This is a genomic window from Chryseobacterium panacisoli (assembly GCF_008274625.1).
Lineage (GTDB): Bacteria > Bacteroidota > Bacteroidia > Flavobacteriales > Weeksellaceae > Chryseobacterium > Chryseobacterium panacisoli.
Window position 1 is genome coordinate 346,027 of sequence record NZ_VTRU01000002.1, and the last position, 57,671, is coordinate 403,697.

Consider the following 57,671-nt stretch of genomic DNA (forward strand, 5'->3'; position numbering starts at 1 on the left):
GTAACATCACTTCTGTTCACTGTTACAGTTGCTGCCCAAGTGGGTATTAATACTCCTAATCCGACTAATATGCTGGATGTAAACGGAGACCTGAATGTTGGAAAAGAATTAAGAACAGGAGGTACAGATCTACTGAGAGGATCTGCCGGAACAGCTGGTGATATATTTCACAATAACGCAGACCTGGCTACAAATGACTGGAAAGCAATAAAAATTGCAGATGGGCAAGGAAGTATGTCTGTTTTTTCAATCAATACGGTTGCTGATAAAACAGGAGTTACTTTTGTTGCACCCAATGGGGCTACTACGCCTTATAGCGATGGGGATGCTTTAGCTGGGAACTGGACTGTGCTTCCCGGAGCCGTTGATACATTTTCTGTAACCAATATGGTAAATAAAGCTACATTTTCTTTTCAGACTACTGTTCAAAAAACAGGAACAAGCTCAGCAAGTTTTGCCTGCGGTATTTTTATAGATAACAAACTCAGAGCGGTAAGAACAGATGTTTTATTAGGAGACAGTGGCGCTTACAAAATTTTTAATCTTAATGCTACTCTTACGAATCTGACTCCTAAAAACCAATATAGTGCTAAAGTGGCTTGCATCAAAAGAGCAATCTCAGGAACAACTCTTGGAATAGGAAGAGCTGTTGATGCTACTTATCTTAATAGCGATATGTCACAATCTGTTTTGACAACATCTATACTACAGCCCTATTAATTTTTATGATCATACAATAATTAGAAATCTAAAAACGTTATGTTTTTAGATTTTTTTTGTTTATTAACTCTATTTCTTGTGAATTTGTCCATATAAATTGAAGTGTATTATCGAAAATTGAATTATATTTGGGCAAGCTAAAAAAATTCTATATGGTAAAAAACTATTTTTTAAAAATATTTGCCGGTATTGCTTTTCTTGGGCTGCTGGCAGCATGTACTACTACCTCAGATCCCACAGAATCTATTCCGAATCCGGATGATGGACCACCGCCTAAAAAAGTTTTAACAAAGGTAAGTTCTAATAATATTTCTCAGGAAGAATATGTTACAGCAGCAGTAACCGGAGATTTACAGACTGCAGTTTCTAAAGATGAATCTGCTCCGGGTGCTTTTTATACAGCAACGGTAACGTATACTAATAAGAATATCACAAAGATTAAATATGTAAGTTCAGCAGCATCCAGTCTTGTTTATGAATTTAATATTGTTCCTGATGCTACGGGTAAAAAGATTTACAACGCCACCTCTACTACAACAGGTGCCACTCCGTCAGTTTCTGTGATCAGTGACTATACTTTTACCTATAATCCAACGACCAATAAACTTACTAAGATTCTTGAGAAGAGAAAAGAAGGCGGAATCAGTGCTTATAACAAATTTATAGATTATAGCTTTGTGTATAGCGGAGAAAATGTTATTCAGGTAGTTTCTTCCAAAGGATTATTAGATATCAATGGAAACCCGAATATGGGTACTGCAGTAGTAAGCAAGTACAGCTTTCAGAACTATGATGCTCAGAAAAGCCCTTACTCTACACTTTCATCAGTTTATTTCATTACGCGAAGTCTGATAAACCCGGCTCAATTTTATAAAATTTCTCCGAATAATCCTACTTCAATGTTTATAGAACTGCCTTCACCAACTGCTCCTGTGAATACCGCTCAGAGCTATTCTTATGATAATCAGGGGTATGCGGTCGTTGAAAAAAATCAGAATGTTACTTTTACCTATAAAAATTTATAGGAGAGAAATAATTAATAATCTTACCAGAATATAAAATAATCATATAATTTTTAGGCAAAAAAAATTATATTTGTCAAAAAAATAATCAATTACAAGGAAATGAAGCAAATTTTCTATTTTATTTTACTCATCGCAGGGTTCTCCTCGGTACATTCGTGCAAGGACATGCTGGATGAGGATGGAAATCCATTGTTGGATCTTAACAATACAGGGGGATTAAGCGGTCCCAGAGCATTATACAGAGAAATTACAGATAAAGATACTATTGCAGAATATCAGTATAGCGGACTTCTTGTGACTAAAGTACTTACAGACAGTGCTTCAGTAACTAATATCATGTATAGTGGAGATAAAATCAGCCAGATTAATTTCAATGGCTTTTTGGATCTTGACGGAAACGGAAAATTAGATAAGGATAGTGTATCATACACTCAGTTGTTTACTTACGCCAATAATAACAATAAGCTTCAGACTATTTCTGAAAACCGTTCTATCTTCAGAAGACCTCCGCCTGTAATACCGGGAGATCCTCCGGGACCACAGACATTACTGAAAAAAGAGAAGAGCCTTTACAATATTAAATACAGTACTGCTACAGGGAAGCTGGATTCTATCATCATGAGGAATGGTCCGGATGTAGCAGGAGTGCCGCTTGCTTTCACAGATTACTCTAAAACAGCTTACACGTATGTAGGAGATAACGTATCTAAAGTAACAAGAAACTATGGAACAATGACAGGTGGTGCATTCGGGGCTGTTACAGGAAAGTATAGCTATGAATACTATGCATATGATGATCAGGTGAGCCCGTTCACATTATTGCCACACGTATATAAAATTTCAAGACTTTTATCTACCGTAATCAATGATAAAGAAAGTCTTATTTTATCTCCAAACAATCCTAAGAGATGGTCGGTAACAGATCTTTCGCCGCCTATTCCAACTCCGATTGTAAAGAGTACCAATTACGTTTATGATCCTCAGACTTATATGACAAAAGGATATGGCGTTAATTATATCTACAAACCACAATAGAAGACTTTTTTTAACAATATTAAAACTCAATCTTTCATAAGGTTGAGTTTTTATTTTTTATCCCTTAATTTTGCAAAAAATTTCTGATGAAATATTTAATTGTCGGGCTTGGTAACAAAGGCTCAGAATATGAAAATACACGACATAATATAGGCTTTAAAGTAGCTGAAAAAATAGCTGAAACTCTTGAGGTATCATTCAATACTTCCAACTTTGGCTGGCTGGCAGAAGGAAAACATAAAGGCAGAAAAGTTTTTATCCTTAAACCTGATACCTACATGAATCTTTCCGGAAATGCAGTGAAATACTGGATGCAGAAAGAAAATATCCCTTTGGAGAATGTACTGATTGTTACTGATGATCTGGCTTTACCTTTCGGCACATTAAGATTGAAAGGGAAGGGTTCTGATGCAGGCCACAACGGACTCAAAAATATTAATGAAGTATTGCAGACCCAAAATTACGCAAGACTTCGTTTCGGAATCTCCGCTGATTTCTCTGCCGGACGACAGGTAGATTATGTATTAGGAACCTGGAATGAAGAAGAAACAGCAAAGCTTACTGAGAGAATTGAAACCTTTTCAAAAGCGAGCCTTTCTTTCGTTTTTGCGGGATTGAATAATACCATGTCTGCTTTTAACGGGAAATAATATAGAAAGCCAACAAGTAAGAGATGATAGGAGATAAGGAGTAGATGCTTTATTTGCCATGCCACCGTACAATTGCATAACAATAAATAAATGCCACCGGATTCCGATGGCATTTTCTGTAAATTATAATTGAAATTTAATGAGTTTATCTTTTATAACCAGCTTACTGCACCTGTTTCAACATCATAATTGGCACCAACAATTTTAATTTTCCCTTCTTCTTCAAGTTTTTTAAGTGTTGAGCTTTGCTTACGGATGTCTTCAATAGCACTTTTTACGTTTTGCTGATTAAGCCTTTCCAGAAGAGAACTGTTTTTTGATGAACGTTCTTCATTTTCTTCAATAATGTCATTGATGATAGGGTTGAAATGATTGATCAGGTGGTTAAGATTATCCATTCCCAATCCTTCAATCTGTGCAGCATCAAGACCTCCTTTCAAAGCACCGCATTTTGTATGGCCTAAAACTACGATAAGTTTAGAACCGGCAACGTTGCAGCCAAATTCCATAGATCCAAGAATGTCCTGATTAACAAAATTACCGGCAATTCTGATACTGAAAACGTCTCCTAATCCCTGGTCAAAGATAAGCTCAGCAGAAGTACGGCTGTCTATACAGCTTAGAACTACAGCAAATGGCCATTGTCCTTCACGGGTAGCATTCACTTGTTCAAGAAGGTCTCTGTTTGCCTTAAGATTGTTTACAAATCTCTGATTTCCTTCTTTTAAGAATTCTAATGCTTTCTCTGGAGTGATAGTAGACTGTGTTTCGTATGTATGTGCTTTCATATTTTTATTGTTTTCGAATTTAAAGTTAAAAAAATTAATTAATTATTGGGATTACATTGCTCTTTTGTGGGTAACCAGAATATGGGAATCCTCGCTTCTTTCGTAATCTCTGTATGAAGTTTTAAAGCCCAGGAGCTCTACATTGATGTCTTGTTCCTTTGCACGGATATTGGCAAAATCCTGAATCATTTCCAGTACATCTGTTGCGATGTATGAAGTGCTTCTGGCATCAATGATCACCGTTGAGCTTGGTTTTATATTTTTAAGTGTTTTTTTGATCGCTGCCTTATTTAAAAATGAAACTTCTTCAGCCAGTTTTATGTTAATTCCATCTGCATCATCCAGCCTTTCCCTGCTTAAATAATAAGCTCTTTTCATATTTCCCTGAAGAATATAGAAAACAGATATCATAAGACCAATTCCGACTCCTTTTAATAAATCTGTTGCCACAACCGCTATCACTGTTGCTACAAACGGAATAAACTGGAATTTTCCTAAATGCCAGAAATGCTTGAATGTAGCTGGCTTTGCCAATTTATATCCCACTAAAATTAATACCGCAGCCAAAGTAGCTAATGGAATTAAATTTAAAATAACAGGAATAGAAAGTACACAGATCAATAAGAATATTCCGTGAATAATAGCTGAGATTTTAGAAGTTGCTCCGGCGTTAGCGTTGGCAGAACTTCTTACGACAACAGACGTCATGGGAAGACCTCCTATAAATGAGCTGATAAGATTCCCGATTCCCTGCGCCTTAAGTTCAAGATTTGTATCCGTAATTCTTCTCTGTCTGTCTAATCGGTCTGATGCTTCAATGCAAAGTAAAGTTTCAATAGAAGCTACAATAGCGATTGTTGCCCCTACGATCCATACTTTAGGATTTGTGAAACCATTAAAATCCGGAGTGGTAATCAGGTTCTTGAAATCATCAAAAGACTGTGGAACAGGTAAAGAAACCAGATGCTGGGTCTCGATAGCCAGAGCACTTCCGGACATCTTAAAGAGCTGATTCAGAAGAATACTTACAATTACGGCAACCAAAGCTCCCGGAAGCATTTTAAGCCTCTTCAGAACGTGGATTTTATCCCATGCGATAAGAATTGCTACTGAAACCAAAGTAATAACAATAGCTCCAGGATGGATTGCCCCAAATAATTCTGTAAAATATCCGAAGTTTAAGCCATTATCAAAAATAGATTCATGACCCTCATAATCTTTATCAAAGCCTAAAGCATGCGGAATCTGTTTTAAAATAATAATGATTCCTATAGCAGCAAGCATTCCTTCAATCACGTTATTCGGGAAATAATTGGAAATACTTCCGGCTCTTACAAACCCTAAAACCAATTGAATAAGTCCTGCAATAATCCCTGCACAAAGGAAAAGCTCAAATGCGCCAAGATCTGTTATAGCTGTTAAAACAATTGCCGTTAAACCTGCTGCAGGCCCGGAAACTGAAATATTAGAATTACTGATTGTTCCTACTACCAGGCCGCCCACGATGCCGGAAATAATACCGGATAATGGGGGAGCACCTGATGCTAAAGCAATTCCTAAACACAACGGAAGTGCTACTAAAAATACCACGAGTCCTGAAGGAAAATTCTCCTTGATTCCTCCTATTAATGATGTCTTTTTCATAATGTGAAGCTGTAAAGTATAACCGGCTTATTTGTTTTTAAATAAGTCAATTACATGAAGTTGAGAAAAAAATAATTTTTAAAGTACATGTGTATCCTATATCAAAAAATGATATGGAAAATAGTATCAAAAAAATCTAACTATAGGAGTTACGCTTCCGGAGGGGGAGAAAATATAGTAAGTAAAGGGGAAAGATGAAAAGAATCATCTATCAGTACAAAAGACATACCCTGAGTATCAGGTTCAGAAAACTTCAGATAGTCGAAAACGTCCAAAGGTTTCGGAATAGTCTTTTCATAAACAATAAATGAGGACGGATGAGAATGTGGTTCTTCTTCGTTGATTATTATATTCGTTCTTGCAATATCCCAGCCCGCTACCGCAGCAATGCCTGGCAGCGCCGTAAAATTCAGAAAAAACGTTAATACAATAATACTCCAGAATTTCATTTTACATTCTTTTTAGAAAAACTATTTAGTTTTTCTGCTCATTACCCAATCTGAACCTGTAAGGTTGTAGATCTTTTGGATGTCTTTTAAGATTTTCTCAAAATCAATCTCCAGATCAATGATTTTACCTGTTCTAAGATCAAATACCCAGCCGTGTACAATAGGTTGTTCTTCTAAAATATACCTTTCCTGTACGCAGGCCATTTTGATCACGTTGATGCACTGCTCCTGAACATTAAGTTCTACAAGTCTGTCATAACGCTTGTTTTCGTCTTCAATAGAATCCAGCTCTACCTGATGTAATCTGTAAACGTCACGGATGTTTCTCAGCCAGGGATTCAATAATCCCAGATCCTGAGGAGTCATCGCTGCTTTTACACCGCCACAGTTGTAATGTCCGCACACAATAATGTGTTTCACTTTCAGGTGTTCTACAGCATATTGAATAACCGCTGTGGAACTCATATCTAAAGTATTGACAACATTAGCAATGTTTCTGTGAACAAATACTTCGCCGGGCTTTGCTCCCATCAATTCTTCTGCTGTGGCTCTGCTGTCCGAACATCCGATGTAAAGAAATTCAGGGTGCTGAGTTTTTGCAAGTTCCTTGAAGAAATTCGGGTCTTCGGCTACTTTGGATTCTACCCATTTTTTGTTGTTTTCGAAAATAACCTCGTACGACTGTGACATAATTTTAAATTTTTAAAAGTTTATAATTATTTATTTCGTTTAAATTATTTCCAAAATCAATAGACTAAATCAATAATTATGCAAAAATATACTTTTTGTTAAAAAGTCAGTCACTTTTAACAAAGTTTAATATTAAAATATGCTTAAAATCATGTCTAATATTCCGATATACTTTGCTTTGCAGCCATTAGGCTTTATATGGTAATCCAAACGTTTAAAACCAAGGATAAAATTACGAAGTAAAAATTAAAAATTGAGATTTGTGAATTAAAATATTCTTAATTTATTTGTCTGATTATAGACAAGCTTCAGAATCGCTCATTAAAAAACCATCATTTATGTCAAAAAATGAATAATTTAACACCTTGATTTAATTGATCCATTTCATGTCTGACCTTGGTTTGCAATCTTTATCACCACTATTTTACTGGGCAGGAATTTTCATTGCCTTTTTTTCATCTTTTCTGATATTGGGGAAATCTAAAAAGGTGACAGCAGATTATGTGCTGGCAATATGGTTTATGATCATAGGAATTCATCTTATTTTCTTTGTTTTATTTCGTGCAGAAGGCTATTTGCATTTCCCTTCTCTCATTGGTTTTGAGATGCCATTTCCTTTCATGCATGGGCCTATGCTGTATTTGTATATTTTGTGTGTTACCAACCAAAATTCGGGCAAAAAGATCTGGTTGCTGCATTGGGTTCCGGTTCTGATGATCTATATCGCTTTGTCTCAGTTTTTGCTGCTCCCTCCTCAGGATAGAGTGGCGGTATATCAGAATAATGGAAAAGGATATGAAACACTCAGCCAGATGATCAAAATTCTTATGATTCTCTCGGGAATTCTGTATGTAGGATTAAGCCTTCTTGCAGTAAGAAAATATAAGAAAGAAATTTCCAATCAATATTCAAATACTGAGAAAATCAATCTGAATTGGGTGTATTATCTGATTATTGGTATAGCGCTGATTTGGATTGCCGTTATGACCAGGAATAATATTCTTATTTTTTCCATGGTTGTTTTGTTTATTATGGTTGCTGCTTATTTCGGGATCAGCAGGGTGGGTATTCTGGATGATGAAGCGGTAAAAACTGAGGACGCTGTGGAAAATAGTTGGGTTGAAAACAGCCCTGAAGTTCCAAAATATGAAAAAAGCTTTGCCGGAGAAGAAGCAATACAGATGATTTATAATAAACTGGTCACTCATATGGAGAAGGAAAAGCTGTATACAGATCCTGAATTGAACCTTAATTATGTTGCCAAGCTTTTAGATGTTCATCCGAATACACTTTCCCAAACCATCAATTTTGTTGAAAAGAAAAACTTTTACGATTATATCAACCGTCAGCGGATTGAAGAATTTAAGAGAATAGCAGTATTACCTGAAAATGGAAAGTTTACGATTCTTTCACTGGCATTTGAAAGTGGATTTAATTCAAAAACCTCATTTAACCGGAATTTTAAGAAATACATGAACTGCTCGCCGAGAGAGTTTCTAAAAAGCCAGAGTATTACTATGGAATAACCTGTTTGTTGACAAGATGCTGCATTTTAGTGGTTTATAAGTTTGTTCCACCTTTCATTTTGGAACAGATGAAGCGTTTATAATCCTCATTTTTACAGAAAAATTGAATCAGACGTCTATGAGAAAATTATTATTTGTAATCATGTGTGTATTGGCATTGCTTATTGGTGCTTATCCTTTACTTTATGCTTTTGTAGAGCATAAACATACCTTTTTAGGTTCCAAATCTCCAGAAATACTTCATAATATCATTTGGAAAACTGCATTTTTTGCCCATATTATTTTCGGAGGACTGGCGCTTTTTATTGGCTGGCGTCAGTTTGGCAGCTCATTCAGGAATAAATATATCAGGATCCACAGGAAACTCGGAAGTCTCTACGTAATTGCAGTGGTCATAAGTTCTGTTGCAGCTATTTATATGGGCTTTTATGCCAATGGCGGACTAATTTCAGCAATGGGATTTATCAGTTTAGGAGGTATCTGGCTGATGACAACTCTTATGGCAGTTGGGCAGATAAGAAAAGGCAATGTTGTGATGCACCAACAGTTCATGATTTACAGTTACGCCTGTACTTTTGCTGCGGTGACATTGAGATTGTGGTATCCTTTGCTCACCAATATTACAGGTGATCCTGAGAACTCTTATATTGCCGTTGCCTGGTTGTGCTGGGTTCCTAATTTACTGATTGCTTATTTTATCAATAAAAGAATAGCTGTGATATAGATTCCCTTCACAAGAGAGATTATGTTCTACTCCGGAAGCTTTCCATACTCCAAACTTCTCATCTCTAAGTTTAAATACTTGTTTCCTTCATTTTTATAATGCTGAGGAGGCTCAAGACCCATGTATTTCATAATCAGGGGATAGATATAAGTCGTTTGGGTCTGTTTGGTTTCGTGTCCGGTAATTCTATACGCAGCAGGAACTTTATCACCAAACCATACAAAAAACGGAACCTGTGTAGATTCTTTAGAGTCTATATGCAGTAATTTGTCACCCTGTATTTTAAGCCCATGATCTGAAGCGTAGATGACTACAGAATTGGTGTTTTTCAATGTGCGGAAAATGTTATTGAAGACATAATCTGTATATTTTATGGAGCTGTCATAGCAGTTTAGGTTCTCAGAGTTCCAGTTAGGAGGGAGTCTGTTGCATGGATTCGGGTGGCTTCCCATGATGTGGAGAACCACAAATTTATCCTCTTTTTTCTGAATGACTTTTTCCAGCTCCGGAACAATCACTTCATCGTAGCCGTTTACCCATTTTTTATTTTTAGACATTGAAGCAATGGCTGTTATTCCTCTTGCACTTGCCTGTGTGCTGAGCCAGAAAGAGTTGTATCCGGTTTGGTTGGCCAGATTGATGATATTGTAGGATAGCTTGTCATAACGGTATCTGAATTCATCCGGATGAATGCTGGACAGCATTAAAGGAACGCTCAGATTGGTAATTCCTGCAGGAGAAACTGCATTGTCAAAAATCATCATGTTTGCGGACTGCTGATCTGTATAAGGAGTTGTTTTGTGGTGATAGCCATACAGTGACATATTTTGTTTTCTTTCAGACTCTCCGATGATCAGAATTACATTTTCTATTCCTGGCTGTATTTTTTTGATGTTGAAAACAGGAACATTCTTTTTTATTTCGTTGATATCTCTCTGGATATTCAATGCCGTATTGAAATCGGATAAATGGTAGTATACATTCTTTATCATTTTTCCCCCACCTTTATTGCTTACATATTTGTGTTTAAGATGATAGCCAAACGGTAAAATAAGCCACAGCAATGCAACGATGATAAACTTAGCATCAAAACGGACAACATTTTTTTTAAGATAGTTCACAGAGTATAGTAACATTCCCAGAAAAATCAAAAACAAAATACCTGGCAGGATAAACATGTAAGACATGCTCATTGCCTCATCTGGATTAGATTCAAGAATGCTGATGGCCATTCCTACATTAAATCCGGAGTGATAGATAAGGAAGCATGACGCTGATATTAGAAAATTAATGCTTAATAATAAACACAGAATAACAGCAATGACAGAAGTATATTTGTTTTTAAAAAGAAGCGCATTGAATACAAGAAAAGAACAAAACATAATTCCATATTCAAAAATATTCCGGATGCTTTCCAGTTTCTCTGCCCCGAATAAATTATCAAAAATATAAGGGAAAGACAGAAGGAAACCTGTGAGATAGATTAAAATAAGAAAAATCGGAATTATTTTTTTGAGCATGGTTGTATATATATTTTTTCGGGGCTGTTAAGATCACTTTTTTATAATCTTTCTTAAGAGTCTTCCGGATAAGGGCTGCTGAATATCAGAGTCATGTGTTGCATGAAAAGAATTAATATCAGATCATAATTCTTAGAGATTACAGATATTGTATCAACTCAAAAAAGAAACTTTTGAAAGATAAATTGCTACAGTTGCACGGCGGAAAGTTATTTCTTTCCGTTCAGATTTTCAATGATTGTAGAAAACGTAACTATAGAGCTGATATTGCAGATAAAGAATGGGAATAATGAGGGTGTGTTTCTTTCATCAAAAATATTTTTTTTAATTAATAATAAGCCTGGGTTGTGTTTTTAATATTAAGCGATTTTTTTAGAACAAGCAGCATTGAAGAATTGATGTCATCCGGAATTTCAGAACCGGATAATCGTATCATTATTTTATCAATAAACAATGCCCTTTTTACAAATGTACACGAAATTACCGATAAATGCAAGTAGAATTTTTACTATAAATGGCTGGAATTATTGCACTTTACGATTGATATAATCCATTGTAGCATTAGGAGTAGGGATGATTTTTGCCGGGTTTCCTATGACAACAGAATTGGGTGGAACATCAAAGTTGACATAAGAATTAGGGACAATCAATACATTATTTCCAATAGTAATAGCCCCTACAATAACGGCATTGGTGCCTATCCATACTTCATCACCAATGATTGGGGAACCTTCATTTTTTCCGCGGTTTTGCTGGCCGATGGTAACTCCCTGCGCAATATTGCAGTTTTTTCCAATGACTGTTTTCGGGTTGATGACAAGACTTCCCCAGTGCCCGAGATAAAAACCTTCCCCGATCTGGGTTTCTGGATAAATCTGAAATCCGTATTTGATTTGATAATGTCTTAATACAATTCTCCAGAAAGTATTCAAAAGTGGACTCTTCTGGTATTTCTGGGCCTTTCTCAAAATGTAAACAAAATGAAGATTGGGATTAATGCATTTTTTCCAGATTTCAAATGTTGAAAGCCACTTTCCGCTTTCCCGGTAAAAGTCTTTTTGAATGATAGAATAATCAGCCATTGTTAATGTTTTTATACTTCATCAATTATTTTCTGAAGATGTTCCACAGATTTTTCCAGTACAAATGGCAGTTCTGTTGCTGAGATCTGCTTTTTATATTCTTCAGTTATATTTTTATCGGTAAGAAACTTTTTCATTCCTTCATAAATCCCTTCTTCGGAATTTGCTGTAATATTGCCCAGTTTTCCATCCTGAAGGAGATCTCTGATACCGGAAATATCCGTTGCAGAAATAGGTTTGTTGAGGATAAGTGCTTCCGCAATGATGGTAGGGAATCCCTCATGTCGGGAAGACATGATATAGAAATCCGCTTTTTTCATATATGGGTACGGATTACTGCTGAAGCCCAGCATTTTTGCAGTATCCTGAAGTCCCAGTGTATTGAGCTGATCCTGGGTTTTTTCAAAATCATAGCCGTCACCAATGATCAGAAGCTGATGCTTCAATCCTTCGTCAATCAGTTTTTTGTGTACATTCAGCAATCTGTCATACCCCTTCTGAGGGTATACGGTTCCCACTGTTACAAAAGTAGGGAGATCACTGTTGAAAGGATAATCATTGATCTCAATATCTGCCTTTCTTAAAGTATCATTCTTGTCAATAGGATTAAAAATCTTGATCACAGAAGCCTTTTCAGTCTCATTTCTGGCCAAATTATGCATTCCTTCCTGAAGTTTGTTGGAAATTACAAGAATTCTGTCAAATTTAAAAAACTGCCTGATGACCTCCGGAGTATATTCTTTCAAATTGAAAATGTCATTCTGCACCCAGATTATCTTTTTGGAATCCTTTTGAGGGCTGGACAGTATTTCCTGATGCATTGCATGAATGGCAGCAATCTCTACATCGTATTTTTTATTTTTTAAAATAAACTTATAAAGAAGAGAAGGAAACCAAAGAAACATTTTCTGATAAAGAACCCTGTACACCTTCACAGGAATATCCTGCGGCCTGTTGGTCGTTATCATTTCTCCTTTTGTTAAATAGTATAAAGTTACCCATGACGGAACCTCTTTAATGTATAACCCTGAATAAAGGTTGACCAGAAGATCTACTTCATATTTATCGGAAGGAAGATTTTTCAAAAAGTTGATTAACACTTTTTCTGCACCGCCATGACGTAATGAACCTATACGAATGAGGAGTTTTTTCTTTTTCAATTTGTTTCTTTTATGATTTTACAAGATTAAATTTATTTAATTTTTCTTGCTTTTTTATACTTGTGAGGTAGATTTTCTTTGATATAGGCGTCCAGTTTTTTCCGGTCTTTCTCCAATTCGCGGGGATATTCTGGATTGTTTTTAAGGACAATATCACCATAATCTTCAATAGTACACAGAAATTGTGCCGGATTTCCGATAAAGACGGTATTGTCTGGCATAGACTGTGACAATACAGAGTTGGCTCCCAGAATACAGTTGTTTCCAATCTGTACATCCTGCATAATTACACAGTTCAACCCAATAGTGCAGTTATTTCCAATTTTTATTCTTCCCAGAATTCTGGCATCTTCATATCCTGGAAGTTTTCTAAGCAGCGTAGTGGTTCCGCCATGATTTACAAACCTTACATCACCGGCAATATTCACATTGTCGCCAATTTCAATAAGGTAAGGTTCGGTTCCAAAATACACTTTATCAGGCATATTGAAGTTTTTTCCTACTTTCATACCCCTATATTTAGCCACTTCAAGACTGCCTCTATTCAAAAAAGAATGATAGAGAGCGTCTATTTTTAATAGGATTCTGAATATAAAAATCATCACAAGTGTAAATTTGTTTTCGTTACTTTTGCAAAGAAAGAGAATTTATTAATATGATAAAAATTTCAAAAATAGAATATTATCTGCCTCAGCAGGTGTTAACTAACGAAGATCTTGAAAAACTCTTCCCTGAATGGAGCTCAGAACGCATCAAGGAGAAAGTAGGTATTTCTCAACGTCATATTTCTTCAGACAGCGAAACAGTGCTGGATATGGCTGTACAATCCTCAGAAAAAATTTTTGAGAACTATGACAGGGATAAAATAGATTTTATTTTGTTCTGTACCCAAAGTCCGGAGTATTTTCTGCCTACAACGGCCTGTATTTTGCAGGACAGACTGGGGCTTAGAAAAAATATCGGAGCTATAGACTTTAATCTTGGCTGTTCAGGATTTGTGTACGGACTGGCTTTTGCAAAAGGATTGATTGCTGCAGGAATTGCAAAGAGCATTCTTTTAGTGACTTCAGAAACGTACACCAAGCATATTCACGCTGATGATAAAGGAAACCGGAGTATATTCGGGGATGCTTCAGCTTCAGCAATTATTGAAAAAGCAGAGGGGAATGACTATCAGTTCTGTCTGGGAACAGACGGAAGCGGTGCCGAAAACCTTATCGTGAAGAAAGGGGCTTTCAAAAAAGATTTTGAACTGAACCCCGAGCATGAATTCAGCCCTGAAAATATTTATATGAATGGTCCGGAGATTTTTAATTTTACGATTGAAAATATCCCCGGATTGGTAAAAGAAACCCTTGAAGTAAATGGAATGACGATGGATGATATTGATCATTTTGTTTTTCACCAGGCCAATTCTTTTATGCTGAATTATTTAAGAAAGAAGACAAAAATACCGGCTGAAAAGTTCTATATTGATATGGAAAACACCGGAAATACTGTTTCTGCAACCATTCCTATTGCCCTTAAAAATATGATGGATAAAGGAATGCTGAAGGAAGGAGATAAAGTTTTAATGGCAGGATTTGGCGTAGGGTATTCATGGGGTGCCACTATTATGGAAATTTAAAAGAACAAACATTTAAAATTATAGAATATGAAAACATCCGTTTTTTTAGAAAAACTACAGGAAGAATTGGAGGAAGATGAAACATTGACCACTGAAACGAATTTAAAATCTTTGGAAAGCTATGACTCTATCAGTTTACTTTCTGTTATTGCGTTTGTAGACGAGAATTTCAGCAAGAAAATTGATACCAAGCACTTTAAAGATATTGAAACTGTTTCAGATCTGATGAATGTTATAGGAAAAGAAAATTTTGAAGATTAATGGATGCTTTCTCATTAAAAAATAAAATTATCCTCATTACAGGCGCTTCTTCCGGGATCGGGAGAAGCTGTTCTGTAGAATGCAGCAAAAGCGGTGCAGATCTTATTCTTGTGGGAAGAAACCAGGATGAACTGATGAAAACAGCTGCTATGCTGAATCCTGAAACCAAAGTTGAGATCATTGCCGAAGATATTACCCAATCTGATAACCTTGAAGGAATTATTGCCGATAAAGTTTCAGCTTTAGGCAAAATTTCAGGATTTATACACTGTGCCGGTATCGAAAAAACACTACCGTTAAAAAAGCACAATCCTCAGCTGTACCAGGATATATTTGCGGTAAATGTGATTGCCGGACTTGAAATTGCTAAACTCCTTTCTTTAAAAAAGTATAAAGATGAGACTTCCAGTTTTGTATTTATTTCTTCCGTTGCGGGAATGGTAGGAGAGGCCGGGAAAGTGGCTTATTCTGCAAGTAAGGGAGCTGTGATTTCCGGAGCCCGTTCATTGGCAATGGAACTTTCAAGAAGTAACATCCGTGTCAATAGCATCAGCCCGGCGATGGTGAATACCCCGATTCTGGAAAAAATGTTTGAAGATATTGGTGAAGAAGCTTCATCAGAAATCATAAAAAAGCATCCGCTGGGAATAGGTGACCCTAAAGATGTAGCGAATGCCTGTATTTTTCTATTATCCGATGCTTCAAGATGGGTCACAGGGAGCAATCTTGTCATTGACGGAGGATATTCCGCGCAGTAGCTATTTTTTGTACAGTGTTTCTATAATATTTTCTACGCTGTCAAATATTTTCTTATTGTCGAACTGACTTTCAATATTTTTAAGATTTTCTCTGATATGGAGAACAAGGCTGGGATCGGTAAAGAATGTCTTCATTGCCGAATACATTTCATCAACCTCATAACTGATGAGGTATCCCGTTTCCCGGTCTTTGATCATCAACCCTACATCACCTACATTCGTTGCAATAATAGGCTTCTGAAGGATTAATGCTTCAGCAATTACCAGAGGCCATGCTTCAGATTCGGAAGGAAGAATGAAGTAATCTGCTTTCTTGATGTACGGATAAGGGTTCATCTGATTTCCGGCCAGAATAAATGTATTTTCAACATTGTTTTTTGCGACCTGAGCTTTAAGGTTCTTCATTTCGTCACCATCACCAATCACAATGATGCTGTGATGAAATCCTTCGTTGATAAGCCTTGTATGCGCTTCAATAAGTTTATGATATCCTTTTCTTGAATGAAGTCTCCCAATAGACGCAAAAACAGGTCCTTCAGGGAAGTTGTCAAGCTTTTCTTCAGCCTTTCGCTTTATTTCTTCAATAGGAATAGGATTGATAATAACGCTCTCAGCCGGATAATTGAGATTAGGATAATACTGATGCATCATATCCTTTATTTTGTGAGAGCAGTACACCATATGATCAAACTGAGGAAAGCTCTTTAAAATATCCGGAACCAAAGGCTGAAACTTAGGAACATTGATTTCAGAGTGAAACCATCCGATTTTTTTTGAATTCTTATGAGTAGAACTGAGAATAGCATCATAATCCCTGTAATCCATCCCGATTTCTATATCAAAAGTATCATTGATAAGCCTGTCTGCAATAGCTGGATTGTTTTTCAGTTTACGAAGCTTTAACCTTCTTTTGACAAGCTGAAGTTTTTGTAAGAGAGAGTTGTCGGAAAAGTCTTCTTTTCCATCGGTAAGATATATTTTTCTGATATGTTTCGGAAGCTCATCACGCAATTTGCCCTGGTTGAGGGTAAGGCATACCGTCATTTCAAATTTGTCAGGATTCAGGTTGTTGAGAAGTCCCAACAGTACTTTTTCTACGCCTCCCATTTCCATGGAGCGGTGTCTGAACAAAATTTTTATTTTTTTTTCTAACATTATCCGAAGATTGATTGTAAAGTAATTTTTATTTTTTTCTTGATACGGAAAGGAAGCCTGTGCTGATATTGAAGCAGGCTGAATATATCATCTACACCAGGATAATGATCAGGAATTTTCTGACCATTGATGGTAGTAAGCCCTCTGCGTTTCATGGTATTGAAGATCACCTGTGCAAAATACTCATGGGATTTCTTTTTATTGTCATTCTGGGAAATTCCACCCTGATGGGTTCTGTAGAGATAGTTGGTGTCATTAATGAACTGAACTTTCCCTTTTTCATACATTTTAAGGTAGAGATCCTGGTCTTCCCCGATTTTTAAATCCGGATTCATTTTTTCAGTCTGTTCATACACTGCCTTTCTGAAGGTTACAAAATGAGCGATCTGAATCGGGAAATTAAAAAAATAAGGATCACTGTTCGGGATCTGCATGGCAGATCTGAACGGAGAAATTGGTTTCAGATCCTGATCACAGGTCATAAACCTTGAATAGGTAAGGACTGTATCTTTTTTAACCTGAAAGATCTCCATACATTTTTGAATGGCTGTTGGGTTTATGGCGTCATCAGGATCTAAAAATCCACAGATTTCCCCTTCCGCCAGCTCAATCAGTTTACTTTTTGTTACGCCTACACCGGAATTTTTTTCATTTTCAAAAAATTTAAACCTTTTATCAGTTGAAATCATTTCCCGGATCATTTTCTTTTCACTTTCAGAGGAGGCGTCATCCAGAATAATGGCTTCCCAGTCTGTATACGTCTGCTGAAGTATGCTTTCAAAACAGTCTTTGAAAAAATGAGCGTTATTGTAATGGGCTATAAGGATAGAAAACTTCATGAATGTTCCTTAAATATTAATTCCTGATGATTGATTACGGTTGTATTGGGGGGCACATTTTTGTAAATAGTACATCCTGCTCCAATAATACAGTTGTCGCCGATAGTTACTCCTTTTAATACAGTAACATTGCTTCCGAGCCAGCAGTTGCTTCCGATTTTGATGGGAGCTGTGGTGAACTCAGCATGAGACAGTTTAAAATCCGGATGGGTCTGATAGGCATGATTGTGGTCATACAGTTTTACATTTTCTCCGAACAGCGTATTATCACCTATTGAAATACTGTCCAGACAGTTGATGGAACAGAAGTTATTCATGAAAAAATTGTTTCCGATTTCTAAAGTGGCATTCTGCTGCACAAGAACGTGTACATAATTTCTGAAACTGACCCCATTCCCAATCGTCACCTTCTTTACATTTTCATGCAGGATAAAATGATCACTGATCCCAAGTTTTATCCCCCTGAAAGAAACGTGAGGGTGTTTTTTGAGAAGAGAAATCTGGCTTTTCCGTTGAAGTTTTGCTAAAATTTCATAAAGCATACTTAAATTTATTTTCACATTTGTAGCCTACAAATATAATTTGTTTTACATAATTATAATAATAAATCTTATTTTTGTGCCTTAAAATTAACACTTTATACCAATAAAAACAGCCCTCTGAGTTGAGGTTGCTGTGTTTTGATAAAGTAAAGCATTTTGCGGTTCTGTGAAGATAAGTCAGATTACATTTACCAGGTTTATTGCCGCTATGGCAATTGTTATTTCTCATTTCAATAAAGATCTGTTTTTATATAAGATAGATTACATTTCCAATCTTTTTTTGAGAGCGAACGTAGGGGTAAGTTATTTCTTTATTCTTTCAGGATTTATTATGATTATTGCTTATCACAAGAAGGATAAGATTGATTATCTGGAGTTTTATAAAAACAGGTTTGCCAGGATTTATCCGCTTTATATGCTGGGGCTTCTGCTGTATTTTATGACGAGATACGAGATGTTTGATTGGTATAAGCTGGTTTTATACGGATTGGGTATTCAAAGCTGGATACCGGGAGAAGCCATGATTCTGAATTTTCCGGGATGGTCTATCTCAGTAGAGTTTTTCTTTTACCTGCTTTTTCCGTTTTTATATAATTATTTTTACGCGAAGAAAAATAAAATGATCTGGGTATTTGCCATTGGGCTCTGGCTGATTACTCAGGTGTTTTCAAACCTTTACCCGGTATACGGAGCGTATGAAGGCCCGCATACGAAAAGTCATGAGTTCCTTTATTATTTTCCTTTCTGGCATCTTAATGAATTTCTGATCGGAAACCTGGCGGGAATATTTTTCGTGAGAAATTACAAGCAAAAAAACTACGATCGTCAGGTGATCGCGGTCTTTTTACTGATTCTTGTGTCTTTGATGTTTGTTCCGTTGTTTTACCACAATGGGTTGATGGCATTGCTTTTTGTGCCTGCAATTCTTCTTATATCAGCCAATAACGGAAGAGTAAGTAAGTTCTTTTCACTAAAGCCTCTGGAATATCTGGGAGAAATAAGTTATGGTATATACATTACTCATATTCCTGTTCTTTATCTTGTACGGGAGTTTTTAAAATGGCAGGAATGTACATTCAGTATTGATATTGTATTTGTAATTTACATTATTGTTATGCTGCTCAGTTCTGCAATTTTTTATCAGTGTATTGAAAAACCCATGCGTAATCTTTTAAGAAGAATACATTTTTCCAGGCAATAAATTAAATGGTTATTTTAAAACTAAATACTTAGTTTAATTGCGCTGTTAGAACAAATCATTTCTGAAATTAATATTATACAGCCCGGAACGTATACTTTTATAATCTGTGAACAGATATTTTGTAATCATTCCCCATTTTTTCAGAAACGGAGCGTTGGCAATCCTGAAACTTCTGTACACTCTTTTGATATGAAGTTTCATATCATCGGGGATGGTATTTTCATTTTCTGCCCAATGGTTGACTTCCTTCCACAATACAACTCTTGTTGAGGCCGGTTTAATTTCTCTGGAATCTATTTTGGTAATTCTGTTGTTTTCGTGAACTCCTCTTACGGCTACTGCCTTATCAAGAATTCCCGGGTATAAATTCAGATAGTAAGAGAGTCTGAAAAGAAATTCAGTGTCCTGATGCAGCTTTAAATGGGTTTTAAAGAAATACTCCATGTTTTTCAGAGAACTTTTACGGATAGTCAATGCATCAATGCTGAAAAGCCCGAAAGTTCCTATCATGTTAAGCTGTCCCGGAAATACATCTCTTGGAGGATGTTTCCTGTAAACTGTAGTCAGGCGGTCGCCAAAGATCTTATAATATTGTTCTTTTGCCTTCTCCGAATAATAGTGAACCCCTATGGCACCATAAACTCCGTCAACATCTTTATTGGGAAACAGCTCTTTTTCTGCATCAAAACGGTTGGAAAGGTAGTAATCATCCGCATCCAGGAAAGCGATAAAATCCCCTTCTGCTTTTTCCAGTCCTAAATTTCTGCTGGCCCCTGCTCCGTGATTGCCTTTATCGGGATGCTGAAAAAGCTTTACCCTATCATGTTTTTCAGCGAGTTCCTTACAGACCTGCAATGCATTGTCCGGAGACTTGTCTTCTACCAATACCACTTCATACACCTCTTTGAACTGAAGAGCGGAATCTACAGCCTGTGAAACATATTTTTCGGCATTGTAAACGGGAATAATTACTGAAATTTTCATTTGTATCGGATTATGCTTTTAATTTAATTTTTAAATAATTGGTTACTCTTTTCTCAACAAAATAATACAGAAGTGATGCCACTATAACGACCATGGCAATCTTAAATAGAAAAAAGGGAAAGCTGAGGTAACCTTCAACTTTAAATCTTTTTAAAGCAATTTCTACAAAAGGATGTGACAGGTATAGTGAATAGGAAATATCTCCCAGAAAAATAAAGGCTTTGTTTCCTTTAAACTGAAATACATAATCAAAAGTTAAGAAAGAAAAGACAAAAAGGGAGATAATGGCCAGTTTGATCATATCATTATCTATGGGGATAATGCTCAGAAGCACTAGTGTAAATAGTACGATTCCTGTTACAGAAAGTAATGCAGCCCAGTTTTTTGGAATTGTAAATTTGTTCAGTAAAAGTGAAAAAAGAATTCCCACAACAAAATAAAGGTTGAGAGAATGGGTTACCATACGTAAATACGGACTTTCAAAATGGATAAAATATCCCAGAATTGAAGTAAGGATAAAGAAACCTGCAATGAAGTAATACCTTTTTTCTTTAAAAAATAACGAGAGACCAAATATGAGATAAAAGAACATTTCAAAATTTAAGGACCAGCCTAAGAAAAGGACTGGAAATTCTTTCTTTGTGGGAAGGAATAATAATGAATGGATAAGCTCATAAAGTCCTGCGCCATGAAAATAGAGAAAGAAACTGCCTCCGGGTATCATCGCAGCAAAGGTCAAAAGATAATACAGCGGAACAATTCTGATCACCCTTCTTTTGTAAAATAAAGTGATCTGCTGAAAAGAATCTTTACTGAAATTTATTTTTTGAGTGGTGAAAGCCATGATAAATCCACTGATAATAAAAAATACGGGAACACCGATACTTCCTTTTTTAAAGAGAATATCACCAAGATCCAGCCCGGGCAGGTTTATTGTTTCACGGAAATGAAAGCAGCATACCAATAAGGCTGAAATCCCTCTTAATATCTGGAGGTTGTTAAGCTTCATGACTGGAAGAATCTTATTTTTTAAATATCTTTTTCAAAATAAGGCCCATCACAAACGGTACTCTGGCAATATTATGCTGAAGCGTCTTGAATCCGTCTATGGTAAATTTGGTATCTTCTGTCATTCCGTATTCTGAAAAATCAACTTCAGGAACAGCTTTATGTTTAAAAGTGACATTCATTAAGTTATATTGATGGATAACCTGGATATACATCTCTTTACTGTCTTCCACAGAAAAATTCGGGTAATGACGATAGCTGTTGTGAGCTCTTTCCTTTAGCATCGTTTTGAAGTTGTCTACACTTTCCGCTAAGCTTACAAACGGGTTTACTACAGCGTTATAAACATTTACTACCGCTTTACGGTCCGGTAGCATGGTAAGCTGATATCCTCTTCTTAAATCTATTACCAGATCATGAACCGGTTTGAAATGCTCCTGAACGGTTTTTATATAATCCTGATGAAGCATGTCATCGTTGTCCAGCTCGCTGGTGATCACAAATTTTGTGTCAGGAGTGAAAAACTGTGGGATTATCTCTACAGCTTTTGTTTTCATGACATCAAAATCTTCTACAAATACCGCTTTAAAAGTTGGGTATTCTGTTTCAATTTCTTTAATGATTTTTCTAAACTTATCAGATGTATTGGTATCGAAAAAGGTAAGCCAGATATAATTTTGGTTGGTCTGATTTTTATAAGAAGGAAGCACGTAAGTTCTGAATAACTTGAATCGGTCATCCAGCCATTCTTCGGTAAGCGGTTTATATCCTGAACGTGTTTCGTTCCAGCCTTTTGTAGGAACATTGAATCTTGTCATTATTACGTGTACAAATTGACTCATCTAAATAAATTTATTTAAAGTTATATAATTTACAAGGGTTTCTGCTGTATATCTGCTTGGCAGTACCCACTCATTTGTGTAGTTTTTATGGAAATATAGTTGTGCGAAGTTCATTAATCTTCAAAATTTAGCCATCTACTTTTTTTCTGAAAAGCTTGTAATAAAACCTTTTGAAAGAAAGATATTTTGCGACCACGGCCAGTGGGATCATTTTTTGAAATTCGCGTCTTTGCTGTATAAGCTGGGTGGTACGGACGTCTATAATATGGTAAGCTAGTCTGTCATGTACTTCTTCACCGTACAGTTTTTTTAAGGTTGGTAAAATTTTAAGGCGCTGCTTCATGATTTTGATCGGATCAGCAGACATATTATCGTTGACGTCTTTTCGGTAATGGGCAAGAGCTTCGTTGATCAAAAGGGCATCAGGATGATCTTTGGTGATATAAATCCACATTACCCAGTCTTCACAACTGGTAAGGGTAGTGTCAAAAAGAAAACCTTCCAGAAGCTTTTTGCCAATCAAAGCACAGTGTATCGGGATAGAAAATTTAAGATCCCAATCATATACAATTCCATCAAAGGTCAGGAAACTCTGCTCAACATTTTTATAGCCCGGAAGATGGGTTTGGTTTCTGTAGATGGTATACTGACTTACAATCAGCGGATATTCTTTGTCTCCGGAAAGGCTTTTGGAAAATTTTTCACGGTGTATCAGATCATCAGAATCCAGAAACTGTATATAATCTCCGGTAACGACTTCCAATGCGGCATTTCTTGCAGAAGATAAGCCGCCGTTTTCTTTATAAAGATATTTAAAACGGCTGTCTTTTTTTACCCATTTATCAGCTACTTCATCAGTATTATCGGGTGATCCGTCATTGACAATGATACATTCCCAATTTTCATAGGTCTGATCCATTATAGACTGCAGACATTCATCTAAAAACTGAGCCTGTTTATAGCAGGGGACAATTACGGATATTTTGGGATTCATTTTCATTTTTTATTCAATAGGTTTAATGTGTTTTTTATTCTTCAGTTGGTCATAAACCATCACTTTTAATTGCTTTTTCTTTGCCTGATAATATCTGAAGCTTTCTGTTCGAAGGTACAAAAATTATTTTTTCCGGTACAGAATGGGATCTTTTGGAAGCAGCCATACATTATTTTTTATAGATAAGATGAATAGAGCTTTTTCAGGTATTCATCAGGAGACAGACCCGCGAAAAAATCTTCTGTAAGGCTGTTGAACTCTATATTATAAAAGGAACCTTCGTTCACCGTTTCATAATCGGCATTTTTTGCAAGATGATTCTCCAGCTGAGATAAAATCTCCGGTAATGAGTACTGGTAAGGGTAGGCTAGATTGACAATCTCATTGTTGAGGTTTTGCATATACTTCCCGACAAATGATGCAATATCATCTGTACCAATCAGGATTCTTCTTGCATTACTGTAAATGGTGAGCTTATTTTTCGATAGAATTGAATTTTTAAGAAAATTGATCAGCGTATTGGGATTTCCCCCACGGCCTACAGCATTTCCTACCCTGAAAATAATAAAGCTGGAGCAATGCTCCGCAATTATTTTTTCAATAGCAAGTTTATGGATCACATAAGGGCTGTCGGTTTTACTGGGATCATAAATACTGCATGTGGAAAAATAGATCAGCTTTTTGTCTGGATTTTGGATAATAACCGATTTCAGCAGGGATATTTCTCTTTCAAATTCAGCAGGACTCTTTTCCAACGAATTGGAAACTCCTGATGCAAAAAAAACAACATCCTCTTTATCATAAAGTCTTACGGCATTTGCCAGAATTCCACTACCAATAATCATATGCTTCTTTTCTAATTAAGATGTTAGTTTTAAATCTTTTAAGCGGATCAATAGATTTAAAGTTTTTTAAAAATTTTAAAAATTCCAAGGGTATTCCCCAATTTTGCCCACCTTGAATTTTTTACATGATTCAATTGGTTGAGGGCCTGGTCATATTTCTTTTTCGGAACATAGCTTTGAAGAAAAAGTTCTTCAACACTGATGTTTCTTCTTTCTGCCATTTTTATAAGGGCTACCCAATGCCAGAACAGGGATTTTTCAAAATTTTTGGTTGTAGAGATCCCATTGTCATGAATCCTGTATAAATATAAATCTTCATCTATATACTTCACCGGAGCTATCTCACACATTTTCATGTACCAGTCTTTATCTTCAGCCACTTTTAAGAAAGGATCAATGCCGGATGTTTGTTCGTAAATCTTCTTTTTGAAAGTGACAAAATGTGAAATTTCTGCATTGAAATTATAGTAAGACTCATCCAGTGCTGTGATTTGTTTGGCTTTATGAACAGATACAGGGTTGAGATTTTCATCACACCGTACAAAATTTGAATATACCAGACCTGCATCCGGATATTCGGAATGGGTTTTTAAAACAATTTCCAGAGCATGAGGAGCCAAAGCGTCATCCGGGTCTAAAAAACCACATATTTCTGCTTCAGCAAGATCTATTAATCTCCTTTTTGTATATCCTATTCCCTTGTTTTGGTCATTCTGATGTATTTTAAACCGGGAATCATCCCCTATGATTTTTTTTATCACTTCAAGAGAATCATCAGTAGAACCGTCATCCAGAATTACTGCCTCCCAATCCGTTTCAGTCTGTGCAACTAAGCTTTGGCAGCATTTTTCAAAAAAATGGCCATTGTTATAATTGGCAATAAGTATACTGAATTTACTCATTTCGACTGTGTTTATTCAAGATTTTTTTTAATGCATTCAGATATCCGAAACCATACTTTCTGTCCGGTTCCAGAATATTTCCTTCTGCCCACTCGTTCCAGGATTTAACAATTAAAAACTGTTCAGGATAATCTTTTTTATCCTCAAGATATTTTGCAGCTTTTTCAACCTGCTGCTCAAATATTTCCGGGGAATTATTAGCAAGTATGATGCCTCGATATCCGCTTCTTGGAGTATTGTCCCAATTAGGAAGGATACATGGATAGGTAGGAACGTTGCTTTCTTCAAACTTTAGGTCATTGACTACCGCCTGAGCGTCCTGAATTCTGACTTTAGGCTGTTCTTTTTTCTTAATTCCGATTAATCCTTTTATTCTGTTTTTATAATATTGAGAATGGGAGATGTATTCTTTTTTGTCAATATGAGGGACCCATGCTTTCTGAAAAGCATTAGAAATCTTACTGTCATATCCCATAGATTTAAAATCAAGATCATCACGAAGCTTATTGGATGCCATGACGTATAAGCCATCAAATCCGTTTTCTTTTGCAAGCTCTCTGAATCTGGAAATATAATGAGGATCTCCATCATTCAAATGGTTGGGATCATAGATAATCAAAAGAGGTTTGTTGTCCACTTTTATATACCTTTCGTCCTTGAAGAAAGGAAGAAGATATTCAAAATGGGCAATTAAGTCCTGTTCATTAGGGTAAACCTGCTGAGCCAGAATTTTTTCTGATAATCCGTGCCATATGCCTGACCAAGTTTCATTGGCCCAGCAGAAGCAGAAAGGGAAATCCGGTTTTCCTGATTTCAGCACATCGTTGGCAACACGTTCCAACAATTGTTTGCCATTACCAAACCAGTAATGATAGTAGATAAATCCGTATACACCATAGTCTTTAGCCATCTGAGCCTGCTGTTCTCTTACTTCCGGAACCCGCAGATCATAATATCCCAGATCTCCAGGGTATATAGGCTGTTCATGTCCTTCAAATAAAGGTTGGGCTTTTCCTACATTCGTCCATTCTGTAAAACCTTTTCCCCACCATTCGTCATTTTCGGGGACGGGGTGGTATTGAGGGAGGTAGAATGCAATGGGTTTTATTTTTTTCATAATTGATTTAAGAATAATGTTACCAACTTTTATAATAAACTTTCTGAAGATAATGCAGTGTATTAAAAGTAAACTTCCCTACATTTCTTAAAATTAATTTTTCAGTAAGTGTTTTATTATCAAGTTCTCTAAGGTATTTTTTATGACCTTCAGTCAATCTGTTTTCTTTGTAAGCCTCATGGATAAGTTTTAGTATTTTCTTTTTCATTTCAGGCTGTTCTTTGTGCTTCAGATAAATATCAAAATACGATACATCTAAAAAGTTTTTCTTTTTATGAGAATTTGTAGCATGCATTCTATAGCTGCAGGACTTGTAATCATCATAAATGAAATCATATTTTTGGCTTAATCTCAGCCACATATCGTAATCTTCAAAAGTTAGAGTTTCATCCCAACCTCCAATCTCCTTTATGATAGAAGATTTGGTGACACATGACATGGCAGGAAGAAAATTATCTTCGAGTAATCTTTTGTAAAAATTTCCGGATTCAATCGTCAGATACCTGTGAAAATAGGGGATAAAAGTATTTTGAAAACGTACTGAATTATCATCTATGATGTGAGCATTTGAAAATACCAAAGCTTCATTAGGAGACGAATTTTCAAGCAGAGCCACATGTCTTTCTATTTTGTCAGGCTCCATAAGGTCATCAAGGGCTATGGTAATAAGATATTTGCCCTTTGATATATTCAATAGCTCGTTTAATGATTTACAGATCCCTTTGTTTTGAGAATGGGGAATGAACTGGATATCCAGCTGGGGATTATCTTTGATCCAATTATTGATGACTTTTACAGAATTGTCTTTAGAACAGTCGTCACAAATCAGGATCTCAATATTTCTATATTTCTGAGATTTGAAACTTTCTAAAGATTCTGTTACAAACCGTTCCTGGTTGTAACTAAGGCATAAAATCGAAACCAGAGGCAATTCTGTCATGATATTTTACTTTATTGAATTCAAGCTTTTTTATAAGAGTTAAAAACTTTAAAATCCATTTACAATTTCTATTACTTTTTCAATTTCTTCCTCTGTCATTACAGGGGAAATAGGTAAACTTAATACTTCTTCATGGATTTTTTCACTGATCGGGAAAGACTGATCATTCCATTCTTTATAAGCTTGCTGCCTATGAGGTGGGATAGGGTAGTGTATCAGTGTTTGAATACCATTTTCAGTTAAATACTTTTGAAGCTCATCACGGTTTTCTGTTCTGATGACAAATAAATGCCAAACATGTTCATTTTCATCAGCTGGGTTTTCCGGAAGAATTATTTTGGGGTTTGATATTTCTGCAATATACTTTTTTGCAATATTTTTTCTTACCGAATTTTCTTCATCAATATATTTTAACTTAATGTTCAAAACGGCAGCCTGTATTTCATCCAATCTTGAGTTTAGTCCCTGATAAATATTGACATATTTCTGATTAGATCCATAGTTGGCCAGTGCTCTGATTACTTTTGCTAAATCGTCATCATTGGTTGTAATAGCTCCTGCATCTCCCAAAGCCCCCAGGTTTTTTCCGGGATAAAAACTAAAACCGGCAGCATCTCCTAAATTTCCTGTTTTTTTTCCGTTTATTATTGCACCAATAGCCTGAGCATTATCTTCTATTAGTTTTAACTGATGTTTTTCTGCTAAATCTTTAAGATGATCTGTGAAAACAGTGCGCCCGTATAGATGAACAATCAGAATTCCTTTTGTTTTTGAAGTGATTTTTTCTTCAATTTTTGTGATGTCAATATTATAATTATTAATATCAGGCTCTACAAGAACAGGAATCAGGCCATTGTCTGAAATGGCAAGAATGGATGCAATATAAGTATTGGATGGGACAAGGATTTCATCCCCACGATCCATAATTCCCATTTCAATATATCCTCGAAGAATAAGGCGTAATGCATCTAAACCATTAGCAACACCAATGGCGTGTTTAGCCCCAATATATTGAGAAAGATTGCTTTCAAATGAAGAAAGTTCCTGTCCCATAAGATACCATCCGGAACGGAAAACCTGTGAAAGTTTTGTTTCAATTTCTTCCTGATGCTTTAAATTGATTTTTTGTAAGTCTAAAAATTTAATCATCTCTTTAATTATCTTTATTTGTGTTGTTGTTCAGTGTTGTGTATATTTTTTGTGATAATATATTTTTATATTGCTCCGTACCAAACAGTGTTAAATGGTTGGTGTCATAGATGTATGGGTAGTTTTCTGAAGAGACTTTGCTAATCTTTACATTAAGCAGATCAATATATTGATCCCCCAAATAGTTTTTTAAAAAAGTATTGAATCTTTCAGTCTCCCTGATTTTCTTTTCCTCTGTATACATATTTGCATTATACTTTTTCTTGATATAGTAGTAGGTTGGAAAATCTATAACGTAAAAATCAGTCATACCTATGTAAACAGTTGGTATTTTATATTTTGAAAAATACTGTTCTGTTGTTTTAAGATTGTTTTTTATCTCTTTTTCAGGATATCCCGAATAATTAACATTGATAATGATAAGGTCTATATTTTTATAATATTTAGGGAAATATTCGGTGAATATATAATTGAAATACTGTACAGGATTAGGATAAATGCCTTTAGAGTTTTCCATTGGATAAGTAGCATCTGCGGTAATCTGAATAAGGTTGATATCTTTTTTATCTGCAAAGATATTATTAACGGTTTCAGAAAACATTCCTGCATGGCTGTCTCCTAAAAGAACGATATTTTTTTTATCAGAAACAGGAACATCAAGATTCTGTATAATCGTTTTATAATCCTTTTTATGCGTAAGATGTTTGACGTCAATTTTATACTGATCTTCAGCTTTTTTGCTATACTTATAGCTCGAGGTAGTATTGATCAGGTTTTTATTTTCATTTGTATATTTCTCAGCATCTACTTTAGTAATTGAGAATGAAAAAATAAATATAATCAGACTCACTGCCAGAACTGATTTAGCCTTATTAGAATAGTTTCTTTTTTCGATGCCTTCGTAGGAAAGTACAGCAAGAACTAATGAAATGCATATTGCTAGAATACGATATTTCAAACTCGTATCTACTTCAAAAAACAGGATGAATACATACAATGGCCAATGGTAGAGATACAGGGAATAAGATATATTTCCCAGATAGGTAACTATTTTATTTTTATATGCTGTGAATTCATAATTCATGCTGATGAGCAGTGCTGTAAAGAACACCGGAATTATAGTGTACAATGATGGCCATGAAGAAGCATGAAAGAGAAAAATAAAAGATATTACTGCTGAAAGTGAGGTCAAAGCCAATACCAGCTTTACCTTTTTCGGAGTATGCTGCATTTTGTCTTCCAAAAAAAATGCAACTCCGCCCAGCATCATTTCCCATGCTCTGGGATAAAAAATGTAAAAAGAGAAATCAGGATCATAACTTCTATGGATTAGCATAGTAGCAAACGAAATAAAAGCTAATGCTAAAAAGGCTGCAATAAAGATGTTCTTTTTAGTGGTATATAGTTTCCTTAAGAGAAGTAATATGAGCGGATAGATTAAATAGAACTGCCATTCTACGGAAAGAGACCATGAATGTAAAAGAAAGTTGTATTGAGAAGATGAGTCGAAATATCCGTTATTCAGATAATAATAAATATTTGAAAAAAATAGGACACTGGAAAAAGCACTTCTAAAAAAGTTGACAATCTGTGGTTGAAGAAAAAGAAATATCAGGAATGAGAAAACCACTACTACTCCTAAAAGTGCAGGAATAATTCTGATAATTCTTCTTCTGTAAAAATCCCATAGATTAAAGCTTCCCTTATCAAAGGAGGACAAAATAATTTTGGTCATTAAAAAACCTGAAATAACAAAGAATATGTCGACACCGATAAATCCGGATTTAAACCATTGAAATTTATAATGATAGAAAAGAACGGCGAGTACAGAAAATGCCCGCAGAAAAGAAATATCGTATCTGAAACTATTGTTTTTCAATTATTTTGCTTAATCGTTTTCGTATCCGTTTTCTTTTTTCCATTCATCAAACCCTTCTTTTTCCCAAGGCAGACCTCTTGAAAAGTTATAAGGCCACGGGTAATGAGATTTTCCCGTTTCTCTCGATTTCATTTCTCGGACATCCTTGATTTTTCTTCCAGGATTCCCAAGAATTAAAGAATAATCTTCATAATTACCCCCAACCAAGGATTGTGCACCTACCAAACAATGCTTCCCGATTACGGTTCCGGGTAGTAAAACAGTACCTACAGCTATCTGGGAAAAATCTCCGATAGTAGCACCTATACACACATCAGAAGGAGGAGTAGGGTCATTAGTAAATACTACATAAGGATAAATGAAAACAAAATTTCCTATGGTAGACTTTTGACCAATATGCACATTGCTGTGAAGCCAGCAGTTATTACCAAAAGTAACATGTCCCTGTATATCTGTAACCGTTCCCAGTCTGCAGTTGTTTCCGAAAACAGAGTTCTCTCTTATCGTAACCCTGTGGCCGGTAGAAAAATTATTACCAAAACGGGATCCTGCATATAAGATAGTGTGGCTTCTTATTAATGCATTTTCGCCGATTATGGTTTCAGGGTTTACATAATCATCTTTAAAATAATAATCATTAAGCGGTTCCCCGATAATACAATCATTAGAAATAATAGAATTATCGCCGATAATCACATTGTCATAGATTACAGTATTGTCACCTATTTTTACATTTTTACCTATTTTGGCTTTATCGCTTATTGAGACGTTTCTGTTATTAAATTTCATTGGGGTAATCTTTAAAGTCTTGATAATTTCTAAAATAGTCATCCTCATCATAAAGTTCGGAAGCCAAACATAATAATACTGCACTATGACTGAACTTTATGTCTCTCCATACTAATTTAGGGATATATAAACCTGTATTGGGACTATCTAATACGAAAACCTCTTTTTTACCATCTTTATCTTCCGTATTGAAAGTAATGGTACCCGCTACAGCAACAATGAGTTGTTGAAGATTTTTATGGGCATGTCCTCCACGGCTTACATCCTGTGGAGTATAATAAGTCCAGTATACTCTTTTAATATCAAAAGGTACATCTTTCTGTGCTTCAGAAATAGTAATATATCCCAGTTCAGGTGAACCTATTTTATTCAAATTTATTATATGGGGGCCTTTCATAAAGTTGTTTTTGATGAGATGATAAAACGAATGTTAGAGACAATTATGGTGCTTGTACTTTATATTCAAATTGAGGTCTGGTTACTCCAGGGTAAATATACATGATGTCTCCTACCTTTACATTTTCTACTTCAAATCCGATAAAATTATCAATTCCATATAGAAGAGTTTTTTGATCTTTTCCAAAGTAAAGTTTAAAATAATAATTTCCTGCATTCAGAAGCCCTGTAGGAATATCAAACTCTACAGTATATTCGCCGACTTTTGCGTCTCCTTTTGCTGAAACAAATTTTCCAACATGGAAAATCACCAACTCATCGTAGTTTTTCAATTCAAAGGTTGTGTCAAGTGTAATATCAGGACAATAATTATGAAAAACAAGTTTAACATGCACCCCGGAATCAATATCCAATAATTCTCCTTTAATTGGGGTTACTGAAAACTCTTTAATCCTGATATTTTCATTACCCATAGCTTCATCAAGATTTCCATTATAGGTATAAGAACTTTCTCTTGCGCTGCTTTTTTGATATTCTATAATGGTGCTGAGAATATCACCTTGATAATCAATTTGGCCATGGTTTAAAAGAATTCCTTTTGTACAGAGTTCTTTAACGGCTGTCATATTATGACTTACAAAAAGAATAGTACGGCCTTCTCCTCTCGTTACATCATTCATTTTACCAAGGCATTTTTTCTGAAATTCTGCATCTCCCACAGCCAATACTTCGTCCACAATAAGAATTTCAGACTCTAAGTGAGCAGCAACAGCAAATGCAAGACGCACATACATTCCGGAAGAGTATCTTTTAACGGGGGTGTCAATATATCTTTCAACGCCTGAAAAATCTACGATTTCATCAAACTTTCTTGTAATTTCCTTTCTTGTCATCCCTAGGATGGCACCATTAAGAAAGACATTTTCCCTTCCTGTCATTTCAGGGTGGAATCCTGTTCCTACTTCCAATAGAGAGGCTATTCTTCCGTTGGTATGAATCTGTCCTGTTGTGGGTTTTGTAACTTTACTCAATACCTTTAATAGGGTAGATTTTCCCGCACCATTTCTTCCGATAATTCCAACAGCATCTCCTTTCTCGATTTCAAAATTGATATCACGAAGAGACCATACATATTCAGAATCTCCTTTTGTAGTTCTGTCGTTTGTTTCTCCAATCTTAAGATAAGGGTCTTCTTTTCCCCTTACTTTATGCCAGAATCTGTTGAGGTCATGAGACAGAGTTCCTGTACCGACTTGTCCCAGACGGTATTGTTTAGATATGTTTTCTGCTTTTAAAGCCAGCATGTTTTTTTAATTTAAATATTTGAAAGAAAATAATTACACCGTATCCATAAAAGTTTTTTCAACTTTATTGAATACAACAATTCCTATCATTAAAAGGATAAGAATAATAGCAGTACTAATTCCCAACATGGTAGGAGAAAAGTCTCCAACACCAATCCAGGCATATTTAAAACACTCAAAAATACCGGTTAAAGGGTTATAGTAGGCCAGATTTTTAAAGAATCCCGGTAATGAAGAGACAGGGTATATTACTGGAGTTGCATACATATATAAACTTACTCCAAAACCTAACAGCATTGCCAAATCTTTATATTTTGTAGTAAGGGCAGAAAATATCATTCCAACACCTAATGCAAAAAGCGCCATCAGAAATATAAGAAATGGGGTTGCCAGAATCCAGATATTAGGATGGGCTTCTCCTTTATAGTAATAATAAGCCCACGCAAGGATGAATAGAATAAACTGTACTCCAAACCTCATAAGGTTAGAGATGACGATTGACAATGGGGTAACCAGTCTTGGAAAATACACTTTTCCGAAAATTCCGGCATTTCCTGTAAAAGTGGAGGATGTAGCCAGTAAAGAAGAAGAAAAATAATTCCAAAGAGTAACGCCGGCCAGATAAAAAAGAAGAGGCGGTGCTCCATCTGTTGGGAGTTTCGCAATTCTTCCAAAAATAACCAGATATACGATGGTTGTTAGAATGGGATTGATAAAAAACCATATAGGTCCTAAAATAGTCTGCTTAAAACTGGATATAAAATCTCTCTTTACAAACATATAAACAAGATCTTTGTATTTCCAGACTTCTTTTAGTTTCAAGTCAAATAACGAATGATCTGCACCAATCGTCTCAGTCCACTTCTGTTGTGGTTCATTCATCTGTGTAAGTTTTTGCAAATTTATAATAATTAATTCTTACCGTACCTTTTCGTTTATAAATTTTCATGATAAATAAAACTAAAAATCAACAACTAATATATTGATAATTGATGGTATGAACAAAAACTATTGGCCATAAAGCCAATAGTCTATGATTTTTATAAATTATATTTGTTATTTCCCGATAAGTTGTTTCAGATATTCACCATAGCCGCTTTTGCCATATTTTGCCGCAGTTTCAAGCAGTTTTTCTTCATTAATGAATTTATTCCTGAACGCTATTTCTTCAATACAGCCGATTTTAAACCCTTGTCTTTTTTCTATAACACTTACAAATTCTGAAGCGTCATGAAGAGAATCAAAAGTTCCGGTGTCCAGCCATGCAGTGCCTCTGTCAAGAACTGCAACCTCAAGCTTTTCGTTTTTTAAATAGACATTATTAATATCGGTGATTTCCAGCTCTCCTCTTGCAGAGGGTTTGATGTTTTTAGCAATTTCTACCACATCATTATCATAAAAGTAAAGACCCGGTACTGCATAATTTGACTTAGGGTTTATAGGTTTTTCTTCAATAGAGACAGCTTTTAAATCTTTATCAAATTCTACAACACCATATCTTTCGGGGTCGGCAACGTGATAGGCGAAAACAACTCCTCCATTCGGGTTTGTTTTATTTTTCAGTAAAGTTCCCATTTCGGAACCGTAGAAAATATTATCACCCAATACCAGTGCAGCAGAATCATTGCCAATAAACTGATCCCCCAAAATAAATGCCTGTGCTAAACCATCAGGGCTTGGCTGTACAACATATTCTATATTACAGCCAATTTGGGAACCATCTCCCAAAAGTTTGATAAACCCGGCCTGGTCGTGTGGGGTCGTAATGATTAGGATATCCTTGATTCCGGCTAAAAGAAGTGTGGAAAGCGGATAATAGATCATTGGTTTGTCATAAACAGGCATCAGCTGCTTGCTTACGGCAATGGTTAGAGGGTAAAGTCTTGTTCCGGAACCTCCGGCTAATATTATTCCTTTCATTTGGTGGTGCGTATTACGCTTATTTTCTTTTGTGTTATAAATTGATTTTTATTTTGCTATTTCAGGATTGCTCCTTCCATAGCTAAGACCTTTAGCTGTATTGTTTGCTGTAGTAATCCTGATAATTTCCGGAAGTTACATTTTCAAGCCATTCTTTATTTTCAAGATACCAGTCTATAGTTTTTCCCAGCCCTTCTTCAAAAGTCACTGATGGTTTCCAGCCTAAATCTTTATTTAATTTCGTGGCATCAATAGCATAACGTTTGTCATGGCCGGGTCTGTCCTTTACAAAAGTGATCAGTTTTTCAGAGTAGCCTTCCGGTCTTTCCAGCTTTGCATCCATTTGCTTGATCAGTTCTTTTACAAGATCAATATTCTGCCACTCATTGAATCCTCCGATATTGTAAGTCTCACCAGTTTTTGCTTCCATAAAAATTTGATGAATTGCTTTGGCGTGATCAATTACAAATAACCAGTCCCTCGTATATTTTCCATCACCATAAATAGGAAGAGGTCTTTCGTTGATGATATTTGAAATACAAAGAGGAATCAGTTTTTCAGGAAAATGATTCGGACCATAATTATTAGAACAGTTGGATACGATGAAAGGCATTCCGTAAGTATTTCCGTAAGCCCTTACCAAATGGTCAGAAGCTGCTTTTGAAGCAGAATACGGAGATTGTGGGTCGTATGGAGTTGTTTCTAAAAAGAATCCTGTTTCACCCAGACTTCCATATACTTCATCAGTAGAAATATGGTAGAACAGGTTGGTTCTTTTTTCATCCGGGAATCTGCCATGGGTGTGGTCAGGGTTTAATGTCCAGAACTCTTTACAGAGATTCAGAAGATTGGCTGTTCCGTTTACATTGGTGTTAATAAACGCCATCGGATCGGTAATACTTCTGTCTACATGACTTTCTGCCGCCAAATGTACTACAGCATCGGGATTATATTTTTCAAAAACCTTTCTGAGTTCTTCCGGGTTTGTGATGTCTGCTTTTTCGAAAACGTAATTGGGCTCATTTTCAATGTCCTTTAAGTTTTCAAGATTTCCGGCGTAGGTGAGGGCATCAAGATTGATGATCTTTGTATCCGGATTGTTTTTTACAAATTCTCTTACAACATGGGAGCCGATGAATCCGGCACCTCCTGTAATGATAATGTTTTTCATTTGTTTATTTTGAGATGGTCTTTCTTCCTATACTTTTATAATGAAATCCGTTTTGTTCAGGGATTTCCAATGGGTACATATTTCTGCCGTCGAAAATGACTTTGTTTTTCATTTTTTTAGCCATAAGCTCAAAATTAGGATTTTTAAACTCCGGCCATTCGGTGGCGATAAATAATGCATCAACATCTTCCAATGCGTCATACATTCCTTTGGCATATTGTATTTTGCTGCCAAGGAGTTTCTGAACATTGCTTTCGGCAACAGCATCATAGGCTATAATCTCTGCACCCTTTTCCAATAAAAGAGCAATATTATCTAAAGATGAAGCCTCTCTGATATCATCTGTGTTTGCTTTGAAGGCAAGTCCCCACATGGCAATTTTCTTTCCTTCTATATTTCCACCGAAATACTTTTCGATTTCTGATACTAGAATTACTTTTTGACTAGTGTTTACATTTTCAGTAGCTTCAAGGATCTGGAAATTAAAATCTTCCTGTTTTCCGGATTTTATAAGAGCTTTTACGTCTTTAGGAAAACAGCTTCCTCCATATCCGATTCCCGGGAATAAGAATCGATGTCCGATTCTGTCATCACTACCCATTCCCAGTCTTACCTTATCTACATCTGCACCTACTTTTTCGCAGTAGTTTGCAATTTCGTTCATAAAGGTAATCTTTACTGCCAAAAATGAATTCGCAGCATATTTTGTAAGCTCCGATGATTTCTCATCCATAAAGATGATTGGAATTCCCGTATTGGTAAAAGGCTGATAGATTTTAGACATGATGTCTTTTGCTCTTTCTGAGCTGGCACCTACAACTACTCTTGAGGGATTCATAGAGTCTTCAACAGCAAAGCCTTCTCTTAAAAATTCAGGATTTGAAACTACATCAAAAGGAAGGTTGGTTTTGGAAGAGATTGTTTCTCTTACCCTGTCCGCCGTTCCTACGGGAACCGTACTTTTATTGACAACAACTTTATATTCTGTCATCATCTCGCCAATGTTGTTGGCTACCTGAAGTACATAAGATAAATCTGCAGAGCCGTCTTCTCCCGGAGGAGTTGGTAATGCCAGATATATGACTTCGCTTTTGTCTAAGGCTTCTTTAAGATCGGTAGTGAAAAATAATCTTTCAGACTGAATGTTTCTTAAAAACATCTCTTCAAGGTTCGGCTCATAGATGGGAACAATGCCGTTTTTCAAACCTTCTACTTTTTTTTCATCAATATCAACACAGTATACTGAATTGCCAAGTTCTGCCAGAGTAGTTCCTGTAACTAGTCCTACATAACCTGTTCCTACAATCGTTATATTCAAAATGTTTGTTTTTAAATTCTAAAGACAAAAGTAATAAAAATCCTGTGACATATTCTTTTAAATTATCGTAAATGAATCTGACGCTATTTGCTTGATACTTAAGATAATTTTGTGTTTTTGGAAAAAATGCGTATATTTGCAATGGATTTACGGGAAAAAATGGGAAGGCTTCGGAAGAAAGCCTTTTTTCGTACTGTAAATCAAGATAAAATTATATGGAGTTTAGAAAAAGAATTGACGAATTGTTAAATGAATTCCTTGAGACCAGAAAAGATCTGTTTCTTATTGATCTTAAAATTTCTGCAGGGGATGATATTACAGTGATTTTAGATGGTGATAACGGAGTTTCGCTGCAGGACTGCCTTGATGCAAGCCGTGCAATAGAATTCAATATGGATCGTGAAGAGCATGACTTCAGCCTTCAGGTAATGTCTGCAGGATTGAGCGAACCATTATCCACACCAAGACAGTTCGGTAAAAACATTGGAAGAGAGATTGAGGTAATGCTGGAGGATTCTTCTAAAATAGAAGGAGAATTGTCAAAAGTAGATGATGAAAAGATCACACTTACTTTGCGTTACCGTAAGCCGAAAGATATCGGAAAAGGAAAAGTAGATGTAGAAGAGGAGAAAGAGATTGCTTACTCCGAAATCAAGAAAGCATTAGTAGTAATTAAATTTTAAAAAGAAAAAAGAATAGATGGATAATATAGCGTTGATTGAATCCTTTGGTGATTTTAAAGACGAAAAGGGGATCAGTAAAATTGATCTTATGGCAATTATTGAAGATTCACTGAAGACTCTTTTGAGAAAAAGATTTGATTCGGATGATCATTTTGATGTGATTGTAAACCCGGATAAAGGAGATTTTCAGATATTTTTAAATAAAACAATTGTAGAGGACGAAATGTCTGAAGATGATGATTTGGAGATTGAAATTTCTGAAGCAAAGAAGATTGATCCTACCTTTGAAGTAGGTGAGGACTTTACAATGGAAATTCCTGTTGCACAGTTGGGAAGAAGAAATATTCTTACCCTTAAGCAGATTCTGGCTACAAAACTTCAGGAGCACAATAATGCAATGCTGTACGAGCAGTTTAGAGATAAAATTGGAGAAATAGTTGTAGGAGAAATCCACCATATCCGTCACAAGCATGTGATTTTGCTGGATGATGAAGGAAATGAATTTATTTTACCAAAAGAAAACCAGATCCCATCCGATTTCTTTAAAAAGGGTGAGAATATCAGAGCTATTGTTGAAACAGTAGACTTTAAAGGTTCTAAACCGCAGATTATTATTTCCAGAACTGCACCTAAATTCCTTGAGAAATTATTGGAGCTGGAAATTCCTGAGATCCAGGACGGAACAATTATGCTGAAAAAGGTAGTAAGAATTCCTGGTGAAAAGGCGAAGATTGCAGTAGATGCTTATGATGACAGAATTGATCCGGTAGGTGCCTGTGTAGGTGTTAAAGGATCTAGAATTCATGGGGTTGTAAGAGAGTTGAGAAATGAGAACATCGATGTTATTCAGTGGTCTAAAAACCCTGAGATTTTGGTGAAGAGAGCTTTAGGGAATGTTACTGTCAATAAAATTGACATCAATGAGGATCAAAACTATGCACTAGTATATACTCCTGTTGAAGAGATTTCTAAAGTAATTGGAAAACAAGGACAGAATATTAGACTGGCTTCTTGGTTGTCAGGATATGAAATTGATGTATACAGAGAGTCCAGCGAGGATGACGATGTTGAATTGAGAGAATTTAATGACGATATCGAGCAGTGGATTTTGGATGAGTTTAAGAAAGTAGGACTTACAACTGCAAAATCAGTATTAGATAAAGAAACTGAAAGTCTTTTAAATATGGTAGACCTTGAAGAAGAAACAATCGAGGAGGTAAAACGTATTTTGAGAGAAGAATTTGAAGATTAAGATTTAAATAAATTTTAATAAACAGTAAAAAGGAAATACTTTAATTTTAAAAATTAAAAAACAGTAAATAATATAGATGCCAAAAATTAGATTAAATAAAGCGGTTAAGGAATTCAACATTTCGATGTCCAGATTAGTAGAGTTTTTACAATCAAAGGGTATTGAAGTTGAAAGCAATCCTAACGCTCAATTGGAAGAATCGGCATATTCTGCATTGGAAGCTGAGTTTGCTAAAGATGGCGAACAACGAAAAGCTTCCCATGAGGTGGTAATCACTAAAGTTCCGGAAGAAAAACTGGAAATTGAAGAGAAGAAAACCCCTGAAGTGATAAGAGCTAAAGCAAATAAACCAGAAACTAGAATTTTAGGTAAAATAGATCTAGAACCTAAGAAGCCTGAAGTTGAGGAAGCTCCTGCAGCTCCTGTGGCTCCTGTTGCAACACCGGTTGAAGAAAAGAAAGAAGAAATCGTGAAAGAAGAACAGCCGGAAGTTAAAACAGCTCCTGAAAAACAGGAATTCAAAGTGTTGGATAAAATTGATTTGTCTCAAATAGAATCTAGAAACAGACCTGTGAAAAAAGACAAGCCAAAAATGGAGGAGAAAAAAGAAGAAGTTAAACCAGTGGAACCAGTAAAAGAAACTCCAAAGCCAGCTGTTGTTGAGGAGAAAAAAGTGGAAACTCCAAAAACTGAATCTGAGCCTGAATCTCAGGAACCTCAGAAAATTGAGACGGTATATCAAAAACTTGACGGTCCTAAGATCGTAGGAGAAAAGATCGACTTGACTCAATTTGCACCAAAACCAAGTTCTGGAGCAAAAAAGAAAAGAAAGAGAATTGAAAAACCTGGTGGCCAGAATAACCAACAAGGTCAAGGGAACAATCAAAACTCAGGAAATAATAATAACCAAGGCGGACAAGGTCAAGGCCAAGGAAACCGTCCACATAACAACAACGGTGGACAAGGTGGAAACCGTCAAGGTCAGGGAGGACAAGGAAATCGTCCTCAAGGTCAGGGCGGCCAGGGCCAGGGCGGAAACCGTTTTGGAAATAACCAAGGTGGTGGAAACCGTCAGGGACAAGGTGGTGGCGGCTTCAAAAAAGGCGGCCAGAACAACAGACCTGGACAAAGAGTTATGCCAGTTGAACTGACTGACGAACAAGTTAAAAACCAGATCAAGGAAACATTAGAAAAACTTACTAATAAAGGAGGTAAATCTAAATCTGCAAAACACAGAAAAGACAAAAGAACTTTCCGTAGAGAGCAGGATGAGCGTCAGCAGGAGCTTGAGGCACAAGACAGAACTCTTAAAGTAACAGAATTCATCACTGTAGGTGAATTGGCAAGTTTGATGAATGTTTCTCCAACTGAAGTAATCTCTGCTTGTTTCTCACTAGGTGTAATGGTTACCATGAACCAAAGGCTTGAAGCTGATACTTTATTATTGGTAGCAGATGAGTTTGGTTATAAAATTGAATTCTCAGATGCCGATCTTGAAGAAAGCGACAGCGAAGATGAAATCGACAGTGAAGAAAGCTTAGTATCAAGAGCTCCAGTAGTTACTGTAATGGGACACGTTGACCACGGTAAAACTTCATTATTGGATTATGTTAGAAAAACTAACGTAATTGCAGGTGAATCCGGAGGAATTACTCAGCACATCGGTGCTTATAACGTGAAACTTGAAAACGGTCAGAGAATTACATTCTTAGATACTCCTGGTCACGAAGCCTTTACGGCAATGAGAGCGAGAGGTGCACAGATCACAGATATTGCAATTATTGTAATTGCTGCCGATGATGATGTAATGCCACAAACGAAAGAAGCAATTGCTCACGCTCAGGCGGCACAGGTACCAATGATTATTGCAATCAATAAAGTTGATAAGCCAAATGCAAACCCTGATAACATTCGCCAGCAGCTTTCAGGCTTAAACCCACCGGTTTTGGTTGAAGAATGGGGAGGAAATGTTCAGGCGCAGGAAATTTCAGCTAAGTTTGGTAATAATGTAGACGTATTATTGGAGAAAGTTTTATTACAAGCTGAAATGCTTGAACTAAAAGCAAATCCGGACCGTACAGCAAATGGTGTTGTTATTGAAGCATCTTTAGATAAAGGTAGAGGTTATGTGGCAACTATGTTGGTACAAACCGGAACCTTAAGAGTAGGAGACTATGTGGTAGCTGGTAAAAACCATGGTAAAGTAAAAGCTTTACTTGATGAAAGAGGGAAAAACCTTGCAGAAGCAGGTCCTTCAATTCCTGCAACAATCTTAGGTTTAGATGGAGCACCAACAGCTGGTGATAAATTCCGTGTATATGCTGACGAAAGTGAAGGTAAGGCTATTGCAAACAAGAGAGAACAGCTTCAGAGAGAACTTTCTATCAGAACGAAAAAACATACAACGCTTGAAGAATTAGGTAGACGTATTGCTTTAGGAGAGTTCAAAGAATTGAATATTATTCTTAAAGGTGACGTGGATGGTTCTGTAGAGGCACTTTCTGATCAGTTACAGAGATTATCAACAGAGGAAATCAGTGTTAAAATTCTTCACTCAGGTGTTGGACAGATCACTGAATCTGACATCAATTTAGCAGCAGCATCAGATGCAATTATTATTGGATTTAACGTGAGAGCGGGTGCTAATGCAAAAGAACTTGCAGACCGTGAGGAAATTGAAATCAGAACATACTCTGTAATCTATAAAGCAATAGATGAGGTAAAAGAAGCAATGGAAGGAATGCTTTCTCCGGAAATTCAGGAGCAGGTAATTGGTAATGTTGAAATCCGTGAGGTATTCAAGATTTCTAAGGTTGGTTCAATTGCCGGATGTATGGTTCTTACCGGAAAAGTTACAAGACAATCGAAAGTACGTCTGTTAAGAGATGGTATTGTTAAATTTGACGGTGAACTTGAAAGTTTGAAACGTTTCAAAGACGACGTTAAAGAAGTCACAAAAGGCTACGAATGTGGTCTGAACCTGAAAGGGTATAATGACATCGAAATCGGAGATATTCTTGAAGTTTATGAAGAAGTAGCTGTCAAGAAAAAACTGAAATAATACTTTCAGATAAGATATAAAGCAGGCATCTCAGATGCCTGCTTTTTTAGTATAATAGTTTTAATATTTTTAATTCTGATTCAAAAAAGTAACAAGTTTTATCAAGTCTTCTTCCTTATCAAACTTTACTTTATTTGATTTAAAGAAAGTGCTTAAGCTATCCTTTTTATCTGGAAACTGCTCAATGATTTCTTTTGAATTTTTAGGTTTCTTTATAAAGCCTTTGTCTGTTTTGATATAGTATACTGGGTCAAGTGTCTTAAAGTTTGCAGGCTTGTCACTGGCGTAGCCATTAGGAGCAGGTATATAATCAATAAATTTAGTTTTAATCTTTTTAAACAATAAATTTTTGCCATTGACAAGTTCGTAGAAATAACCACTTAATTCATCTGAAGTGTCTAACAATACAAGTGTTTGCTTAGGAGATGAAATTTCTATTCTTGCATGGTTTTGACTTTTAGGTAGTGCTAAAACCTGATCGTCTTTTTTGAATTCTATCTCATCGTTATAGCTGTTATACCTTACTTGAGTTTGCTCATCAGATGTACCGGAAATTTTAGCTTTTGCAAAAATTTTATTGGGATATGGAGTTCCTAGAATGTCATCATAATTTAGCACTTTACCAGATGATGATTGTAGTGTATAATATATAGGCTGAGTTCCTACACTATAATTTTGAGAAACTATCTGTTGCTGTGAAAAACAAAAAACACTGAGTAGTGAGAATGTGGATATGGTAATTTTTTTCATAGTATAATGATTTATTTATTTATTGATTATTGTTACCAAATGTATAAAATATATTGTTAAATATGGCACATTGCCTGTTTTTTTGCAAATATAAGTCGGTGGTATTAAGTGGCTTAAATTAGTGAAATATTTTATTTTTTTAGAATACTTGTAATAGGAGCAGGTTTTTTATGAAAACACCTAATTTAGATTTATTATAAATAATATTTGGCTCTTTATTTATTTACTGTTAAAAACATTGTTTTACGTGTTTTGTTTTAAATTTTAGGTTCTTGAAATCATTGAATATTATGAATCTTTATTATAGTTGTTGAATAATAAGAATATACAGCAATGTAAGAGTCATTTCCTTGCAAATGAAAATTTGCATGTGTTAATATTTATTAACATATTTGCGAATTAAATATATTAAAATTTGTTAATATGAATGTTAAATTACGTGTATTAAGCGCTGGAGCATTGTTCTTTCTAGGACAGGTAGCTTTTGCGCAGACGGCTAAAAAAGATACTACATCTAAAATAAAGCAAATCGACGAGGTCGTTGTGCTTGGGTATAGTAAGACTGCTACTAAAGCTAAATCAACAGCAGCATCAACTACCATATCTGAAAAAGTTTTAGAAGATCGTCCAAATGCCTCTTTTCTAAATTCATTACAAGGAGCTGCTCCTGGTATTACCATTAACTCTAGTTCAGGTTCACCTGGTTCAGGTAGAATTGATGTTAGAGTAAGGGGTATTGGATCTCTTAACTCAACTATGGATCCGTTGTATGTAATCGATGGTATGAGTACAAATGGAACTCAGTTTAGAAACCTAAATCCTGATGATATCGCTACGATCTCTGTTCTTAGAGATGCTGCTGCAACGTCAATCTATGGTAACAGAGCTGCAAATGGGGTTGTTATTATTACAACGAAAAATGGTACATATAATAGTGGAATGAAACTTTCATATGGTTCCACTATTGGTTTCTCTGCTTATCCTAATCACGATTATAATCTGGTAAATGGTAGTCAGTATAGAAGTTTGCAAAATGAATTTGTAAATGGACCAGATGAACAATATTCACCTGAAGAGGTTCAAAATGCACCTAATACAGACTGGAAAAAACAGTATTTCCAGACTGGGATGACCCAACAACATAATCTGGGAATGACCTTTGGTGGGAAAAATATCTCAGTTTATTCATCATTAGGGTACTTTGATATGACAGGTATCGTGAAGTCAACAGACTTTAAAAGGTTTAGTTTTAGGAATAACATCAATGGTAAATCAAATGATGGAAGATTTACATATGGAAGCCAGTTGGCTGTTGGATATTCAAAGAGACATCAGCTAGATCAGGAAACAAACGTTGCAGGTTTAGTGGCAAATCCACTTCAAAACCCATTGTTTAGTTCAATATTAGCTAGACCAGATTTGGAACCTAATCCGTATACAAGAGGATCTGATATGTATAAGGCAATTGGTGCAGGATATAGTGATAGAATTCCATGGGTTACTCAAGATATTATCAATGGAGGTGTACAAAACGTATATACTGAGACCAGTGTTTTAGCAAACGTTAATTTTGCATATAAACTTACTGATTATTTAACAGTAGGCCATAAATCTGGTATTGATTTCAAAGAATCTGACAGAGCTTTTGCACGTGCACCTTATGGATACTTGGCATTGGTTGCTAAAGCTGGGAATGACCCATATGGAGGTATTGAAGTACTGAATAATGTTAAAGATTTTAATATTAACAGTATTACGAATTTAACATTTAATAAATCTTGGGGAGATCATACATTAGAAGTTGGAGCATATTTAGATTATATTAAGGCTCACTACAGAACAAAACAGTATCAGCAGAACGGTCTAAATCCATTGACATGGGTATTAGGAGCAGGTACGGGTTATGTTCCTTACAGTACTACCACTCCTACTTTATATGTGCCGAATGTTACTGCACAAAACGTTAATGCAGGTGCATTAGCTTATTTTGCTACTGCAGATTACGATTATGCTGGTAAATATGGTTTTACTGGTATGGTAAGAAGGGATGGTGCATATAGATTCTCAAAAGAGAACAGATGGAATACATTCTGGGCTGTCTCAGGTAGATGGAATATTGATAAAGAAGCATTTATGGAGGGATCCGTTTTTGATATGTTAAAACTAAGATCTTCTTATGGTACTCAAGGTAACCAGAACTTAGGAATTACAGCAAATAACTTAAATCCTCTTGTGAACCCGGCTACAACGACTTTATTTAGAAATGTTTACCAGACATCAACAGCTTATTTGAACCAACAAGGTTTATCAATGACTGTTCTTGGAAACCCTGATGTTCGTTGGGAAACTCAAAAAATGTTTAACGTAGGTTTAGACTTTATTGCATTTGATAGAAAATTAGAAGGTAACTTCGATTACTATATCAAAACTACCAACAATTTATTTAATAAATTGAATACTTCAGCGGCATCTAATGGGGTATTTACTATTGATGGTAATAATGGTAGTATGAGAAATAATGGTGTTGAAGGTAGTTTACGATATAATATTTTAAACAAAGGCGATTTTAGATTATCTGTTTTTGCTAACGGATCATTTAATAAAAATAAGATTCTTGAATTGCCATATGGATATTCTCCGACAGATAACGTAAATGCTGCAGGGTCATTAGCTTTCCAATGGAACCTTATCCGTTATGCAGGTGTGAATAAGGAAACTGGAGAAATGCAGTTTTTAGACAAGAATGGTAATATTACTGAAACCCCTAATGATAGTGACAGAGTATTAACTGGAAAATCATTTTATCCTAAATATCAAGGTGGTTTTGGTCTAAATGGTTCATTCAAAGGTGTTTTTGCTGATGTTTTATTCTCATGGCAAGCTGGTGGATGGCAGTATGATAACCTATATCAGTGGTTAGTTGATCCAAATAGTATCGGTACAGGTAATAATGTAAGTGCAGATTTACTTGATTCTTGGACTCCTGATAATAAAAATGCAAGCCTTCCGTCTATTACTGCTACTAATACAGGGGCTGATGGAAGTTCTGACAGATACTTATATAAAACAGACTTTATTAGGCTAAAAACTATATCAATTGGGTATTCTTTCCCTAAAGCTAGTTTAGAAAAATTACCTATTAAAGGACTAAAGCTATTTGTTCAAGGTGAGAACTTGGTTACTTGGAGTAATTGGAAGGGGCTTGATCCAGAGCCAGTTACTGATTTCTCATTAAGTACTTATCCTAACCCTAAAACATTCTCTATCGGTTTCAACGTAGAATTTTAAAATTTAAAAAATGAAAAGAAATATAATAAAATTATTATTCATTGCAGGAACATTAGCAGCATTACCTGTGCTTAATAGCTGTAGTGATGCTATAGATGCAGTTCAGCCAGGTCAATTGGATGATTCAGAGGCTATTGCTACGATTGATGGTATGCAGGCTTTCCTTATCGGAAGTGTATATGGTACCTTAGAAACGGCTAATGAAGTGTATTTATCATCTGTCATTACTGATGAAGTTAAGCCGGGTGATGGTAGTGGTGGTCAGGAATTTCAATTGCACCGTTTCATTGTGAGTGGTGGAGTTGGGACGTATCCAGAGTTAATTTGGCAATCTCATTATAGAACGATTAATAGAATCAATAGATTGTTAGAAGGGGCAAGCAAAATTACACCTAATGGTGCAGCAGAAACAGCTAGTTATAATAAAATTGTTGCACAAGCCAGAGCTATCAGAGCTTTCTGTTATCTTGAATTAGAAACTTACTTCTCTACTAATATGGCAGATGAAAATGCATTAGGGGTTATTTTAAGTGATAAAGTAGATGAAGGAAACTTTGTTCAAAGACCTAGAGTTAGTAATAAAGATATTTATACGCTTATAAACAATGATCTTCAGTCTGCCAGAAATGCATTCACGCAATTTGACACATCTGCTAGTGCTGCGGCAAAATCTGATGCAAATAAATATTATGTAGGAAAAAGCTTTGTTAATGCTGTAAGTGCAAGATTTAATTTGTATAGAGGAAATTATGCACAGGCAAAAATAGATGCACAGGCTGTAATTGATGCAACTACAGGTGTTAGTGGTGCTTCTTTTAGTTTAACTGCTGGGACTCCAATTCTACCTACAGTTATACCTCCAGCTGTACCTCCAGCAATTGGTACTGCAGCTTGGAATAGTGCATTCTATAGTACATCAAATTCATTTAATCCATACAGGAATTTATGGGATGATAAAGATGGATTTAGAGGCGAAACAATTTTCTCTTTAGGTAGACAGGCTACCGGAGCTAATGGTATCGCTATAGGGTCAAGATATAATTTGAATAACTCAAGTGTTACTGGTACACCATGGTGGTATTTAGGGCGTAATTTGTATAATATTTTAACAGGTTTACAGAACGATGTTAGAAGATATGCATTTATTGATCCTTCAAGTACTCCAAATCCTAACTATCAGGCTCCTGGTGTTAATACTAGATTAGATAAACTGATCGTAGATAAGTATCCGGGTAAAACTGGTAGTAATACCAGAAATGATATTAAGTCTTTACGTCTTTCGGAAATGTATTTCATTTTAAGTGAAGTTGCTGCTAATGCTGGAGATTTTACTGGCGCTGCAAACTACATTAAAGCAATTAGAGATGCCAGAAATACACAAGGAACTGCAACAACTGCTCCTGTTTATGCTAATGCAACAGCTGCTTTTAAAGATATTCTAAATGAAAGAAGAATTGAACTTAGTTTTGAAGGGCATAGATATATAGATCTGAAAAGACTTGCTGTGAAAGCTGGCGTTTCAATGGATAGACATTCAACAGATGATATCGTTGATGTTTCTAATCTTACGAATGGTGATTACAGATATACATTACCAATTCCAAGTAGTGAAGTTGCTGGTAATGCAAGTGTACAGCAAAACCCTGGTTATTAATCATACAATAATCATTTGATATAGAACCCCTGCTCAAAGCAGGGGTTTTTTATGTCCTTTTATTTCTTATTTTTGCTGTACAATAATGAATAATGAAGTACATCCTTTTCATACTCTTCTCTTTAAGTTTTGTAGCCAGGGCTCAGGTCGTTAATAAAGCTGAGACCAAGCCTCAACCTAAAAAAGAAGATACCCTTGTAATAGATTCCGGGAAGAAAGATTCCCTGAAAATTTTTAAGCCTACTATTAATGATTACCAGTATCAGACTCAGTTTTCTGAAAAGAAAGTTTTTGATACCGTAATGACTTTTGATAAAACCTATATCTTTTCACAACAAAATAATAAAGATAACTTCGGAAGAATACAGACAGCCAATATAGGATCCGGTTTTAACCCTCTTGTATTTGAGGTGAATGATGAACAGAACCTTTCTTTACTGCCATCCAATAAATCTTATATGATTATTGGAGCAAATGACGTAAAATATTATGATGTAAAAACACCTACCGCTACATTTGTTTATCATAATGCAATGCGAAACGGCGCGGCTTTAAGCTCTACTTACACTCAGAATATTGGGAAAAGATTCAATTTTGCTCTTGAGTATATGGGACTCCGTTCTCAGGGACTTTACAGAAACTCATTAGCAGCGAATAACAATACTTTATTTTCAGGTCACTATACTTCAAAAAGCGGAAACTATGAAATTTTCGCTCACTATCTTCATCAGAATGTAAACAATCAGGAAAGTGGAGGTATTACAGAAGATAATCTGTTTATGAATGGTGACAGTAATTATAGCAACAGACAAAATGCTCAGGTAAACCTTGCATCAAGCAGCTCACAGTTTTCTTACAGAAGATACTATCTGAGTCATCAGTTTACTCCTTTCAATTCCGGGAAATTTCCTTTCAGTATAAGACATGTTATTTCTCATCAGGGGAATAAATATTATTATAACCAGACAGCTTTGGAGCCTTATTGGTATGATGATCCTGCTGAATTGGTTGATGGTTTTCCATTGACCACAAAAAAATATTCTGAAAACTTCAGTAATACGGTTAGTTTAATTTTTAATAATGAAAAATTCAAACTGGATGCTGGTGTGCGTTATCAGATGATCAAATTGGGAATAAGAGATGTTGTTGCCCTTAATGGCGTTCCTTTTCCTGGTGAGCTTAAAGAAAACAGAATAGGAGCTGTAGGAAATCTACAGGTAAAACTTTGGGATAAAATTCAATTGAATTCATTCCTGGAATTTTCAAACGGAAGCCAGTTTAAGAGCTACCTGAAAACAACCAATAATCTGAAGTTCGAGCCTATTAAAGATTATTTCGTTAATGCTAAAGTAAATTTCCAGAGTGCATACCCGTCGTTTAATTACTTATTGAATACGTCTGTTTACAATAATTTTAATTACTATCTGGAAAATGCAAAGAATCAGTCTGTGATGGAAGTTGGGGGAAGTATCAATTTGAAATGGTTTAAAACTGAGATTTTTGCCAACTATTTCAGAATAGATAATTATACTTATTTTGACAGCAATGGAAGCCCGAAGCAAAGTGATAATTCCGTGAATATTTCTCAAATCGGAGGCGATGCTACATTCAGCTTCAACAAATTCCATTTGAATACAAGGGTGCATTTCCAAAATACTTTAACCAATAAAGAATTACTCCCTATGCCAGGCTTTATTGGTAGAGCCAATTTCTTCTATCAGACACAGGCATTCAAAAAGGCAGCAGAAATTCAGGCAGGGATTAAAGTATATTACTTCTCTAAATTTGCGTCAAGAGATTATTTCCCTGTTCTTAATGAATATATCCTTCCCAGAGCAGATTCATTTTCAATTGGAGGACAGCCTATCGCCGATGTTTATATTAATATGAAGGTGAAAAAGATGTTCTTTTTCATAGAAGGTCAGCAGATAGGAACTGTTATTTCCAATAACAAAGCATATGCATTTCCACACTATCCGGTATACGATTTCAGATTGAATATCGGAATTGTGTGGTATTTGTTCAACTAAAAACTGTAAAGGTTGAAAACAATAAACAAAATATCATTCAACGATATAGAAAGCATCCCTCAATTGGTAAAAGATTTTTTGAATCAGAAAATTGAGGGTTTTGAAAATAATACATTTTCTTTAGATCATCTTAAACAACAGATTCATCTGAAAAAAGACTCTTTTTCATCAGGGAAGAGAAACATTTTATCAGAGGTGTTTGAAGGCCAGCTTTCAAGTCTTCCCCTTTCTTCAAAGCAGAGAGAAAGTCTTGAAAATCTTAAACTGTCCAATACATTTACTATTACAACAGGGCATCAGCTGAATCTGTTTTCGGGACCTGTTTTCTTTGTCTATAAAATTCTTCAGACTATAAAGACATGTACCTATCTGAAAGAAAATTTTCCGGATTTTAATTTTGTTCCGGTATATTGGATGGCTTCAGAAGATCATGATTTTGCCGAGATCAATCATTTTAAAACCGAGAATAATTATTATGAGACCAACGAGAAATCGGGTGGTCCGGTAGGGAAAATTGAGATCAGTGATACCTATTTTATTTCTGAATTTGAAAAAGAATTCAAAGATTCTATTTTCGGGACAGAACTGATCTTAATGATGAAGGAAGCCTATAAATCAGGAAATACTTTAACGGAAGCAATTAGAATTCTTGTGAACCGCCTTTTTTCAGAATTCGGACTTTTGATTCTGGATGGAGACTCTAAAGAACTTAAAAATCAAATGAAGGAGATCTTTAAAGATGAGCTTCTTCATTTCAGTTTACAAAAAACATCTGAAGATAAAGTAGATTTTCTGACAGAGAAATATGGAAAGGTTCAGGTAAATCCCCGTGAAATTAACCTATTCTATCTTTCTGAAACCAGAGACAGAATAGAATTTAATGGACAGAAATACATCATCGTAGATAAGACCATTCAGTTTACAGAAGAAGAAATTCTGGCTGAATTGGAAAATTATCCGGAAAAATTCAGTCCCAATGCTTTAATGCGCCCCGTATATCAGGAAAATGTACTTCCGAATCTGGCCTATATTGGAGGAAATGCTGAAATTATGTACTGGCTGGAACTTAAAGATTATTTTTCAAAAATTAATATTCCGTTTCCTATCCTGATTCCAAGAAACTCTATGCTTTTTCTGAAAGAGAAAACAATCGGAAAAATTGAGAAACTGGATCTTAAAATAGAAGAGTTTTTCCAGAATTTTACGGTCATTACCAATCATAAAATTTTAAAAGATAATCCGATTTTACAATTACTCGACGAGAAAGAGGAGCTGTTGGTTAGTAGTTTTTCAGCGTTAAGAACTTCGGCGGAAACCACTGAGAAATCTTTCGGAAATATGGTGAAGGCAGAAGAAGTACGTCAATTAAAATCATTCAAAAGAATGAAAAAACGTCTGCTTCATGCTGAGAAAATAAAACAAAATGAGTTGCTGGAAAGGCTTGAAAATCTGTTTTTAGATGTTCATCCAGCCAAAACATGGCAGGAAAGAGTTTACAATTTTAGCGTGTTCTTTTCAGATTATGGTTATTCGTGGCTTGAAAATTGTTTGGAAGAAATGGTGGTTCAAGATTCCAAATTAATAATTGTTGCCATTTAATTTTAAAGAAGTATTTTTGTAAATTATAATTATCGAATATGATAAAGAGGTTTTTTATTCTATCCAGTTTATGTATGGTTTTGGGAGTTTCAGCCCAGAAATCACATACGGTTGTGCAAGGTGATAATCCTTACAACATTGCAAAAAAGTATGGAATGACTGTAGGTGAATTGCTGAAGCTAAACCCAAAACATAAAGATGGCAAACTGGCTATCGGAGATGTTTTAACTATAAAATCAGAGAAAACAGCTACTCCGGTTGTCACAAAAACTGCTCCGGTAGAAAAAGTAACTTCAAGTACAAGTACTTCTTCCACAGGTAAAATTGTTTTACAGCCAAAGCAAACCATCTATGGCATCACTAAACAATACAGAATTTCTGAAACTGATTTAAGAAAACTGAATCCTGAACTGGATTCGCATATGAAAATCGGAGATGAGATCACATTACCTCTTGCCAGCATTAAAAAATACGGAGGAACTCAGCAGGCTGTAACAGGAGAAAAGCATGCAGAGCCTCCAGTTGAAAAAACAATAACTACCATTACTCCTACAGTTGTTACAGCAGCTGCGGAAGGAGAATCTTATGTCATCCAGGCAAAAGACAATTATTACAGAATTACAAAACAGTTTGGAATCAGTCAGCAGGACCTTTTTGCCTTAAATCCGGGATTGGAAGAAAAAGGACTTAAACCTGGTGAAACTATTACAATAAAAACATCCAACAGTAATACAAAAACTGATAATATTGCTGAGCCCGCAAATCCAAAAGCAAAAATGGATTCAGGGAATGAAAAATCAACTACCTCTTCCACGTCAAGCGTTGTTGCAGGAGATGATTATGTAACCTATACCGTTCAGCAGGGAGATACTGTGTTTTCCATTGTGAATAAATTCGGCGTTTCTATAGATGAACTTATTGCTCTTAACCCGGACCTTTCTCATGGGTTGAAAACTGGAATGGTTTTAAAGATCAAAAAACAGGATGCAGCATATATTAAGAAAAACGGTGACGCTCTCAGTGTGATCCTGATGCTTCCATTCGGGTATAGTACAAACGAAACCCAGTACAGGGCAATGGCACTTGACTTTTTAACAGGAGCTAAACTTGCTATTGAAAGAAATGCCAGAGGAGGTCAGAAACTGGATGTCAAAATAGTAGATTCAGGAAATGAAGCATCATTCAAAAACTCTTTGACACAGATCAACCCTGATAATACCGACCTTATTATTGGCCCTTTCTTTAAATCCAATGTAATTGATGTTCTTGATTTTACCAAAAATCAGAAAATCCCGATTGTAGCACCGTTTGCCAACACTCCGGAATTATATAACTACAATAATCTTATTATCGTTGAAACCAACAATCAGACGTATGCTGATAAAATTGTAGAAGAAGTAAAAGGAATTTATTCTGACCAGAAAATATATGTAGTGGCAGATGCTAAAAAAGAAAATGCCAATTACATCAAAGCAGGGCTTGAAAAAGCAGTGAAAAACCCTAATATTATTATTGTCAACTCTCCGGCGGATATTCAGCCTGATCAGAATATGATGACAGGTCAGTCTGCACCGGTTATTGCTATTTTAGCTAATGATGATAATGCAGCAGGGGATGCTTTTGCGAACAGAATCATTGCTATTTCTAAGGAAGTACAGGGGGTGAAAGCGTTCAGTATGTTCTATTCTCCAACTTTTGAGAAAAAAGTTGACGAGCTGAGCCAGGCAAGTCTGGTCTATCTGATGGATAGAAAGATCAATACAGATGGTAGCTTTGAAAAAGAAATTTTGGCCGCTTACAAAAGTAAATACTGTAAAACTCCTCCAAAATATGCTATCGTAGGTTTTGATGTAGTAAACGACATGTTAACCAGAGAAAATAAAAAAGGCGAGATCTTTAAGCAGATGAATAAAGTTCAGACTCAGCTTGCTACAAAATTTGAGTTTGTAAAATCTAAAGCTAACGGTGCTTATGTAAACACTGGTTACAGAGTAATCAGGCTGGTACCTTAACATGATTTATAGCTCTTTAAAAGAATATTGTTAACATTATAGTTATATTTGCATAATATTTAATTTAATACATGAAAGCACTTGTATTTCCAGGGCAGGGTTCTCAGTTCGTAGGAATGGGAAAAGAATTGTATGATTCTAGAAAAGATATTAAAGATCTGATGGAATCTGCCAATGAAATTTTAGGTTTCGACATTCTTTCCATTATGTTTAACGGAACGGATGAGGATCTTAAAAAAACAGAGGTTACCCAGCCTTCAATATTTATACATTCAGTAGCAGCATTAAAAGCCGTAAACGGTCTTGGTGCTGAAATGGTGGCAGGACACTCTTTAGGAGAGTTTTCAGCTTTGGTTGCCAACGGAGTTCTATCCTTTGATGACGGTTTGAAATTAGTTTCCGAAAGAGCAAAAGCTATGCAGGACGCTTGTGATGCCAATCCAAGTTCTATGGCTGCTATCTTAGGCTTAGATGATGCTAAGGTTGAAGAAATCTGTGCACAGATCAGCGGAATTGTTGTTCCTGCAAATTATAATTGCCCAGGACAATTGGTGATATCAGGAGAAACACCTGCAGTAGAAGAGGCTTGTGCAAAACTGAAAGAAGCAGGAGCTAAAAGAGCATTGTTATTACAGGTAAACGGAGCTTTCCACTCACCATTGATGCAGCCTGCACAAGAAAGATTGGCAGCTGCTATCGAAAAAACAAAATTCAGAAAAGCAACGATTCCTGTATACCAGAATATCACGACAACAGCGGTAACGAATCCTGACGAAATCAAACAAAACCTGATTGCGCAGCTTACCGGTCCTGTAAAATGGACACAGTCTGTTCAGAATATGATTAAAGATGGTGCATCCAACTTCGTAGAAGTAGGCCCGGGAAAAACCCTTCAGGGACTAATCAAGAAAATTGACGGATCAGTAGATGCTGCTTCTGCAATCTAATTAAAAGTATATGAACGCGATATTTTCACCGGGCAAGCTTATGCTTACTTCAGAATATTTCGCAATCGACGGAGCTCTTGTCTTAGCGGTACCTACCAAGCTGGGACAAGAGTTTTTTTTTGAAGAAAAAGAAGATGGAAGGTCACTTATTCTTTGGGAAGCTTATCATCAAAACAAATTATGGTTGAAGGCTGTCATTGATTATAAAAACTGGCAGATCTTAGAAACCAATATTCCATCAAGCGCTGAATTTATTGTCAAAACATTAAAGAATGTTCAGCAGCTTTCTGATACTAAATTCAAATCTAATCTTACTTACCACTTAAAGACCAATCTTCAGTTTCCTGCAGACTATGGCCTTGGAAGCAGCTCTACTTTGATGAACAATCTTTCACAATGGGCAGAAATTGATCCTTTTTATCTTAATACAATTAGCTTAGGAGGAAGTGGATATGATATTGCGGTTGCCAAAGAAAAATCTGCAGTTCTTTTCCAAAGCAAACCTGAGATTAAATATGAGAAGGTAGATTTCAATCCTTCATTTAAGAACGAACTGATTTTTATCCATTTAAATCAGAAGCAGGATAGCAGAGAAGGAATCAACTTTTACAAATCAAAAAAGAAGTCTCCGGAATTGGTTAATGAATTTTCGGATATCACAAAAAAAATAATGCTATGCAATGAATTGGAAAAATTTTCCGAATTAATGATGATTCATGAGCGTAAAATTGCTAATTTTCTTGAAATATCCACAGTCAAAGAAAAGTTCTTCTCAGATTGCCCTTCTTTTGTCAAAAGTTTAGGCGCATGGGGGGGAGATTTTGTAATGAGTGCCAAATTTGGGGGCTATAAGAACTATTTTTGGGAGAAAGGTTTTACAACTATTTTTGAGTGGGAAAATATAATTAATTTATAATCAAAGCCTTACGATCCTGTTTTTTTATTTGTCATTCTGACTTATATCAGTATATTTAAACCACCTTTAACAAATAATTAATATTATTTTTGTTGAAGTCAATAAAGAAATAGAAAATATAAGTAAAATGAAAAACACTAAAATCATCCAGGATTTAGAGAAATTAGGGATTAAAGGAAACTATGAAGTAGTGTACAATCCTTCTTATGAAGAATTGTACCAGGCTGAAGTTTCTTCTGAAAATCAGGGATTTGAGAAAGCTGAACTTACAGAATCTGGCGCGGTATCAGTAAAAACAGGAATTTTCACAGGTCGTTCACCTAAAGACAGATATATTGTTCAGGATGATGTTACAAGAGATACAATTTTTTGGGATGGTAAAGTAAATTTACCTACCACTGCAGAAATTTTCGGGTCTTGTAAAGAACTAGTGCTGAACCAGCTTGCTGAATCTAAAAAAATCTATGTAGTAGATACATTCTGCGGAACGAATGCAGATACGAGACTTAAAGTAAGATTTATCGTTGAAGTAGCATGGCAGGCGCATTTTGTTACTAATATGTTCATTCGTCCTTCTCACTATGAGCTTGAAAACTTTGGAGAACCTGATTTCACAGTAATCAACGGTTCTAAAACAATAAACCCTAACTGGGAAGCTCAAGGATTGAATTCTGAAAACTTTATCATGTTTAACCTTACTGAAAAATTACAGATCATCGGAGGTACTTGGTACGGAGGTGAAATGAAAAAAGGTATGTTTGCGATGATGAACTATTACCTTCCATTAAAAGGTATGGCTTCAATGCACTGTTCTGCTAACGTAGGAGAAAAAGGTGATGTAGCTTTATTCTTTGGACTTTCAGGAACAGGAAAAACTACTTTGTCTGCAGATCCGAAAAGATACCTTATCGGTGATGACGAGCATGGTTGGGATAACAATGGAGTATTCAATTATGAAGGTGGATGTTATGCTAAAGTTATCGACTTATCAGAAGAAAAAGAACCCGATATCTTCGCTGCAATCAAAAGAGATGCACTGCTTGAAAACGTTGTAGTAAACAATGGTATTGCTGATTATACTGACGGATCTATTACAGAAAATACAAGGGTTTCTTATCCAATTTACCATATCAACAAAATTGTATTACCTTCTAAGGCTGGTCATGCGAAGAAGATTGTTTATCTTTCTGCAGATGCATTCGGAGTGCTTCCTCCAGTTTCCATCTTGAATGAAGATCAGGCTCAATACCACTTCCTTTGCGGTTATACCTCAAAATTAGCAGGAACAGAAAGAGGAATTACAGAACCACAACCATCTTTCTCACCTGCATTTGGTGAAGCATTCCTTACATTACACCCAACGATGTATTCTAAAACACTGATCGGTAAAATGCAGGAGCACGGAGCTAAAGCTTATTTGGTGAATACAGGTTGGAATGGTACCGGAAAGAGAATTTCTCTGAAAGATACAAGAGCAATTATTGATGCAATCATTGACGGTTCTATTGATAATGCTCCTAAAACTCAGGTTCCAATTATGAACCTTGAGATCCCTACGGAATTACCAAACGTTTCTACAGGTATTTTAGATCCTAGAGATACATATGAAAGCGCTTCAGAATGGGAAGAAAAAGCAAAAGACCTTGCTTCAAGATATATCAAGAACTTTGAGCAGTACTGTGATACTGAAGAAGGTAAGAAATTAGTTGCTTCAGGACCTCAATTACAGGAACAGACTATCTAATAGTTATCTATAACATACAGAAAAGCCTCATCATTGATGAGGCTTTTTTATTAATATTTTTTACAGCTTTCAATCAACTCATTTTGTTCATCCAGTTTTAGGACTGTTGATTTGATTGATTCTTCAGTTAGATGTTTTATGATCATAAAATGTTTTGAAGAAAAGTAAGACCCTTCGTTCAATATTTTATCTAAATATTTTGGAGTAGTGAAGGTCATCCAATATTTTGCTTTGTTGGAAAATTCAATAGTTACTTCTATGGCATCAGATTCAGTATTTTCTATTGTATCCTCTATGTTAATAGAAATTATTTCCGGTTTATTATTTAAACTAAAATAAAACTTCGAATACCATCTCAGCCTTCCTTCATCATTCTGAACCTTTACATTTTCAGCGTTTATTTCTTCAATGATATATAATTTTCTTTTTGTTAATTGCCCGGAATAGAGCCCAATATCTTTACAGTAGATCTTATCCTTTATCTTCATAAATTATTTTCTTACTAACGATAATTATCTGTGGAAATCTGAGCGATCTGTGGGAAAATTATAAATTATAAAATTACTTCAAACTTAATATAGCCAATCTATATCCATCCATCCCGAAACCGGATAAAACTGCATCTGTATTTGCTGCCGTTACAGATTTTTGTCTGAATTCTTCTCTTTTATAAATATTACTGATATGAACTTCTACTTTTGGTTTTCGGATATTCTTTAAACAATCAGCAATAGCATAAGAATAATGGGTAAAAGCTCCCGGATTAATAATAACCGCATCA

The 57,671-nt window shown here is 35.6% G+C and carries 52 protein-coding genes (2 of these 52 only partly in view); 21 read left to right on the top strand and 31 right to left on the bottom strand.

The window, feature by feature from the left end; genetic code table 11:
- The 4 genes from FW781_RS12040 to pth all read left to right on the top strand — a co-directional run.
- Nucleotides 1-720, top strand: the 3' portion of a protein-coding gene (locus FW781_RS12040) for a hypothetical protein (RefSeq protein WP_149387659.1). 18 nt of this gene lie to the left of the window's left edge; only the last 720 of its 738 coding nucleotides appear in the window; its start codon lies beyond the left edge, outside the window; its stop codon occupies nucleotides 718-720.
- A 152-nt stretch (nucleotides 721-872) separates the two neighbouring features.
- The gene (locus FW781_RS12045) at nucleotides 873-1,745 is read left to right on the top strand and encodes a hypothetical protein (protein WP_149387660.1); all 873 of its coding nucleotides are present in this window, start codon (nucleotides 873-875) and stop codon (nucleotides 1,743-1,745) included.
- Nucleotides 1,746-1,844: 99 nt separating this feature from the next.
- Nucleotides 1,845-2,780: a hypothetical protein gene (locus tag FW781_RS12050; RefSeq protein ID WP_149387661.1), complete on the top strand. Its 936-nt coding sequence runs from the start codon at nucleotides 1,845-1,847 to the stop codon at nucleotides 2,778-2,780.
- A gap of 86 nt (nucleotides 2,781-2,866) precedes the next feature.
- A complete protein-coding gene (gene pth / locus FW781_RS12055; RefSeq protein ID WP_047380363.1) occupies nucleotides 2,867-3,430 on the top strand; it encodes an aminoacyl-tRNA hydrolase in 564 nt (187 codons plus the stop codon).
- 152 nt (nucleotides 3,431-3,582) lie between these two features.
- Here the strand turns inward: pth and FW781_RS12060 are convergent, their stop codons facing one another.
- The 4 genes from FW781_RS12060 to FW781_RS12075 all read right to left on the bottom strand — a co-directional run bounded on the left by FW781_RS12060 (nucleotide 3,583) and on the right by FW781_RS12075 (nucleotide 7,001).
- Complete coding sequence (locus FW781_RS12060) at nucleotides 3,583-4,218, bottom strand: carbonic anhydrase (protein WP_047380366.1); 636 nt, start codon at nucleotides 4,216-4,218, stop codon at nucleotides 3,583-3,585.
- Nucleotides 4,219-4,269: 51 nt separating this feature from the next.
- Nucleotides 4,270-5,862 carry a SulP family inorganic anion transporter gene (locus tag FW781_RS12065; protein WP_149387662.1) on the bottom strand — a complete coding sequence of 531 codons (1,593 nt, stop codon included), beginning with the start codon at nucleotides 5,860-5,862 and terminating at the stop codon, nucleotides 4,270-4,272.
- Nucleotides 5,863-6,011: 149 nt separating this feature from the next.
- Nucleotides 6,012-6,311: a hypothetical protein gene (locus tag FW781_RS12070; RefSeq protein WP_047376470.1), complete on the bottom strand. Its 300-nt coding sequence runs from the start codon at nucleotides 6,309-6,311 to the stop codon at nucleotides 6,012-6,014.
- Between the two features lie 21 nt (nucleotides 6,312-6,332).
- Nucleotides 6,333-7,001 (bottom strand): carbonic anhydrase, encoded by a 669-nt coding sequence (locus FW781_RS12075; protein ID WP_149387663.1) that lies wholly within the window; start codon nucleotides 6,999-7,001, stop codon nucleotides 6,333-6,335.
- 386 nt (nucleotides 7,002-7,387) lie between these two features.
- Between FW781_RS12075 and FW781_RS12080 the strand changes: the two genes are divergently transcribed.
- Both FW781_RS12080 and FW781_RS12085 read left to right on the top strand, forming a co-directional pair.
- Complete coding sequence (locus tag FW781_RS12080; RefSeq protein WP_149387664.1) at nucleotides 7,388-8,527, top strand: helix-turn-helix domain-containing protein; 1,140 nt, start codon at nucleotides 7,388-7,390, stop codon at nucleotides 8,525-8,527.
- A gap of 118 nt (nucleotides 8,528-8,645) precedes the next feature.
- Entirely contained in the window at nucleotides 8,646-9,251 is a 606-nt protein-coding gene (locus FW781_RS12085) for a DUF2306 domain-containing protein (protein WP_149387665.1), read from the top strand.
- Between the two features lie 26 nt (nucleotides 9,252-9,277).
- Here the strand turns inward: FW781_RS12085 and FW781_RS12090 are convergent, their stop codons facing one another.
- From FW781_RS12090 to FW781_RS12105, 4 genes are all read right to left on the bottom strand, one after another.
- Complete coding sequence (locus tag FW781_RS12090; RefSeq protein WP_149387666.1) at nucleotides 9,278-10,771, bottom strand: phosphoethanolamine transferase; 1,494 nt, start codon at nucleotides 10,769-10,771, stop codon at nucleotides 9,278-9,280.
- 524 nt (nucleotides 10,772-11,295) lie between these two features.
- Complete coding sequence (locus tag FW781_RS12095; protein ID WP_149387667.1) at nucleotides 11,296-11,853, bottom strand: serine O-acetyltransferase; 558 nt, start codon at nucleotides 11,851-11,853, stop codon at nucleotides 11,296-11,298.
- 11 nt (nucleotides 11,854-11,864) lie between these two features.
- Nucleotides 11,865-13,013 (bottom strand): glycosyltransferase, encoded by a 1,149-nt coding sequence (locus FW781_RS12100; protein WP_149387668.1) that lies wholly within the window; start codon nucleotides 13,011-13,013, stop codon nucleotides 11,865-11,867.
- Between the two features lie 32 nt (nucleotides 13,014-13,045).
- A complete protein-coding gene (locus FW781_RS12105; RefSeq protein ID WP_228402518.1) occupies nucleotides 13,046-13,522 on the bottom strand; it encodes an acyltransferase in 477 nt (158 codons plus the stop codon).
- 146 nt (nucleotides 13,523-13,668) lie between these two features.
- Between FW781_RS12105 and FW781_RS12110 the strand changes: the two genes are divergently transcribed.
- Genes FW781_RS12110 through FW781_RS12120 form a run of 3 tightly spaced genes read left to right on the top strand, consistent with a single transcriptional unit; the run spans nucleotide 13,669 to nucleotide 15,659 of the window.
- A complete protein-coding gene (locus FW781_RS12110; protein ID WP_149387670.1) occupies nucleotides 13,669-14,640 on the top strand; it encodes a 3-oxoacyl-ACP synthase III family protein in 972 nt (323 codons plus the stop codon).
- Between the two features lie 27 nt (nucleotides 14,641-14,667).
- Nucleotides 14,668-14,901 carry a phosphopantetheine-binding protein gene (locus FW781_RS12115; RefSeq protein WP_047380387.1) on the top strand — a complete coding sequence of 78 codons (234 nt, stop codon included), beginning with the start codon at nucleotides 14,668-14,670 and terminating at the stop codon, nucleotides 14,899-14,901.
- Entirely contained in the window at nucleotides 14,901-15,659 is a 759-nt protein-coding gene (locus FW781_RS12120; RefSeq protein ID WP_149387671.1) for an SDR family NAD(P)-dependent oxidoreductase, read from the top strand. The genes FW781_RS12115 and FW781_RS12120 overlap by 1 nt, the downstream gene beginning before the upstream one ends.
- On the opposite strand, the gene FW781_RS12125 is transcribed toward FW781_RS12120, so the two are convergent.
- The 3 genes from FW781_RS12125 to FW781_RS12135 are packed head-to-tail and all read right to left on the bottom strand — an operon-like array spanning nucleotide 15,660 to nucleotide 18,195.
- Nucleotides 15,660-16,814: a glycosyltransferase gene (locus tag FW781_RS12125; RefSeq protein ID WP_149387672.1), complete on the bottom strand. Its 1,155-nt coding sequence runs from the start codon at nucleotides 16,812-16,814 to the stop codon at nucleotides 15,660-15,662.
- Nucleotides 16,814-17,653 carry a glycosyltransferase family 2 protein gene (locus FW781_RS12130; protein ID WP_149387673.1) on the bottom strand — a complete coding sequence of 280 codons (840 nt, stop codon included), beginning with the start codon at nucleotides 17,651-17,653 and terminating at the stop codon, nucleotides 16,814-16,816. Before FW781_RS12130 ends, FW781_RS12125 begins: the two co-directional genes overlap by 1 nt.
- Complete coding sequence (locus FW781_RS12135; RefSeq protein WP_149387674.1) at nucleotides 17,650-18,195, bottom strand: acyltransferase; 546 nt, start codon at nucleotides 18,193-18,195, stop codon at nucleotides 17,650-17,652. The genes FW781_RS12130 and FW781_RS12135 overlap by 4 nt, the downstream gene beginning before the upstream one ends.
- Nucleotides 18,196-18,361: 166 nt before the next feature.
- Here FW781_RS12135 and FW781_RS12140 point away from each other — a divergent pair, with 166 nt between their 5' ends.
- Complete coding sequence (locus tag FW781_RS12140; protein WP_149387675.1) at nucleotides 18,362-19,396, top strand: acyltransferase family protein; 1,035 nt, start codon at nucleotides 18,362-18,364, stop codon at nucleotides 19,394-19,396.
- Nucleotides 19,397-19,441: 45 nt separating this feature from the next.
- Here the strand turns inward: FW781_RS12140 and FW781_RS12145 are convergent, their stop codons facing one another.
- From FW781_RS12145 to FW781_RS12225, 17 genes are all read right to left on the bottom strand, one after another.
- Nucleotides 19,442-20,380 carry a glycosyltransferase family 2 protein gene (locus FW781_RS12145; protein WP_149387676.1) on the bottom strand — a complete coding sequence of 313 codons (939 nt, stop codon included), beginning with the start codon at nucleotides 20,378-20,380 and terminating at the stop codon, nucleotides 19,442-19,444.
- A gap of 10 nt (nucleotides 20,381-20,390) precedes the next feature.
- On the bottom strand, nucleotides 20,391-21,389 hold the full coding sequence (locus FW781_RS12150) for an acyltransferase family protein (RefSeq protein ID WP_149387677.1): 999 nt from the start codon (nucleotides 21,387-21,389) through the stop codon (nucleotides 20,391-20,393).
- Between the two features lie 13 nt (nucleotides 21,390-21,402).
- Nucleotides 21,403-22,230: a glycosyltransferase gene (locus tag FW781_RS12155; RefSeq protein WP_149387678.1), complete on the bottom strand. Its 828-nt coding sequence runs from the start codon at nucleotides 22,228-22,230 to the stop codon at nucleotides 21,403-21,405.
- 127 nt (nucleotides 22,231-22,357) lie between these two features.
- Complete coding sequence (locus FW781_RS12160; RefSeq protein ID WP_172625715.1) at nucleotides 22,358-23,224, bottom strand: glycosyltransferase family 2 protein; 867 nt, start codon at nucleotides 23,222-23,224, stop codon at nucleotides 22,358-22,360.
- Nucleotides 23,225-23,400: 176 nt separating this feature from the next.
- Nucleotides 23,401-24,069 (bottom strand): NAD-dependent epimerase/dehydratase family protein, encoded by a 669-nt coding sequence (locus FW781_RS12165; RefSeq protein WP_149387680.1) that lies wholly within the window; start codon nucleotides 24,067-24,069, stop codon nucleotides 23,401-23,403.
- A 56-nt stretch (nucleotides 24,070-24,125) separates the two neighbouring features.
- Nucleotides 24,126-24,971 carry a glycosyltransferase family 2 protein gene (locus FW781_RS12170; RefSeq protein ID WP_149387681.1) on the bottom strand — a complete coding sequence of 282 codons (846 nt, stop codon included), beginning with the start codon at nucleotides 24,969-24,971 and terminating at the stop codon, nucleotides 24,126-24,128.
- A complete protein-coding gene (locus FW781_RS12175) occupies nucleotides 24,964-26,088 on the bottom strand; it encodes a glycosyltransferase WbsX family protein (RefSeq protein WP_149387682.1) in 1,125 nt (374 codons plus the stop codon). The genes FW781_RS12170 and FW781_RS12175 overlap by 8 nt, the downstream gene beginning before the upstream one ends.
- A gap of 19 nt (nucleotides 26,089-26,107) precedes the next feature.
- Nucleotides 26,108-27,028, bottom strand: coding sequence for a glycosyltransferase (locus FW781_RS12180; RefSeq protein WP_149387683.1), 921 nt, complete (start codon nucleotides 27,026-27,028; stop codon nucleotides 26,108-26,110).
- A gap of 48 nt (nucleotides 27,029-27,076) precedes the next feature.
- Nucleotides 27,077-28,177 (bottom strand): DegT/DnrJ/EryC1/StrS family aminotransferase, encoded by a 1,101-nt coding sequence (locus FW781_RS12185; RefSeq protein WP_149387684.1) that lies wholly within the window; start codon nucleotides 28,175-28,177, stop codon nucleotides 27,077-27,079.
- Nucleotides 28,178-28,181: 4 nt separating this feature from the next.
- Nucleotides 28,182-30,056, bottom strand: a complete 1,875-nt coding sequence (locus FW781_RS12190; protein ID WP_149387685.1) for an acyltransferase family protein — start codon at nucleotides 30,054-30,056, stop codon at nucleotides 28,182-28,184.
- Nucleotides 30,057-30,065: 9 nt separating this feature from the next.
- Nucleotides 30,066-30,845, bottom strand: a complete 780-nt coding sequence (locus tag FW781_RS12195) for an N-acetyltransferase (RefSeq protein ID WP_149387686.1) — start codon at nucleotides 30,843-30,845, stop codon at nucleotides 30,066-30,068.
- On the bottom strand, nucleotides 30,835-31,242 hold the full coding sequence (locus FW781_RS12200; protein WP_149387687.1) for a sugar 3,4-ketoisomerase: 408 nt from the start codon (nucleotides 31,240-31,242) through the stop codon (nucleotides 30,835-30,837). The genes FW781_RS12195 and FW781_RS12200 overlap by 11 nt, the downstream gene beginning before the upstream one ends.
- A gap of 43 nt (nucleotides 31,243-31,285) precedes the next feature.
- Nucleotides 31,286-32,545: an ABC transporter ATP-binding protein gene (locus tag FW781_RS12205; protein WP_149387688.1), complete on the bottom strand. Its 1,260-nt coding sequence runs from the start codon at nucleotides 32,543-32,545 to the stop codon at nucleotides 31,286-31,288.
- 33 nt (nucleotides 32,546-32,578) lie between these two features.
- Complete coding sequence (locus FW781_RS12210; RefSeq protein ID WP_149387689.1) at nucleotides 32,579-33,427, bottom strand: ABC transporter permease; 849 nt, start codon at nucleotides 33,425-33,427, stop codon at nucleotides 32,579-32,581.
- A 174-nt stretch (nucleotides 33,428-33,601) separates the two neighbouring features.
- The gene (rfbA, locus tag FW781_RS12215) at nucleotides 33,602-34,465 is read right to left on the bottom strand and encodes a glucose-1-phosphate thymidylyltransferase RfbA (protein WP_149387690.1); all 864 of its coding nucleotides are present in this window, start codon (nucleotides 34,463-34,465) and stop codon (nucleotides 33,602-33,604) included.
- A gap of 91 nt (nucleotides 34,466-34,556) precedes the next feature.
- Nucleotides 34,557-35,636 carry a dTDP-glucose 4,6-dehydratase gene (rfbB, locus tag FW781_RS12220; RefSeq protein ID WP_149387691.1) on the bottom strand — a complete coding sequence of 360 codons (1,080 nt, stop codon included), beginning with the start codon at nucleotides 35,634-35,636 and terminating at the stop codon, nucleotides 34,557-34,559.
- A 4-nt stretch (nucleotides 35,637-35,640) separates the two neighbouring features.
- Nucleotides 35,641-36,954, bottom strand: coding sequence for a UDP-glucose dehydrogenase family protein (locus FW781_RS12225; RefSeq protein WP_149387692.1), 1,314 nt, complete (start codon nucleotides 36,952-36,954; stop codon nucleotides 35,641-35,643).
- Between the two features lie 215 nt (nucleotides 36,955-37,169).
- Between FW781_RS12225 and rimP the strand changes: the two genes are divergently transcribed.
- The 3 genes from rimP (at nucleotide 37,170) to infB (ending at nucleotide 41,950) form a co-directional block, all read left to right on the top strand.
- On the top strand, nucleotides 37,170-37,637 hold the full coding sequence (gene rimP / locus FW781_RS12230) for a ribosome assembly cofactor RimP (protein ID WP_047376508.1): 468 nt from the start codon (nucleotides 37,170-37,172) through the stop codon (nucleotides 37,635-37,637).
- A 16-nt stretch (nucleotides 37,638-37,653) separates the two neighbouring features.
- Nucleotides 37,654-38,889: a transcription termination factor NusA gene (gene nusA / locus FW781_RS12235; protein WP_047097519.1), complete on the top strand. Its 1,236-nt coding sequence runs from the start codon at nucleotides 37,654-37,656 to the stop codon at nucleotides 38,887-38,889.
- Nucleotides 38,890-38,965: 76 nt separating this feature from the next.
- Entirely contained in the window at nucleotides 38,966-41,950 is a 2,985-nt protein-coding gene (infB, locus tag FW781_RS12240; RefSeq protein WP_149387693.1) for a translation initiation factor IF-2, read from the top strand.
- 69 nt (nucleotides 41,951-42,019) lie between these two features.
- Here infB and FW781_RS12245 read toward each other — a convergent pair whose 3' ends face one another.
- The gene (locus FW781_RS12245; RefSeq protein WP_149387694.1) at nucleotides 42,020-42,700 is read right to left on the bottom strand and encodes a hypothetical protein; all 681 of its coding nucleotides are present in this window, start codon (nucleotides 42,698-42,700) and stop codon (nucleotides 42,020-42,022) included.
- Nucleotides 42,701-43,123: 423 nt separating this feature from the next.
- Here FW781_RS12245 and FW781_RS12250 point away from each other — a divergent pair, with 423 nt between their 5' ends.
- From FW781_RS12250 to pckA, 8 genes are all read left to right on the top strand, one after another.
- Complete coding sequence (locus FW781_RS12250; protein ID WP_149387695.1) at nucleotides 43,124-45,988, top strand: SusC/RagA family TonB-linked outer membrane protein; 2,865 nt, start codon at nucleotides 43,124-43,126, stop codon at nucleotides 45,986-45,988.
- Between the two features lie 10 nt (nucleotides 45,989-45,998).
- On the top strand, nucleotides 45,999-47,642 hold the full coding sequence (locus FW781_RS12255; RefSeq protein WP_149387696.1) for a RagB/SusD family nutrient uptake outer membrane protein: 1,644 nt from the start codon (nucleotides 45,999-46,001) through the stop codon (nucleotides 47,640-47,642).
- 92 nt (nucleotides 47,643-47,734) lie between these two features.
- Complete coding sequence (locus FW781_RS12260) at nucleotides 47,735-49,672, top strand: putative porin (protein WP_149387697.1); 1,938 nt, start codon at nucleotides 47,735-47,737, stop codon at nucleotides 49,670-49,672.
- A gap of 12 nt (nucleotides 49,673-49,684) precedes the next feature.
- Nucleotides 49,685-51,271: a bacillithiol biosynthesis cysteine-adding enzyme BshC gene (gene bshC, locus FW781_RS12265; RefSeq protein ID WP_149387698.1), complete on the top strand. Its 1,587-nt coding sequence runs from the start codon at nucleotides 49,685-49,687 to the stop codon at nucleotides 51,269-51,271.
- A gap of 38 nt (nucleotides 51,272-51,309) precedes the next feature.
- Nucleotides 51,310-53,283 carry a LysM peptidoglycan-binding domain-containing protein gene (locus tag FW781_RS12270; RefSeq protein ID WP_172625716.1) on the top strand — a complete coding sequence of 658 codons (1,974 nt, stop codon included), beginning with the start codon at nucleotides 51,310-51,312 and terminating at the stop codon, nucleotides 53,281-53,283.
- 71 nt (nucleotides 53,284-53,354) lie between these two features.
- Nucleotides 53,355-54,230 (top strand): ACP S-malonyltransferase, encoded by an 876-nt coding sequence (gene fabD, locus FW781_RS12275; protein ID WP_149387699.1) that lies wholly within the window; start codon nucleotides 53,355-53,357, stop codon nucleotides 54,228-54,230.
- Between the two features lie 10 nt (nucleotides 54,231-54,240).
- Complete coding sequence (locus tag FW781_RS12280) at nucleotides 54,241-55,146, top strand: GYDIA family GHMP kinase (protein ID WP_149387700.1); 906 nt, start codon at nucleotides 54,241-54,243, stop codon at nucleotides 55,144-55,146.
- Nucleotides 55,147-55,273: 127 nt separating this feature from the next.
- The gene (gene pckA, locus FW781_RS12285; protein WP_149387701.1) at nucleotides 55,274-56,890 is read left to right on the top strand and encodes a phosphoenolpyruvate carboxykinase (ATP); all 1,617 of its coding nucleotides are present in this window, start codon (nucleotides 55,274-55,276) and stop codon (nucleotides 56,888-56,890) included.
- Nucleotides 56,891-56,940: 50 nt separating this feature from the next.
- Here pckA and FW781_RS12290 read toward each other — a convergent pair whose 3' ends face one another.
- Nucleotides 56,941-57,378, bottom strand: a complete 438-nt coding sequence (locus FW781_RS12290) for a hypothetical protein (protein ID WP_149387702.1) — start codon at nucleotides 57,376-57,378, stop codon at nucleotides 56,941-56,943.
- 73 nt (nucleotides 57,379-57,451) lie between these two features.
- Nucleotides 57,452-57,671, bottom strand: the 3' portion of a protein-coding gene (locus tag FW781_RS12295; protein WP_149387703.1) for a type II 3-dehydroquinate dehydratase. It continues 188 nt past the right edge of the window; 220 of the gene's 408 nt are visible here — the last part of the coding sequence; its start codon lies beyond the right edge, outside the window; it ends in the stop codon at nucleotides 57,452-57,454.

What these genes read in the sequence shown, in the direction of transcription:
- FW781_RS12065 (WP_149387662.1), bottom strand. Translation starts at nt 5,862, where the DNA reads ATGAAAAAGACATCATTAATAGGAGGAATCAAGGAGAATTTTCCTTCA.
- rfbB (WP_149387691.1), bottom strand. Translation starts at nt 35,636, where the DNA reads ATGAAAAACATTATCATTACAGGAGGTGCCGGATTCATCGGCTCCCAT.
- infB (WP_149387693.1), top strand. Translation starts at nt 38,966, where the DNA reads ATGCCAAAAATTAGATTAAATAAAGCGGTTAAGGAATTCAACATTTCG.
- FW781_RS12080 (WP_149387664.1), top strand. Translation starts at nt 7,388, where the DNA reads ATGTCTGACCTTGGTTTGCAATCTTTATCACCACTATTTTACTGGGCA.
- fabD (WP_149387699.1), top strand. Translation starts at nt 53,355, where the DNA reads ATGAAAGCACTTGTATTTCCAGGGCAGGGTTCTCAGTTCGTAGGAATG.
- FW781_RS12145 (WP_149387676.1), bottom strand. Translation starts at nt 20,380, where the DNA reads ATGAAAATTTCAGTAATTATTCCCGTTTACAATGCCGAAAAATATGTT.
- FW781_RS12075 (WP_149387663.1), bottom strand. Translation starts at nt 7,001, where the DNA reads ATGTCACAGTCGTACGAGGTTATTTTCGAAAACAACAAAAAATGGGTA.
- FW781_RS12260 (WP_149387697.1), top strand. Translation starts at nt 47,735, where the DNA reads ATGAAGTACATCCTTTTCATACTCTTCTCTTTAAGTTTTGTAGCCAGG.
- FW781_RS12060 (WP_047380366.1), bottom strand. Translation starts at nt 4,218, where the DNA reads ATGAAAGCACATACATACGAAACACAGTCTACTATCACTCCAGAGAAA.
- FW781_RS12270 (WP_172625716.1), top strand. Translation starts at nt 51,310, where the DNA reads ATGATAAAGAGGTTTTTTATTCTATCCAGTTTATGTATGGTTTTGGGA.
- FW781_RS12155 (WP_149387678.1), bottom strand. Translation starts at nt 22,230, where the DNA reads ATGAGTCAATTTGTACACGTAATAATGACAAGATTCAATGTTCCTACA.
- FW781_RS12250 (WP_149387695.1), top strand. Translation starts at nt 43,124, where the DNA reads ATGAATGTTAAATTACGTGTATTAAGCGCTGGAGCATTGTTCTTTCTA.
- rimP (WP_047376508.1), top strand. Translation starts at nt 37,170, where the DNA reads ATGGAGTTTAGAAAAAGAATTGACGAATTGTTAAATGAATTCCTTGAG.
- FW781_RS12095 (WP_149387667.1), bottom strand. Translation starts at nt 11,853, where the DNA reads ATGGCTGATTATTCTATCATTCAAAAAGACTTTTACCGGGAAAGCGGA.
- FW781_RS12170 (WP_149387681.1), bottom strand. Translation starts at nt 24,971, where the DNA reads ATGAGTAAATTCAGTATACTTATTGCCAATTATAACAATGGCCATTTT.
- FW781_RS12085 (WP_149387665.1), top strand. Translation starts at nt 8,646, where the DNA reads ATGAGAAAATTATTATTTGTAATCATGTGTGTATTGGCATTGCTTATT.
- FW781_RS12070 (WP_047376470.1), bottom strand. Translation starts at nt 6,311, where the DNA reads ATGAAATTCTGGAGTATTATTGTATTAACGTTTTTTCTGAATTTTACG.
- rfbA (WP_149387690.1), bottom strand. Translation starts at nt 34,465, where the DNA reads ATGAAAGGAATAATATTAGCCGGAGGTTCCGGAACAAGACTTTACCCT.
- FW781_RS12120 (WP_149387671.1), top strand. Translation starts at nt 14,901, where the DNA reads ATGGATGCTTTCTCATTAAAAAATAAAATTATCCTCATTACAGGCGCT.
- FW781_RS12290 (WP_149387702.1), bottom strand. Translation starts at nt 57,378, where the DNA reads ATGAAGATAAAGGATAAGATCTACTGTAAAGATATTGGGCTCTATTCC.
- FW781_RS12195 (WP_149387686.1), bottom strand. Translation starts at nt 30,845, where the DNA reads ATGAAATTTAATAACAGAAACGTCTCAATAAGCGATAAAGCCAAAATA.
- FW781_RS12130 (WP_149387673.1), bottom strand. Translation starts at nt 17,653, where the DNA reads ATGAAGTTTTCTATCCTTATAGCCCATTACAATAACGCTCATTTTTTC.
- FW781_RS12125 (WP_149387672.1), bottom strand. Translation starts at nt 16,814, where the DNA reads ATGTTAGAAAAAAAAATAAAAATTTTGTTCAGACACCGCTCCATGGAA.
- FW781_RS12280 (WP_149387700.1), top strand. Translation starts at nt 54,241, where the DNA reads ATGAACGCGATATTTTCACCGGGCAAGCTTATGCTTACTTCAGAATAT.
- FW781_RS12045 (WP_149387660.1), top strand. Translation starts at nt 873, where the DNA reads ATGGTAAAAAACTATTTTTTAAAAATATTTGCCGGTATTGCTTTTCTT.
- FW781_RS12205 (WP_149387688.1), bottom strand. Translation starts at nt 32,545, where the DNA reads ATGCTGGCTTTAAAAGCAGAAAACATATCTAAACAATACCGTCTGGGA.
- FW781_RS12105 (WP_228402518.1), bottom strand. Translation starts at nt 13,522, where the DNA reads ATGAAAGTAGGAAAAAACTTCAATATGCCTGATAAAGTGTATTTTGGA.
- FW781_RS12245 (WP_149387694.1), bottom strand. Translation starts at nt 42,700, where the DNA reads ATGAAAAAAATTACCATATCCACATTCTCACTACTCAGTGTTTTTTGT.
- FW781_RS12135 (WP_149387674.1), bottom strand. Translation starts at nt 18,195, where the DNA reads ATGCTTTATGAAATTTTAGCAAAACTTCAACGGAAAAGCCAGATTTCT.
- pckA (WP_149387701.1), top strand. Translation starts at nt 55,274, where the DNA reads ATGAAAAACACTAAAATCATCCAGGATTTAGAGAAATTAGGGATTAAA.
- FW781_RS12185 (WP_149387684.1), bottom strand. Translation starts at nt 28,177, where the DNA reads ATGATTAAATTTTTAGACTTACAAAAAATCAATTTAAAGCATCAGGAA.
- FW781_RS12050 (WP_149387661.1), top strand. Translation starts at nt 1,845, where the DNA reads ATGAAGCAAATTTTCTATTTTATTTTACTCATCGCAGGGTTCTCCTCG.
- FW781_RS12200 (WP_149387687.1), bottom strand. Translation starts at nt 31,242, where the DNA reads ATGAAAGGCCCCCATATAATAAATTTGAATAAAATAGGTTCACCTGAA.
- nusA (WP_047097519.1), top strand. Translation starts at nt 37,654, where the DNA reads ATGGATAATATAGCGTTGATTGAATCCTTTGGTGATTTTAAAGACGAA.
- FW781_RS12180 (WP_149387683.1), bottom strand. Translation starts at nt 27,028, where the DNA reads ATGACAGAATTGCCTCTGGTTTCGATTTTATGCCTTAGTTACAACCAG.
- FW781_RS12110 (WP_149387670.1), top strand. Translation starts at nt 13,669, where the DNA reads ATGATAAAAATTTCAAAAATAGAATATTATCTGCCTCAGCAGGTGTTA.
- FW781_RS12090 (WP_149387666.1), bottom strand. Translation starts at nt 10,771, where the DNA reads ATGCTCAAAAAAATAATTCCGATTTTTCTTATTTTAATCTATCTCACA.
- FW781_RS12255 (WP_149387696.1), top strand. Translation starts at nt 45,999, where the DNA reads ATGAAAAGAAATATAATAAAATTATTATTCATTGCAGGAACATTAGCA.
- pth (WP_047380363.1), top strand. Translation starts at nt 2,867, where the DNA reads ATGAAATATTTAATTGTCGGGCTTGGTAACAAAGGCTCAGAATATGAA.
- FW781_RS12150 (WP_149387677.1), bottom strand. Translation starts at nt 21,389, where the DNA reads ATGAAGCTTAACAACCTCCAGATATTAAGAGGGATTTCAGCCTTATTG.
- FW781_RS12175 (WP_149387682.1), bottom strand. Translation starts at nt 26,088, where the DNA reads ATGAAAAAAATAAAACCCATTGCATTCTACCTCCCTCAATACCACCCC.
- FW781_RS12115 (WP_047380387.1), top strand. Translation starts at nt 14,668, where the DNA reads ATGAAAACATCCGTTTTTTTAGAAAAACTACAGGAAGAATTGGAGGAA.
- FW781_RS12160 (WP_172625715.1), bottom strand. Translation starts at nt 23,224, where the DNA reads ATGAATCCCAAAATATCCGTAATTGTCCCCTGCTATAAACAGGCTCAG.
- FW781_RS12210 (WP_149387689.1), bottom strand. Translation starts at nt 33,427, where the DNA reads ATGAATGAACCACAACAGAAGTGGACTGAGACGATTGGTGCAGATCAT.
- FW781_RS12165 (WP_149387680.1), bottom strand. Translation starts at nt 24,069, where the DNA reads ATGATTATTGGTAGTGGAATTCTGGCAAATGCCGTAAGACTTTATGAT.